The 57,671-nt window shown below is 60.8% G+C and carries 39 protein-coding genes and 1 pseudogene; 19 read left to right on the top strand and 21 right to left on the bottom strand.

Features of this window, described 5'->3' with window-relative positions:
- The first annotated feature begins 100 nt into the window (after window positions 1-100).
- Entirely contained in the window at window positions 101-1,720 is a 1,620-nt protein-coding gene (locus tag ACIP8I_RS09670) for an FMN-binding glutamate synthase family protein (protein ID WP_400760570.1), read from the top strand.
- Between the two features lie 36 nt (window positions 1,721-1,756).
- On the opposite strand, the gene ACIP8I_RS09665 is transcribed toward ACIP8I_RS09670, so the two are convergent.
- The 3 genes from ACIP8I_RS09665 to ACIP8I_RS09655 form a co-directional block, all read right to left on the bottom strand.
- Window positions 1,757-2,119 (bottom strand): GtrA family protein, encoded by a 363-nt coding sequence (locus ACIP8I_RS09665; RefSeq protein WP_400760568.1) that lies wholly within the window; start codon window positions 2,117-2,119, stop codon window positions 1,757-1,759.
- A 114-nt stretch (window positions 2,120-2,233) separates the two neighbouring features.
- On the bottom strand, window positions 2,234-3,721 hold the full coding sequence (locus ACIP8I_RS09660) for a glucosyltransferase domain-containing protein (RefSeq protein WP_400760565.1): 1,488 nt from the start codon (window positions 3,719-3,721) through the stop codon (window positions 2,234-2,236).
- A 203-nt stretch (window positions 3,722-3,924) separates the two neighbouring features.
- A complete protein-coding gene (locus ACIP8I_RS09655) occupies window positions 3,925-5,343 on the bottom strand; it encodes an amino acid permease (protein ID WP_400760563.1) in 1,419 nt (472 codons plus the stop codon).
- Between the two features lie 626 nt (window positions 5,344-5,969).
- Here ACIP8I_RS09655 and ACIP8I_RS09650 point away from each other — a divergent pair.
- The 3 genes from ACIP8I_RS09650 to ACIP8I_RS09640 all read left to right on the top strand — a co-directional run bounded on the left by ACIP8I_RS09650 (window position 5,970) and on the right by ACIP8I_RS09640 (window position 14,656).
- Window positions 5,970-6,428, top strand: a complete 459-nt coding sequence (locus tag ACIP8I_RS09650; protein WP_400760560.1) for an REP-associated tyrosine transposase — start codon at window positions 5,970-5,972, stop codon at window positions 6,426-6,428.
- Between the two features lie 266 nt (window positions 6,429-6,694).
- Window positions 6,695-9,808 (top strand): transglycosylase domain-containing protein, encoded by a 3,114-nt coding sequence (locus ACIP8I_RS09645; protein ID WP_400760557.1) that lies wholly within the window; start codon window positions 6,695-6,697, stop codon window positions 9,806-9,808.
- Between the two features lie 165 nt (window positions 9,809-9,973).
- Window positions 9,974-14,656, top strand: coding sequence for an NEL-type E3 ubiquitin ligase domain-containing protein (locus ACIP8I_RS09640; RefSeq protein WP_400760555.1), 4,683 nt, complete (start codon window positions 9,974-9,976; stop codon window positions 14,654-14,656).
- Between the two features lie 48 nt (window positions 14,657-14,704).
- On the opposite strand, the gene ACIP8I_RS09635 is transcribed toward ACIP8I_RS09640, so the two are convergent.
- The 5 genes from ACIP8I_RS09635 to ACIP8I_RS09615 all read right to left on the bottom strand — a co-directional run bounded on the left by ACIP8I_RS09635 (window position 14,705) and on the right by ACIP8I_RS09615 (window position 20,390).
- On the bottom strand, window positions 14,705-15,199 hold the full coding sequence (locus ACIP8I_RS09635) for a CS1 type fimbrial major subunit (protein ID WP_400760552.1): 495 nt from the start codon (window positions 15,197-15,199) through the stop codon (window positions 14,705-14,707).
- Window positions 15,196-15,960 carry a molecular chaperone gene (locus tag ACIP8I_RS09630; protein ID WP_400760550.1) on the bottom strand — a complete coding sequence of 255 codons (765 nt, stop codon included), beginning with the start codon at window positions 15,958-15,960 and terminating at the stop codon, window positions 15,196-15,198. Before ACIP8I_RS09630 ends, ACIP8I_RS09635 begins: the two co-directional genes overlap by 4 nt.
- Before the next feature lie 59 nt (window positions 15,961-16,019).
- Entirely contained in the window at window positions 16,020-17,285 is a 1,266-nt protein-coding gene (locus ACIP8I_RS09625) for a hypothetical protein (protein WP_400760548.1), read from the bottom strand.
- Window positions 17,286-19,808 carry a CS1-pili formation C-terminal domain-containing protein gene (locus ACIP8I_RS09620; protein WP_400760546.1) on the bottom strand — a complete coding sequence of 841 codons (2,523 nt, stop codon included), beginning with the start codon at window positions 19,806-19,808 and terminating at the stop codon, window positions 17,286-17,288.
- Window positions 19,809-19,913: 105 nt separating this feature from the next.
- Window positions 19,914-20,390, bottom strand: a complete 477-nt coding sequence (locus ACIP8I_RS09615) for a CS1 type fimbrial major subunit (RefSeq protein ID WP_400760543.1) — start codon at window positions 20,388-20,390, stop codon at window positions 19,914-19,916.
- Between the two features lie 516 nt (window positions 20,391-20,906).
- Here ACIP8I_RS09615 and ACIP8I_RS09610 point away from each other — a divergent pair.
- The gene (locus ACIP8I_RS09610) at window positions 20,907-21,488 is read left to right on the top strand and encodes a PadR family transcriptional regulator (RefSeq protein WP_007964478.1); all 582 of its coding nucleotides are present in this window, start codon (window positions 20,907-20,909) and stop codon (window positions 21,486-21,488) included.
- Window positions 21,485-22,273: a siderophore-interacting protein gene (locus ACIP8I_RS09605; RefSeq protein WP_400760541.1), complete on the top strand. Its 789-nt coding sequence runs from the start codon at window positions 21,485-21,487 to the stop codon at window positions 22,271-22,273. Before ACIP8I_RS09610 ends, ACIP8I_RS09605 begins: the two co-directional genes overlap by 4 nt.
- A gap of 173 nt (window positions 22,274-22,446) precedes the next feature.
- Here ACIP8I_RS09605 and ACIP8I_RS09600 read toward each other — a convergent pair whose 3' ends face one another.
- Together ACIP8I_RS09600 and ACIP8I_RS09595 are read right to left on the bottom strand one after the other, a co-directional pair.
- Window positions 22,447-23,085, bottom strand: coding sequence for a Pr6Pr family membrane protein (locus tag ACIP8I_RS09600; RefSeq protein WP_400760539.1), 639 nt, complete (start codon window positions 23,083-23,085; stop codon window positions 22,447-22,449).
- A gap of 1 nt (window position 23,086) precedes the next feature.
- The gene (locus ACIP8I_RS09595) at window positions 23,087-23,317 is read right to left on the bottom strand and encodes a VF530 family DNA-binding protein (RefSeq protein WP_003227831.1); all 231 of its coding nucleotides are present in this window, start codon (window positions 23,315-23,317) and stop codon (window positions 23,087-23,089) included.
- Window positions 23,318-23,617: 300 nt separating this feature from the next.
- Between ACIP8I_RS09595 and ACIP8I_RS09590 the strand changes: the two genes are divergently transcribed.
- The 8 genes from ACIP8I_RS09590 (at window position 23,618) to cmoB (ending at window position 34,867) form a co-directional block, all read left to right on the top strand.
- Window positions 23,618-24,979, top strand: coding sequence for a carbohydrate porin (locus ACIP8I_RS09590; protein WP_400760537.1), 1,362 nt, complete (start codon window positions 23,618-23,620; stop codon window positions 24,977-24,979).
- A 223-nt stretch (window positions 24,980-25,202) separates the two neighbouring features.
- The gene (locus tag ACIP8I_RS09585) at window positions 25,203-27,614 is read left to right on the top strand and encodes a glucose/quinate/shikimate family membrane-bound PQQ-dependent dehydrogenase (RefSeq protein WP_400760535.1); all 2,412 of its coding nucleotides are present in this window, start codon (window positions 25,203-25,205) and stop codon (window positions 27,612-27,614) included.
- Window positions 27,615-28,121: 507 nt separating this feature from the next.
- Window positions 28,122-28,487 carry a DUF6124 family protein gene (locus tag ACIP8I_RS09580; RefSeq protein WP_400760533.1) on the top strand — a complete coding sequence of 122 codons (366 nt, stop codon included), beginning with the start codon at window positions 28,122-28,124 and terminating at the stop codon, window positions 28,485-28,487.
- Window positions 28,488-29,262: 775 nt separating this feature from the next.
- Window positions 29,263-31,680, top strand: coding sequence for an endopeptidase La (lon, locus tag ACIP8I_RS09575; RefSeq protein WP_400760531.1), 2,418 nt, complete (start codon window positions 29,263-29,265; stop codon window positions 31,678-31,680).
- A gap of 215 nt (window positions 31,681-31,895) precedes the next feature.
- On the top strand, window positions 31,896-32,288 hold the full coding sequence (locus ACIP8I_RS09570; protein WP_007964468.1) for a protease inhibitor I42 family protein: 393 nt from the start codon (window positions 31,896-31,898) through the stop codon (window positions 32,286-32,288).
- A gap of 2 nt (window positions 32,289-32,290) precedes the next feature.
- Entirely contained in the window at window positions 32,291-32,926 is a 636-nt protein-coding gene (locus ACIP8I_RS09565) for a lysoplasmalogenase (RefSeq protein ID WP_400760529.1), read from the top strand.
- 208 nt (window positions 32,927-33,134) lie between these two features.
- Window positions 33,135-33,914, top strand: a complete 780-nt coding sequence (cmoA, locus tag ACIP8I_RS09560; RefSeq protein ID WP_400760527.1) for a carboxy-S-adenosyl-L-methionine synthase CmoA — start codon at window positions 33,135-33,137, stop codon at window positions 33,912-33,914.
- A complete protein-coding gene (gene cmoB / locus ACIP8I_RS09555) occupies window positions 33,911-34,867 on the top strand; it encodes a tRNA 5-methoxyuridine(34)/uridine 5-oxyacetic acid(34) synthase CmoB (protein WP_400760525.1) in 957 nt (318 codons plus the stop codon). The genes cmoA and cmoB overlap by 4 nt, the downstream gene beginning before the upstream one ends.
- 126 nt (window positions 34,868-34,993) lie before the next feature.
- Here cmoB and tadA read toward each other — a convergent pair whose 3' ends face one another.
- A complete protein-coding gene (tadA, locus tag ACIP8I_RS09550; protein WP_400760523.1) occupies window positions 34,994-35,491 on the bottom strand; it encodes a tRNA adenosine(34) deaminase TadA in 498 nt (165 codons plus the stop codon).
- Entirely contained in the window at window positions 35,491-36,867 is a 1,377-nt protein-coding gene (locus ACIP8I_RS09545; protein ID WP_400760521.1) for a multicopper oxidase family protein, read from the bottom strand. Before ACIP8I_RS09545 ends, tadA begins: the two co-directional genes overlap by 1 nt.
- A gap of 226 nt (window positions 36,868-37,093) precedes the next feature.
- On the opposite strand from ACIP8I_RS09545, the gene ACIP8I_RS09540 reads away from it, so the two are divergent.
- Window positions 37,094-41,725 (top strand): membrane-targeted effector domain-containing toxin, encoded by a 4,632-nt coding sequence (locus tag ACIP8I_RS09540; protein WP_400760520.1) that lies wholly within the window; start codon window positions 37,094-37,096, stop codon window positions 41,723-41,725.
- Between the two features lie 82 nt (window positions 41,726-41,807).
- On the opposite strand, the gene guaA is transcribed toward ACIP8I_RS09540, so the two are convergent.
- The 4 genes from guaA to ACIP8I_RS09520 form a co-directional block, all read right to left on the bottom strand.
- Window positions 41,808-43,385 (bottom strand): glutamine-hydrolyzing GMP synthase, encoded by a 1,578-nt coding sequence (guaA, locus tag ACIP8I_RS09535; RefSeq protein ID WP_003227864.1) that lies wholly within the window; start codon window positions 43,383-43,385, stop codon window positions 41,808-41,810.
- Between the two features lie 100 nt (window positions 43,386-43,485).
- On the bottom strand, window positions 43,486-44,955 hold the full coding sequence (gene guaB / locus ACIP8I_RS09530; protein ID WP_400760518.1) for an IMP dehydrogenase: 1,470 nt from the start codon (window positions 44,953-44,955) through the stop codon (window positions 43,486-43,488).
- A 116-nt stretch (window positions 44,956-45,071) separates the two neighbouring features.
- Window positions 45,072-45,620, bottom strand: a complete 549-nt coding sequence (locus tag ACIP8I_RS09525) for a sugar ABC transporter ATPase (RefSeq protein ID WP_007964454.1) — start codon at window positions 45,618-45,620, stop codon at window positions 45,072-45,074.
- Window positions 45,621-45,764: 144 nt separating this feature from the next.
- Window positions 45,765-46,538 carry a sulfite exporter TauE/SafE family protein gene (locus ACIP8I_RS09520; RefSeq protein WP_400760516.1) on the bottom strand — a complete coding sequence of 258 codons (774 nt, stop codon included), beginning with the start codon at window positions 46,536-46,538 and terminating at the stop codon, window positions 45,765-45,767.
- A gap of 100 nt (window positions 46,539-46,638) precedes the next feature.
- On the opposite strand from ACIP8I_RS09520, the gene ACIP8I_RS09515 reads away from it, so the two are divergent.
- The 4 genes from ACIP8I_RS09515 (at window position 46,639) to leuA (ending at window position 52,027) form a co-directional block, all read left to right on the top strand.
- Entirely contained in the window at window positions 46,639-47,529 is an 891-nt protein-coding gene (locus ACIP8I_RS09515; protein ID WP_400760514.1) for a LysR family transcriptional regulator, read from the top strand.
- Between the two features lie 132 nt (window positions 47,530-47,661).
- The gene (xseA, locus tag ACIP8I_RS09510; protein ID WP_400760511.1) at window positions 47,662-49,041 is read left to right on the top strand and encodes an exodeoxyribonuclease VII large subunit; all 1,380 of its coding nucleotides are present in this window, start codon (window positions 47,662-47,664) and stop codon (window positions 49,039-49,041) included.
- Window positions 49,042-49,044: 3 nt separating this feature from the next.
- Complete coding sequence (locus ACIP8I_RS09505; RefSeq protein WP_007964447.1) at window positions 49,045-49,869, top strand: peptidoglycan DD-metalloendopeptidase family protein; 825 nt, start codon at window positions 49,045-49,047, stop codon at window positions 49,867-49,869.
- Between the two features lie 478 nt (window positions 49,870-50,347).
- On the top strand, window positions 50,348-52,027 hold the full coding sequence (gene leuA / locus ACIP8I_RS09500; RefSeq protein WP_042608332.1) for a 2-isopropylmalate synthase: 1,680 nt from the start codon (window positions 50,348-50,350) through the stop codon (window positions 52,025-52,027).
- A 144-nt stretch (window positions 52,028-52,171) separates the two neighbouring features.
- Here leuA and ACIP8I_RS09495 read toward each other — a convergent pair whose 3' ends face one another.
- The 5 genes and pseudogenes from ACIP8I_RS09495 to ACIP8I_RS09475 form a co-directional block, all read right to left on the bottom strand.
- On the bottom strand, window positions 52,172-52,963 hold the full coding sequence (locus ACIP8I_RS09495; protein WP_007964443.1) for an amidohydrolase: 792 nt from the start codon (window positions 52,961-52,963) through the stop codon (window positions 52,172-52,174).
- A complete protein-coding gene (locus tag ACIP8I_RS09490) occupies window positions 52,951-54,099 on the bottom strand; it encodes a pyridoxal phosphate-dependent aminotransferase (RefSeq protein ID WP_400760508.1) in 1,149 nt (382 codons plus the stop codon). The genes ACIP8I_RS09495 and ACIP8I_RS09490 overlap by 13 nt, the downstream gene beginning before the upstream one ends.
- Window positions 54,100-54,330: 231 nt before the next feature.
- Window positions 54,331-55,803, bottom strand: a pseudogene (gene der, locus ACIP8I_RS09485) (ribosome biogenesis GTPase Der).
- Between the two features lie 135 nt (window positions 55,804-55,938).
- Window positions 55,939-57,090 (bottom strand): outer membrane protein assembly factor BamB, encoded by a 1,152-nt coding sequence (bamB, locus tag ACIP8I_RS09480; protein WP_027612133.1) that lies wholly within the window; start codon window positions 57,088-57,090, stop codon window positions 55,939-55,941.
- On the bottom strand, window positions 57,083-57,671 hold a 589-nt coding region (locus ACIP8I_RS09475), incomplete at its 5' end, for a tetratricopeptide repeat protein (protein ID WP_400760506.1). The genes ACIP8I_RS09475 and bamB, both read right to left, overlap by 8 nt.

Genomic DNA, 57,671 nt, shown 5'->3' with positions numbered 1-57,671 from the left:
GGGCTGCTGCGCAACCCAGCGGGAGCAAGCTCCCTCGCCACAAGAGCAAGCCAGTCTGCGCGCCATGGGCAACCATTGAGTCCGAACCCAAGGAAACCGTATGAGCCTGTCACTCCTGAGCCGCTACGCCTTCTTTGCCGTCTGCGTGATTTTCACCCTCGCCAGCCTGCCCTTTCTCGAACACGACTGGCTGTGGCCGATCACCGCCGTCACCGGCGTGTTGAGCCTGCTCGGTCTGTTCGACCTGCTGCAAAGCCCGCACGCGGTACGCCGCAACTACCCGATCCTGGGCAACATCCGTTATCTGGTCGAAGGCATCCGCCCGGAGATCCGCCAGTACCTGCTGGAATCCGACAGCGACGCCCTGCCCTTCTCCCGTGCCCAGCGCTCGCTGGTGTATTCACGGGCGAAGAACGAAACCGCCGACAAACCCTTCGGCACGCTGATCGACGTGTATCAGTCCGGCTTCGAATTCATCGGCCACTCGATGCGCCCGGCGCCGTTGAGCGACCCGAACAGTTTTCGCGTCACCGTCGGCGGCCCGCAGTGCACGCAGCCGTATTCGGCCTCGGTGTTCAACATTTCCGCGATGAGTTTCGGCTCGCTCAGCGCCAACGCCATCCGCGCATTGAACCAGGGTGCCAAGCTCGGCAACTTCGCCCACGACACCGGCGAAGGCAGCATCAGCCCGTATCACCGCGAACACGGCGGCGACCTGACCTGGGAACTGGGCAGCGGCTACTTTGGTTGCCGCACCAGCGATGGCCGTTTCGACCCGGAACGCTTCGCCACCCAGGCGCAGAATCCGCAGGTGCGGATGATCGAAATCAAGATGAGCCAGGGCGCCAAACCCGGCCACGGCGGGATCCTGCCCAAGCACAAAGTCACCCAGGAAATCGCCGACACCCGCGGCATCATGATGGGCGAAGACTGCATCTCGCCGTCACGCCACAGCGCGTTTTCCACGCCGATCGAAATGATGCATTTCATCCAGCAACTGCGTGAACTGTCCGGCGGTAAACCGGTGGGTTTCAAGTTCTGCCTCGGGCATCCGTGGGAGTTCATGGGCATCGCCAAGGCCATGCTGGAAACCGGCATCCTGCCGGACTTCATCGTGGTCGATGGCAAGGAAGGCGGCACTGGAGCCGCGCCCGTGGAATTCACCGACCACATCGGCGTGCCGATGCGCGAAGGCCTGCTGTTCGTGCACAACACCCTGGTCGGCCTGAACCTGCGCGACAAGATCAAACTCGGCGCCAGCGGCAAGATCGTCAGCGCCTTCGACATCGCCAGCGTGCTGGCCATCGGCGCCGACTGGGCCAACTCCGCGCGCGGCTTCATGTTCGCCATCGGCTGCATCCAGTCGCAAAGCTGCCACACCAACAAATGCCCGACCGGCGTCGCGACGCAAGACGCCCTGCGCCAACGCGCCCTCGTCGTCCCGGACAAGGCCCAGCGCGTCTACAACTTCCACCGCAACACGCTCAAGGCACTGGCGGAAATGTTGGCGGCGGCCGGTCTTGAGCATCCATCACAACTGTCGGCCAAGCACCTGGTACGCCGCATGTCGGCGACCGAAATCAAACTGTTCTCGCAGCTGCATGTGTTTCTGAAACCGGGGGAATTGCTCACCGGGGAAGTGAATGGCGAGTTCTATTCGCGGATGTGGCAGATGGCGCGGGCGGACAGTTTTGAGCCGCAGGAGATAGCCGCAGCATGATGATCGATGTGCCAGTCTGATCGGCAGACTGGCACCTCAGCTCCGTTGCTGGCGAAACAGCACCAAGCGGAAAAAGCCGTAAGCCAACGTCAGGTTCAGCGCGGTAAACACCGTGACCGTCAGCAGACCACTCCAGTCACGCGCATCGGCAATCGCACCGATGCCGAAACTGGCTCCGCCCATCAGCCCGATAAACAGCAAATAGCCGAATACCGGCGTCTTGCTGTCGAAGGTGTAGAGCATATTCACGTAAAACGAGAACGCCGCCGCCACGCAGAACGCGGCGAAGTTACTGGCTGCCTGGGTCAATCCGATGGCGCTGCACAGGACGAAAAAAATCTGCCAGTGGATCAGGGCATCGGCGATTCCAATCACTGTCAGCGCGGGAGATCCTTTCATTACCGTTCCTTGCCGTGGCTTCGTCCGGCCGAATTTCGAAGCTAGGGCATGGCGCTTGAATGGTCTACTGTCAGAAATTACAGGTACAGAGTGGATTGCGACGGACGGTCGGCCTTACCACTGCAGCTTTCTGCCGTGAGGCGGCTCTTTCATGACGATGAAACCGTAATCGCCAATCAGGTAAATCCGGTAATACAGGCTGTCCACCAGCGCTGGAAAACCCTGATAGCCAACGCGGGTGGCGTTGCGCCGTTCGCGTTCGGCGACCACGTTGGTGATGCCCGCTGACGGCAGGCTTTCCGCGAGGATGAAGTAGTCGACGTTGAGCAAATAGGGCAGCACCGGTAGCCGTTTGAATGAACCGGCCGCACTGGCCAGCCAGCGGTCGGAGTAGCTCACCGACAGATAAATCCGCTTGGCTTCACGCAGCTCGCGATGTTCGGCGATATCGTGGCTCAGGCTGTACAGCGCACTGTTGGAGAAGGTTTTCTGCAGGCTCAGTACCCGGCCATAGGCGAAGGACAGCGAGAGTGTCGCCAGCAGCGGAATGATCAGCAGCAAGGGCAAGCGGCGGTGCCCGGATGCCAACGCAATATGCGCCAGATAGAACAGTCCCAGCAACAACACGCCGAACCCCATCAGGGTCCGCGCGCCTTCATTGAAGTCACGGAATAGCAACGTGATCCCCGGCACCAGCAATGCCAGAACGGGCAGCGTCAGCAAGCACAGCAGCAGGGTTGGCCACCGGTGCTGTCGGTACTGAACCAGTCGCACAATGCCGGCGATCGCACCCAACACCAGTGCCGCGAAAACCCACGAGTAGCCGCCGTGAAACAGCAGTGCGACGTTTTGCAGAACCCGCGTGAAATTGATGCCGATCTGCAACAGCGGGTTGGTGTCCAGATTCAACAGATCCGTTTTTCGCAACGTCTCCATGAACGGGTAAGCCGTGACGCTGTAGATCAGGATCCCAAGGCCTGCCTGTGCGAGCTTCCAGCCCACCATCCGCAGGATCTCCGGCCACGGCGTTTGCCGCTGAACAGCCCTGATCAACTCGACACAACACAGACCGAGAAACACATTGAAGCTGATCTGATACAGCCCGATCGCCAATCCCAGCAACGCCGCCGGCACCAGCCAGCGCTGCACCCGCGATGCACCTTCGAACGTGATGGCGCAGATCACCGCGACCATGCTCAGGGCCATGATCGGGCCGTCGTATTGGTAGGACAGGTTCTGCAACAGGAACGGGTTGTACCAGAGCGGCAACGCAACGAGACAAGAGGCCAGCGTCGGTTCAGTGAAGTAGTGAAACGTCAGGCGGGTCAGCGCCAGGCTCATCGCAACCGAGGCGAGCAACAGCGGCAAGGGGAAGATGGTCGGTGCAGCATCGGTGAAGGTCAGCGCCTGATAAAACCAGTCGGCAAACAACCGCCCCTGCCCGGCCCAGGCATTACCGGCGGCCAGCGTGCGCCAGTTGTCGTCGATGTAAGGGAAGTCGGCGAGGATCAGGGGCAGGACGTACAACAAGGTGGCAAGCAGGTAGAACAGCGCGACCTGACGCTGACTGAGTTCTCGTTCGAGAAAAGCGCTCGTCCTCATGTTCGCGCCTCGGTTCAATGCTGCGCGGAATGTGAATCTGATAGAAATGTGAGCGTTTTCAGGTGAGTTGGATCGTTCTTTCAGACCAGCGGTAAAACGTCAAAAGATCGCAGCCTGCGGCAGCTCCTGCAGGGTGAATAAATATCCCGTGTAGGAGCTGCCGCAGGCTGCGATCTTTTGCTTTTACTATCGAGCGTTACCGCTTACGAAACCGAACGCACCGCGCCCTGCGTTTCACCGGTCGGCTGCAACTTGAACACGTAGAACAACACCGTCAGCAGCACCAGGAACACCGGCCCCACATACAACGCCACGCGAGTGTCCGGGAAGTACGCCATCAGGCCGACCACCAGCACCAGGAACGCCAGCGCGCAGTACGAACTGACCGGGTACAACCACATCTTGTATTTCAGCCCGGCACGTTCGCTGGCGCTCAGGCCTTTGCGGAATTTCAGTTGCGCCAGCAGGATCATCACCCAGGTCCAGATCGCGCCGAAGGTAGCGATCGACGTCACCCAGACGAAGACTTTCTCCGGCACCAGGTAGTTGAGCAGCACGCCGATCAGCAGCGCGAAAATCGACAGCAGCAACGCGCGGCGTGGCACGCCGTTGGAGGTCTTGGCGAAACCGGCCGGAGCCTGGCCGTTCTGCGCCAGGCTGTAGAGCATGCGCCCGGTGCTGAAAATGCCGCCATTGCACGACGACAGCGCCGCAGTGATCACCACGAAGTTGATGATGCCGGCGGCGGTCTTGATGCCCAGACGCTCGAAGGTCATCACGAACGGACTGCCCTGAGTGCCGATTTCGTTCCACGGATAGATCGACAGAATCACGAACAGCGCGCCGACGTAGAACAGCAGAATCCGCCAGAACACCGAGCCGATCGCATTCGGGATGGTTTTCTGCGGGTTGCGCGCTTCACCAGCGGTCAGGCCGATCATCTCGACACCGAGGTAGGCGAACATGACCATTTGCAGGGACATCAGCACACCGGTCACGCCGTTGGGCATGAAGCCGCCGTGGGCCCACAGGTTGGAAATCCCCAGCGCCACGCCGTCGTTGCCGAAACCGAAGGCAATGATGCCGACGCCGCCGATGACCATGGCGATGATGGTGACGATCTTGATCAGGGCAAACCAGAACTCGAATTCACCGAAGGCCTTTACCGCGATCAGGTTGATCGAGCCCATGCTGATCAGCGCCGCGAGGGCCCAGATCCAGCGCGGTACATCGGGGAACCAGATGCCCATGTACACGGCGACGGCGGTGATTTCCGCGACGCAGGTCACCAGCCACAGGAACCAGTAGTTCCAGCCGGTGAGAAAACCCGCCAACGGACCGAGATAATCCTGGGCATAGCGGCTGAACGAGCCGGCCACCGGATTGTGCACGGCCATTTCACCGAGGGCGCGCATGATCACCAGGATCGCCAGGCCACCGAGAATGTACGACAGCATGATCGCCGGACCGGCCATTTCAATGGCCTTGGCCGAACCCAGGAACAGGCCGACACCGATACAGGCGCCGAGCGCCATCAGGCGGATATGCCGTTCACCGAGTTCGCGTTTGAGCGGGCCGCCGTGAGCGGTCTCGCCATGGGGCAGGTGATTGCCGACTGGCATAGGGATACAACCTCGTCTTGTTATTGGATATGACCACCGAGTGGCGAAGCGTCGACCGATAGGCCCTGGCTTGCCGAAACCGCGCCTGCCTCGTGGGCAAACGCGCCTTGCAGGTCCCGACCTGCAAGATCAGCGGGGCGTGCAGTATAAAAAGCTTGTGACAGGGCTTTTCACTCTATAAACCACAACATTCAGCGGGAACTCTCGGCAGAAAGCCGGTTTACGGAGAGGCATTAACTGCTTTACGTAGGAATAGTCGCCACCAAAAAGGCCGCCGAGTATTGCACAGCATGGGTGCACCGTCATGTACCTGCGATGGTGGTATCGCGTGGGTGATGGCTCTAGCACAGCGGTTTCGATCAATTTGACTGTCAAATTCCCTGTGGCGAGGGAGCTTGCTCCCGCTGGGTTGCGCAGCAGCCCTGATCCCTGCAATCGCGATCTGCCTGAAACACCGTGTGCACAGGTTTTACGGCTGCTTCGCAGCCGAGCGGGAGCAAGCTCCCTCGCCACAGAGGAGGCGACACCTGGAAATTTTCGGAAATTTCGTACAGTCATCGCAGACCCAATTCTTGAATGCTGCGACTAGCGTGAATAAGGATTGAACTCGCGAAGGACGCAACGGAATGCGTAAACATCTACATTCACACAGGCTACGCCGAGGGCGCTATTCGGAATCGGGACGTGCCTATCTGATAACTGCAGTGGTGTATCAGCGCCGCAGGATATTCAGCGATTGGCAGGTGGGTCGTTTATTGGTAGCGGAACTCCGGCGAGCTCATGACCAGCGATGGGTCGATTCGATAGCCTGGGTGGTGATGCCTGACCACTTCCATTGGTTGGTCCAGCTGGAAGAAATGCATATTGAACGTCTGATGCAAGCGGTGAAATCCCGCAGCACTTTGTCGATTAATCGCGCCCTGAACCGAAAAGGCGCGTTCTGGCAAACCGGCTATCACGACCGCGCCATCCGTGATGGCGAAGACTTGAAACCCTTCGCCCGTTACATCATCGCCAATCCGCTACGGGCCGGACTGGTGGAGCGGATTGGCGACTACCCACTCTGGGATGCCTGCTGGCTCTAAAGCACCTACTCCCCCTGTGGCGAGGGAGCTTGCTCCCGCTCGGCGGCGAAGCCGTCGTAATACTCGCGCACGCGGTGTTTCAGAAAGATCGCGATCAGAGGGATTGGGGCTGCTACGCAACCCAGCGGGAGCAAGCTCCCTCGCCACAGGTGCAGTTTTCTTCAGAAACCAACCCACTCAAACCCCGCACTTTTTTTTCCCCATCACCAACCACCGTCTAAGCTTCAGTCAAGTCCGATCAATCTGCGTGAATGGATCAATCGACTATGGGCGCTTTGTGGCAAACCGATTCGAGTAAAGCCGTGGTTCCGACTGAACGTGTGGATGAAGCGCCTGTCCCCCCCCAAAAACGCCGCAACCGGCATGGCTGGAAGGCGTTTTGGTTATTGCTGCTGATTATTGCCATCGTGGTGGGTCTGGCCGCGAGCAAGGAGATGCGCACCTCGCGTTTCCAGTCCCGGGAGCTGAGCCAGTACGCCGCCTCGCTCAAATATCAGTTGGAACCCGGCCCCAGCGAAGCGATCCGCTATCCGGGCAACGGGCCGTTCGATTTGCGTCTGGGCTACAGCTCCCTCGATGAATTCCTGCCGCGCCTGCTCAAGCGCGACTACGTGATCACCGAGCAGACGCGTTTTTCCCCGGCGCTGCTCAGCTACACCGACAAAGGCCTGTTCGTGCCTTATTCAGAAAAGATCCAGGCCGGGTTGTCGATCACCGACTGCCGCGCCGCGCCGCTGTATCAGTACAAGTATCCACAACAGCTGTATTCGAGTTTCGCGGCGATTCCGCCGGTAGTGGTCAGCAGTCTGCTGTTCATCGAAAACCGTTTTCTGCTCGACCCCAAACAACCGCTGGCCAACCCGGCCGTGGACTGGCCGCGTTTCGGTATGGCCGCCTGGTCGCAAGTGGCCAAGTTGCTCCATCTGCCGGGGCAATCGGCGGGCGGCAGCACCCTGGCAACGCAACTGGAGAAGTACCGGCATTCGCCTGATGGCCTGACGGTGTCGGGCGCCGAGAAGATCCGCCAGATGTTGTCCGCCAGCGTGCGCGCCTACCAGCCCGGCCCGGAAACCCTCGGCGCGCGCCAGAACATCATCCGCGACTACCTCAACAGCGTGCCGCTTTCCGCTGTGCCGGGGCACGGTGAAGTACACGGCATGGCCGAAGGTTTGCGGGTCTGGTACGGCAGCGATTTCAACCAGGCCAACGAACAGCTCAACAGCCCGGCCACCGATCCGAAAACCATGGCCGACAAAGGCTTGGCCCTGCGCGAAATGCTCTCGCTGATGATCGCCCAGCGCCGCCCTTCGCATTACCTGACCAAAGGCCGCGAAGAACTTGCCGACCTCACCGACAGCCACTTGCGCCTGCTCAAACAGAACGGCGTGATCGACAGCGCCCTGGCCGATGCCGCGCTGGCGAGCAAGGTCACCTACCGCGACTGGCAGACCCAGCCGACCCTTCAGCCGATCGAAACCAACAAAGGCATCAGCGTCGCCCGCAGCCGTCTGGCGAGTATGCTCAACCGTCCGCTGTACGACCTCGATCGCCTCGACCTCTCAGCCACCAGCACCTTGCAGGGCGACTTGCAAACCCAGGCCACCGAGTACCTGAAAAAACTCGCCGATCCCGCGTTTGCCGGGCAGATCGGCCTGATCGGCGAACGCCTGCTCACCCCGACCAGCACCACCCAGGTGCGCTACAGCTTCACCCTGTTCGAACTGACCCCGGACGGCTCGCGGGTGCGCGTGCAGACCGACAGCACCGACCAGCCGTTCGACATCAACGAGGGCAGCAAACTGGAGCTCGGCTCGACGGCGAAGATGCGCGTGCTCACCACTTACCTGCAGATCATCTCCGAACTGCACGACAAGTACGGCGCCATGAGCGTGCCGGAATTGAAGAAAGTCGAAGTGCCGGATCAGGACCGTCTCAGCCAGTGGGTGATCGACTACCTGATCCAGAACAAAGACCACGATCTGTCGAAAATGCTCGGCGCCGCGCTCGACCGTAAATATTCGGCCAGCCCCGGCGAGGCGTTTTTCACCGGTGGCGGCCTGCACGTGTTCCACAACTTTCGCAAGGAAGACAACGGCCGCATGCCGACCCTGCGCGATGCCCTGCGCGAGTCGATCAACCTGCCGTTCATTCGGCTGATGCGCGATGTGGTGCGCTACGTCACCTACTCCGGCCCCAACAGCAGCGCCGAATTGCTCAAGGACGACCGCGACCCTCGGCGTCAGGAATACCTGGCCAGTTTTGCTGACCGCGAAGGCACTTCGTTCCTGCTCAAGTTCTGGAAGAAATACAAGAACAAGGACACCCAGGCGCGCCTCGACACTTTCCTCGACAGCATGCGCCCCACGCCGATCCGCATGGCCGCTGTACACCGCTACCTGCTGCCCAATGCCAGTCAGGAAGACTTCAACAGCTTCGTGCGTGCCCACCTCAAAGGCGCCAAGCTCACCGAGAAACTCACCGACGATCGCTTGATCCGGTTGTATGACGCCTACGGCCCGGGCACCTACGATCTGCCCGACCAGGGCTTCATCGCCAAGGTCCACCCGCTGGACCTGTGGTTGATGGGCTACCTGCTGCACAACCCGGACGCCACTTTCAGCCAGGTGGTCAAGGCCAGCCAGTTCGAGCGTCAGGAGGTCTATAGCTGGCTGTTCAAGAGCAAGCACAAGGGCGCTCGTGACAGCCGCATCCGCACCATGCTCGAGATCGAAGCGTTCCTGGAAATCCACCAGCGCTGGCAGAAAGTCGGCTATCCGTTCGACCATCTGGTGCCGTCGCTGGCCACCGCCATCGGCAGCTCCGGCGATCGCCCTGCCGCGCTGGCGGAGCTGATCGGCACCATCCTCAACGATGGCGTGCGCATGCCCACGCTGCGCATCGACAGCCTGCACTTTGCCGCGGGTACACCCTATGAAACGCGCCTGACCAACGACCCACATGTGGGCAAACGGGTGATGCCATCGGAGGTCGCCACGGCGATGCGCGAGGCCCTTTCGCAAGTGGTGGACTCGGGTACGGCGAAACGGGTTTCCGGCAGTTTCAAAACCGCCGACGGTACCCCGCTGGTGATGGGCGGCAAGACCGGCACCGGCGACAACCGCATCGAAGCCATCGGCTCTGGCGGGCGGATCCTCAGTTCGAAGTCGATCAACCGTACCGCGACCTTCGTGTTCTACATCGGCAACAACCACTTCGGCACGCTCACCGCGTTCGTCCCCGGGCGCTCGGCGGAGAACTTCAAGTTCACCTCGGCGCTGCCGGTGCAGGTGCTCAAGGGCATGGCGCCGATCCTCTCGCCGTACCTGCAACCGGGCACGCATACAATGTGCCAGGCACCGGAGGTCACCGCCGCCCGCTAAGCCACGAAAGCCCGGTGACGGGGTGGTAACTGTGTATTTTTCACTCCGTGTTTTTCGAAGGTTCCGCGCGCAACCCCGGCGTTTTCCACCGGGTAATTGCGCTTTTTTCACCCGTTGTCCTTGCCTAGGCTGATCGCTCCATTTTTGATCAAGGACGATCCAGCAATGCCCACCCTTTCCCCGCAGGGGCAACCGCCGCGCACGGCGAACCTCGTCTCACCGGATGTCAGTATTCATTATCAGACGATCGAAAAAGCCATCCCGGCCTGGCTGCGCGCAAGCTCAGCGACGCGGGTCAATGAATTGCAGCTGCACCGACTGAAGCTGCCGGCCTGGTATCAACAGGTATCAGACGCCGAACACCTGCGTCTGCAACAGCAGATGCAAAACGCCTGGAAGGCGCAAAACCAAGTGGACAGGGCCTTGAGCAGCCTGCAAGACGTCTACGCCTTCGCCAAACCGTTATTACAGCAGGCGCTGCAACAGCGCTTCGGTGTCGAAGACGATGTCGAGAACACCTGGCTGCGCCTGTACGCACCCGTCAACGGCGCGTGGTGGGCCCATGACTTTGCCGGTGCAACCACCAGCCGAACCGTCTCGCTGCTCGACGCTGCATTGCATAACTTTGCTCGGGACGAGGCCTTCAGCCCGGACTCCGAATTCATCACCCGCCCCGATGCCAACGGCCACTTCACGGTCAGACCGCTCAAGCACCAACTGAGTATCGAGCAGTTCAAGTCACTGTGCCGCGAGCTGAATATCGGCGCCCGCTACGAGCAGCATCTGAATGAGTTTCTGCGCTCGGACAACCGTGTCGCCCGCCAGGTTTTGCAGTACAGGGTCATCTTCAGTCAGAAAAGTACCTTGAGCGTCTGTGCCCAACTGGCCCTGGCGAAAAAGGACATCGACCGCGACGCCTACGAGGTCATCCAGGGCATGCTCGATGATCGGCGCGACCTGCGCTGGCGCGGGCGTGCCATCAACTATTACAACCTCGCCATGATGGATACGGCGCTGACCGGTATCACCCTCATCGCCCCTGATGTGGACTCCGCCAATGCCCCGGTTCCGGTGATTGCCTATGTGCCCCATGACCCGGAGCACCCGCTCAGACAATACCCCTCGGCGCTGGAGTTCATGGCGGAACTGACGCGGCAACTGCGCGACCGCGACGCTGCCGGCAGCTATCAGCGGTTTTTCAGCCAGTTCGTCAACCATCAGCAGCGCGGGCATTTTTTTGCAGGCTTGAACGCCCGCCTGAGCAGCGTGAAATGGCATGCCGTGCCGCCGGGAACCGACCTGCCCGGTTGGCGTGAAACGCCTGTGGATCACCCCGACCTGCGCTTTCGCCTGACAAAAATCCAGGACGACCGCGATACCCGCTACACCGGCAGTCTCTGGGCTTACTTCTATCAGCAGAAGCTCAACAAGATCTTCAATGACGCCCGGGAAATCGCCATTTCCACCGAATATGCCGACCGCATGGCCCGCTGGGCCTGGTGGGATAACCTGGGAAAAATTCTCTCGGACATCTTCAACGTGGCGCTGCTGGTGGTGACCCCGCTGGTGCCGGGGCTCGGCGAATTGATGCTGGCCTACACCACGTATCAACTGCTGGACGGTGTCTTTGAAGGCATCGTCGACATGGCCGAAGGGCACTTGGCCGAAGCGGGTGAGCAAGCCCTCGGCGTGCTGCAAAGCATCGTCCAGCTCGGCGCCTTCGCCGCCGGCGCCAGCCTGGGACGTGTCGCACGGGTCAAGCTGTCGTCGTTTGTCGAAGGCCTGAAGCCGGTGCAGTTGGCCGATGGCCAGACCCGTCTGTGGCACCCCGATCTTGCGCCCTATCGCCTGCCGGAACAGACGTTGCCAAGCCCGGCCCGGCCCGATGCGCACGGCGTTCATACGCTGGGGGACAAACAACTGCTGCGCCTGGATCAACACCTGTTCGAGGTGACCAAAGACCCGGTTTCCGGGGAGCACCGTCTGCGCCATCCGCGACGTCCCCGGGCCTACGCGCCGACGCTTGCGCACAACGCCGACGGGGCCTGGGTCTGTGAAACGGAAAACCCGCGTCTGTGGGACGGGCCAACACTGATGCGACGCATCGGTCACCGCACCGATGGCTTCAGCGACGCGCAACTGGAACACATGCGCCTGCTGACCGGTACCGACGAGGACGTGCTGCGCCGCATGCATGTGGATAACACTCCGCCACCGCCGTTGCTCAGCGACACGCTGGAGCGTCTCGGTCCGACGCGCCCGGCGCAGCTCGCCGCGCCTCTCTCGCCGGCGGTCAGCCAGGTGTTGGTGGATTGTCCACAGTTGACACCGGTCCTTGCCGAACGGGTGATCTCCCAGGCCAGACCGATGGAACAGCAGCAAGCCATGACGCAACGCCGTCTGCCTTTGCGTTTGCGCACGACCGCCCGCGAGGTGCAGTTTGAATTGCAGTCCGTGCGCGCTGCCCAGAGTTTGTTGCAGCCAGCTCTGATCAACATCGACAGCGAACGGCTGATCCTCGGGGCGCTGCGGCACTACAGCAATACCTTCGGGGCGCTGCGGATTGAAATCCGAGAAGGCACGTTCGACGGCGAGTTGCGTTGCGAGGCCGGTGCAGCGGTCGCCGAACGGGTCCGGGTGCTGGTGCGGGTCGCCGCCGATCGCTATCAGGTGCGCGATGGCGCGGATCTGCCGCTCCACCCTGCCACTGGCCTGTACGAGGCAATCCTGCAGGCGATCAATCACGATGGCCACAGCGTCCTGGGCTACCGAACCGACGAAGTCGAACCGTTCAGGCAGTGGCTCATCGCCAAAACCCAGCCCCCCAGCGAGCGGCGCACAATACTCGCCAGTTCGCCGATCCGCCGGGTCGCTGAATTCACTACTATGCTTCTGCTGCGCGGCCCGGCGCTGAGCCGCAACGCCGTCACTCTGGAACAACGCATCCAGGACCTGCATCCGCATTTCAGCCCGGGCGAGGTCGATGCCTTTGCCAGTGCCCTGACCGAACGCGGCGAGCCGCTCAAGGCCATCGAGGCACATGAAAACGACCTCGATGAGCTGCGGGTCATTGTCAATCGCTGGCGCTATCAGCAGCCGGATACCTGGGGGCCGGGCAGCTATTCGTTCCGCGACGGTGGCGGGCTGCATATTTTCGAAAGGCTGCTGGACTGTTTCGAACGCAAGGACGAGCACCTGGGTAACCGCGCCGATCCGACCGCCTATGCGCTGGACCTGTCGCGGGAACTGCTCTCCACGGATCTGGAGATCTGGTGGGCGAAACGTCCGCCGCTGAAGAAGTTTCTCGACAGGGTCACGGTGCTCAAACTCGACAACACGCGATTCTCCCCCGACACCAATGGCTTGCTCAAAGACTTCCCGAACGTGGTCGAGCTGAGTGCCAAATATTGCGAACTGACGCGCTTGCCGGACCGCATCGGGACCACGATGCGCCGCCTCGAACGCCTGCGTCTGAACAACAACCATATTGAGCTGGATCGCGCCGCCGTCGAACGGCTGAGCAACCTGACCTACCTCGAAGTGCTGAGAATGGATGACAACCCGCTGGGGCTGTCGCCTGATCTGTCGCGCATGCCGCGCCTGAAGGTGGTGGCGCTGAAGAACACCGCGCTGACCACCTGGCCGGACGGCATTCTGGCCAAGCCACGGCCACGCGGTTTGCTGCTCGATCTGCGCGGCAACCCGCTGACCGTGATCCCCGACGTACCCGCCGGTTCAGAAGCGCAATGGCTGGTGGCGCGCACACGTCTGGACGTCGCCGCGCTGTCGGACCTCAACCAGTTGCGCTACCAGGACAGTCGCCGTTCGATGGCACTGCCACCGGAACCGATCATGCCGGCCACCAACCCGGCCACCTCGATCATCTCCAATTTTGGCGCCGACTATTGGGCCGATGTGCCGGGTTGGGGTGTCGACCGCGAAACGCCGTGGACGGAGCTGGTGGAAGATCCCTTGGCCCAACCGTTCATGGCGACGTTACTCAATGTGCGTGAGTTTGCCGATTTCCGTGCTGGCGGAACGGCGCGCGAGCAGTTGATGCAACGCGTCTGGCGCATGCTCGACGCCGTACACGTCGACAGCCGCTTGCGTGAAAAACTGTTCACCATGGTGGTGGCACCGGTGGATTGCGCGGATGCCGGTGCGCAATTGTTCAATCACATGGGCGTGAATGTGCTCGCCTATGAGGCCCATGCCTATTCGGTCGAACCGAAGGAGCTGGAACGCAAACTGGTGACGCTGGGCAAAGGCGCAGCGCGGCTGGAACAGGTCAACGAAATCGCCCGGGCCGATGTCGCCAGCCGTGGCGGCAACCCCGACGAGGTGGAAGTCTATCTGGCCTACCAGACCGGTCTGGCCAAGCGTCTCGGCTTGCCCTGGCAGTCCGAAGACATGCTCTACCGTCCGGTATCCGGTGTCACCGACGCGATGATCGATCAGGCGTACGACACGGTACTGGCGCTGGGCGAAGGCGATGGTCTGGTCAACCAGATGCTCGAACTCGACTTCTGGAAAGAGTACCTGAGCGAGCGCTATCCCGTGCGCCTGGAAAGCAACAAGCGCCTGTTCCAGCGCCGCTACGAAGCCCTGGAGTCGCTGCGCGAGGTCCAGCGCCAGTGGACGCAATCGGCGGTGGCCGAGGAACGCGCGGCCCTGCGCGAACAGCTCAAGACGTTGATGAACGAGCTGCCGGTGCCGGCCACCGTGGTATTCAATGACCAGCCGATCAGCGACACGCTGTTCGACCGGTTGCTGATCGACCTTGCGGATGACGAAAAGGAACTGGCGCGGCGCCTGACCCGTGAAGCACTGGCTCGCGCCGGGCTTTGACAACGGCGTGACGGCCTGCCCGTTGCACATCGGGCAGGCCGGGCAACTTCAGGGCGCCGCCGCGTTAAAGATCAGGTGCACGTTGCCGTAGTAACTCCCCGGCTTGTAGCCGCCGGCGGGCGTGATCGGCTGGATCTCCAGCACGTAACGCCCACCGGCCCTGGCCTGCTCCGCCGAGACCACCTGACGCGGCGGCGTCTCGTGAGTCAGCACGGTATCGGCGAAGCTGACGCGCAGATAAATGTTCTGCTCGTCGCGGCCATTGGACAGATACGCTTCGCTCTCCAGCCGGGCCTCGATGGCACTGGTGTCGTGCCTGACGTCGAAGTGTTTGCGCAATCCGCCGAGGCGTTTGGTGCTGACATTCCAAGGCAGAATCTGCGCACGATGAATCCAGTCCGTCTCGGCCGGTATTACATAAAAACCCAGCGCCGGAATATCCACCGACACCTCGAACCGGTACTCCTCGCGTGCCGCGAACGACGCCGTGCCGAGCAGCGTCAGAATGCCCGCGCACAGGGTCATCAACGATTGCCTGATCATCTCGGTTGATCCCCTGAAGAGAGGCCGACCACGCGCTGGGACTTCTTGCTGTTGCCTTCCACCAGATTGAAGCGGTATTCGCGTCCCGGTTTCTTGTCGAACTCGAAGCTTTTGCCCGCGCGGATGTGGTGTTTGGTGGTCGGCTCGCAGGCGGTTTCGTCCTTCAGCGCGCAATTGCGAAACTCGTCGATCATGACCACGGTGTTGCCGTTATTGCGCACCCGATAAATCGTCGCGGTGTCTTCGATCACGCTGTCGAAACGGCTGTCTTTCGGGCGCACAAAGAACACCGTACCGAAACCGGTCATGACGTTGACCCCGGCCGACAAGGTGTTCTGGTATTGCTCACGCTCCTCGGCGGACACGGCGAATTCGTCCTCCTTTTCCGGAACCACCGGGATGAACCGCACGCGGAAGTAACGCTCCCGGTCGCGCTCGCCCATCATCAACAGACGCGTGCCCTGCATGCCTTTGGCCGGCACGATCAGCCGTGCGGGACTGGCCATCAGGCCCTCACGACTGCTCATGTCGGCCTGGCTTTTGACTTCGATTTCCCGCGAGGTACCGTCAGCGTCGTAGAGGATTTCGAGGATATTGACCTTGACGAATGCGGTGCTGTCGCCGCTGTTGAACACTCGTTTCAGGTAGGTGCTCTTGTCACCGTCGAGGTAGTCATAGACCGTGCCGACATTGATCTGCGGGCCGGCCTGCAGGGCTAAAGGCAGCCCGCTCAAAAGCATTAATAACAACAGACGTTTCATCACCTTGATTCCTTGGTCTTTGAACACGATGCCGACTCGAGTCGTCGCTATAAGGTCCATCAGATATCCGAATCCCAGACCACCACGACAGCGCCGGAATAGCTGTCGCTCACGCCGGGCTGCAGCATGTTTGCCATCGAATGTGGCGGCACCTCGAAATGCAGGGTTCCCGGAGCTCGATCTACATAGAAGCCCGGCTTGAAATACAGGGCATTTGCATTGCCCGATTTCAATCGCGCGCGTTTCACGGGCTGACCGGCAAGATCGGTTATGCCGTTGGGCATGCTGACGCTGATGTGCAGCTCGACGCGACGGTTATCTTTACTGTCCCGCAACCCACACTCGCCATTGATTCCGGGGCCGCAGGCGATTATCTGCATCTTGAAACGTGACGATGCCGAGATGTTGAAGGTCTGATCGCGGAACAGATTCACCGGCCGCCGTCCGGCCTGCAGCCAGCTCTGCCAGCCTCCGGCGGGCACCAGACGGATTTTCTCGCCGCCGGGCGGGATGTCGACTTTCAGGGTGTGCTGTACTTCCAGATTGAAATTCAAGGTCAGCTCAGGATCGTCTGGAATCATGACATCACCAAAGTCAAAGTCCCCCCCAGGGCCAAGTCGATAACTCAAGCTCCCGATGTAATTACCCGAAGACATTTCCAGCGGATTGGGCGTGCGCAGTTCGTAGGCAAAATCAAGGTAGCCATACGTCATGGCGGGAATTGGAAATTTGGCGACTTTTACGCAGGACTGTTGGTTTGGAGTCTTCCAGAAAAAAGCGTAAGTTTTGGACCCATAAAATCCCACCCCGGTGGTGGTACAGGGAGGAGCCGCATAGACCCAGCCAAAACTATTCCATAACTTATCGTGTCCCTCAACATTGCTGGCCGCGCCGGTCAGATTGGTCACGGTATCGCTCAATACATAGTTGGAACCGACACCGGCAATGCGCACTTCCACGGTTTTGTACTCCCCGGTATCGGCGTTGGTGACGGTAAAAGGTCGCCACTCCCCCGGTACCTTGAACATTGCACTGTCGCGTGCGTCAGCATTGGCTTGAATAGGCTTGTTCGACTCAACTCGAGTCAACAGACGTATGCTGAAAGTGTCACTGTTACGGCAGATAGCGGGGTAGTGCTCGCAGTACCCAGTGGATGGTGTTTGATTGATAAATTCGTTGCGTAGTGGATTGGCCGAATCAGGCACGAACAACGCCCGGATTTCCTGGGTTGCGCCTTCGGCGTTGGATGTTGCCAATAGCGCCAGCAGACATAGACTCGGCCCGAAGGCTAACCGATGCAGCACGGTATTTTTGATACTGACCATTCAACCGGCCTCCTGTCGGGTCAATGAAACATTGGCCAACGTGTCCGGCGAGCAGCGCAAATCACCGATCATCAACACGTTGTTTTCACTGCGATGCTTGTCGGTGTCGAGCCGGAACTGGCACAGCAGTTGATCGGCGTAGCGCACTTCGAGGGTCGGTGAACCGGCGTGCATTTCCATCGAGAAAAACCCGTCGACTTCGCTGACCCCGCGGCTGGCGTGATTGATCACGTGATGGCCCTTGAGCGGCCGACCTTGCGGGTCGAGCAAGCGTCCCAGCACGGTCAGGGTTTTCATCACCCGCACCTTGCGGTACTCCACACCGCCCTTGTTCAGGTGATAGCGGGCGCGGGACGGTTCGATGCTGGCAGCCGGAACGTGGTTGCCTTGGAAATCGAAGCCCACCGAACTGTTGCGGTACGCCGTGAGCGGGATGAAATTGCGCCCCGGCCGCAGCGCTGAGCTGCCGCCGCTGAGGTCGTCGGCGCGCAGGGCAATGTCGGCGATATCCGATTCGACATCGACGATCATCCCGGCACCGCGGCCCTGATGCTGACTGGTCATGAGCAATTGCTGACCGCCGATGATCACGCTGCTGTCGAGGTTCACGCCACCGGTGAAATTGCCGTTATAGGACGAGCGCTGCACGAAGCCGTCGCCATTGACCCAGTCGGTACGGAAGTTGGCCAGGCTCGAAAGACCGACGCCGTAGGTGTCGGTCAGCGCCGTGACCGAAACGCTTTGCAGAATGTGCTCCTGCAGATCCTTGCGATAGCCGATCGAGCCATTGTTGTCGCGCCCGCCATCGCGGGCGGTGCGGCTGCCGATGCTCCCGGAAATCTGCTGGCCCGGCCCGCCCAGCGCCATGTTGATGCTCAGGTCGATCCCGCGATTACGCGCCTCGCCACTGCTGTAGCTGCCCGGCCGGTCGAACAGCGACAAGCGCCAGTTGGCATCGCTGCCAAACAGCTCGGTGCGCTGCGTCCAGCCCAGGTCCATGCCAACGCCGTCGACATTGCCTTCGCTGTGCGAGACCCGTGCGCTCAACGAATTCTTGCGGCTGAGGCGATGGTTGAGCGCCAGCGACGAGTTGCTGGTTTCGCCGGTGAACACATTACGCTGGCGTACGCGAGTCCCGTCGGGCAGCGTGTCGTAACTGTTGCGGGTGTCGAGCCAACTGCGGTTGTGGCTGACCACCAGGCTGCCGGCGCCGTAGTTGTACAGGCCCTGCACGTCGACGCCGGTGCCGTGGTCTTCGGTCTGATAGAGGTTGGCGAAGAGGCTGATGCTGTCGGCCAGGCTCCAGTCGATCGAGGTGCCGTACTGCAAGGTGTCACGTACCTGACGCGCCGACAGGCCGAGGATCACCCGTGGATGCAGCAAGTAATTGAGCGCGGCGCCGGCGGTGAGATCACCGCTTTGCTGTTCCTCCCAATTGCTCAGCAGTTTGCTTTCCTGCCCGGCGAACACGTTGTAGCGCCAGCGCTCATCGAGGTTTTGCCAGTTCACCGGTTTGTAGACCAGCTCCTGGGTGGTCGAGGTGGTCTGACCATCCTCGATCAGACGGACTTCGACTTCGTAGATGCCACCGGGCAAGGGCCGGGTGTCCAGCGTCTGTAAACCGGCCGGCACCGCTTGCGTGTTGATCAGCAGGCCATCGCGATAGATCTCCACCGACGCCTGGCGATTGGCCGTGACGAAAATCGGGTAGACGCTGGGCCGCGGGCTGTCGACCGCCAGGCTGTCGGAGCTGCCATACATCACGCCGACCGCCGTGTCGGGGCTGGTGCCGAACGAACGGGGCTGGCGGGTCAGGCCTTCGGAATTGGGGGTGAAATAGCCCAGGCGGAAGAAACTGCCCTGCAGTTCGCGCTGGGTGAAAAGCTCGTGTACCGCGTGATAGGTCTTGGTGTCCGGCCCGCCGAGGCGCGCCAGTTGCATGTTGAAGGACTGGCTCCAGTTGCCGAGACTGGCACTGGCTTCCAGACCAAAACGTCCGCCCAGATCCTGGTTCTGGCCGCCATTGAGGTTCAGCTGATTACGCAGCATCAGACCGCTGCTGCCTCCCTCGGGCTGCTCATGGAAGCGTTGCGTCTGCAGATCGCGCTCGGCGTTTTCGGTGGCGATCGAAAGCAGTGAGTTTTCCAGGTTGTAGTGCACCGCCAGCAGTTGCTCGGGGCATTGCCCGCTGCAGTTGCCAAGCGCTACACCGGATTTGAGGAGGCTGGCCCAGGTTTCACGCTCGGCGGCACTGATGCGGCTGTCGCTGGTGTCGGTGAAGTCGAGCAAGGTAATGCGATCATCGCGCGACAATACAATCATTGCCTCGCCCAGCGGTTGTTGATCAAGATCGACACGAACCGCCAGAGGCACATCAAAGAAATGCTCTTCAAAGTCTGCCGGAAGACCTTTCGCCTGAGCCAGCAAACTTCGCGGGGTATTATCGACTGGCGGCGGCGCCGCCAATACGCTGCTGCTTAACAGCAACGCAAGCGCAGCCGCGATGGGCGTCATCGGATACATGAATTAATACTCTGATTACCGGAAGTAAAATCCCGGCCGGGCAACTTAAAAGTTGCCGACCGGTTACGTTACTGGACAAGTAACGTCAGGTATTGCCGTTATGACTCAGACCGAAGGTTCGACGACCAGCATGACCACACCGGTGTAGTCGCCAGCGGCCGGTTTGGCACCGGTGGCGCTGATCTTGAAGGGTGCGCGATAACGCGTATTGGACTCGGTATCGCCGACCACTTCCTGCGAGGTGGTGGTCAGCGTCCTGCCGTTGAGTTCGACTTTCAGGTCGATGGTGTTGCTGCCGCCAATCAGCTTCGGCACGCCTTCCAGACGTGCATGAACCTTGCCGGCGGTGTGCAGCACATCGAAGTGCCCGTTGACTTCGCGCATCGAATTGGTGCCCGGGTTAAAGCTCATGTCCTGATCCTTGTTGACCAGATCGGCATCCACCGGCACCGCATAGAAGTCGTCAGCCGGTACGTGCGCCACGATACTGATGGAGTGCTTGGCTTCAGTGGCGGCAAACGCCATCGAGGCGCTCATGGCCAGAACAGTCAGAGGGGCGGCAAGGGCGAGTTTCTTGAGCATCATTGAATACCTGTCTTATATAAATTAGTTGAGTCGTCGAGCAGTCAAGGCGAGCTGAACAGTCACGAGCAGTCAGTGCTCACCGTTAACTTTCAACGCCGGGGAATGTTCAACCAATTTATCTTCAAAGTAAGCAGGCAACGTCCTGCGAGCTTGTAGCCTGGACGCCATTAGATGAGAAAGAAAAAACCGTTAAATTCAGGAAAGTTCCTGTGCAACTGTCAGATACAGGCTACAGGGCGCCAGCCGAGTGACTGTACGCGCCACAACTTCGCCGCAACTTCCGTAAGACATGTACCACACTTTCCCGGAAATAAAGGGCGAAACGGAATATTAGAGAACAAGCACTAATCTGCGCCTTTGCCGGGAGATTTAATACTGCGATTTCTTGATCGTTTTCCGGTTTTTTGCGAGCGCCGATTCGATCGGTCAGGTGTGCACCGTTGGTCAGGACACCTTGCCAGCACGTAAAGATATATCTTAAGTTGTATCTAAACACGACGAGAGAGCAGGCCAATGAGAGACCATCATTCCCCCCATCATCACCGCGAACACGGCGACGGCCGTGACGGTTTCGAAAAACGCCCCGGCCGTGAACGCGGCGGACGCGGCCCACGAGTCTTCGCCCCCGGTGATCTGAAATTGTTGCTGCTGGCGCTGATCGCCGAGCAGCCGTGCCACGGCTATGACCTGATCCGCCAGATCGAAGGCATGTTCGACGGCGCCTACAGCCCAAGCCCCGGCGTGATCTACCCGACCCTGACCTTCCTTGAAGAAAGCGACCTGATCAGCGGCGACGCCGAGGCCGGCAAAAAACGCTACAGCGTGACGGATGCCGGTCGTTTGTCTTTGAGTGAGCAAGCGGTCGCACTGGACGGCGTGCGCATGCGCATTGACGTCAGCAAACGTTCGTTGCGCGGCCATGACCGGCCGCCGGAAATCCACGAGGCGGTGCACAACCTGCGCCACGCTTTGCAAATGCACCACGGGCGCTGGAGCCCGGAAGAAATCCTGCGTGTGCGTGACCTGCTCAACGACACCGCCAAAGCCATCGTCGACGGCCCTGCCGTTCAAACCGCCCAGGAGAAAGCCGAATGACTGCAGTCGATACCCAAACCATTCACCGCGTGATGCACGAAATCAAACGCCGCAAGCTCGAAGTGCTGCGCGTGGTCGACCTGACCCCGCGCATGCGCCGCATCACCCTCGGCGGGCCGCAGCTGGCCGGGTTCATCAGCCAGGGCACCGACGATCACGTGAAACTGCTGTTCCCGCAGAACGCCGAACAGGCTGCAGCGCTGGAAACTCTGGTGCTCGGCGCCGGCAAGGACAACGGCCCGCTGCCCGAGATGCGCGACTACACCCCGCGCCGTTATGACCTGGACACACTCGAGTTGGACATCGACTTCGTCCTGCACGGCGACGGCCCTGCCTCGACCTGGGCCGAACAGGCAAAGCCCGGGCAATTTCTGCACATCGGTGGGCCACGCGGTTCGATGATCGTGCCGGATATCTTCGACAGCTACCTGCTGATCGGCGACGAAACCGCCCTGCCCGCCATCGCCCGCCGCCTCGAAGGTCTGGCGAGCAATCGCAAGGCACTGGTGGTGATCGAAGTGGAAAACGGTGCCGAACAGCAAGTGCTGGACAGCGCGGCGCAGGTCAACGTGATCTGGGTACTGCGCGAGGGCGGCAAGGACAACCTGCTGACCACCGTCAAACAGTTGCAGGTGCCCAAGGGCAATCTGTATGCATGGGTGGCGACCGAGACCAAAGTCTCGCGGCAGATCCGCCGGGTGCTGATTGATGAGCATGGGCTGGATGAACAGCTCATCAAGGCCGTCGGTTACTGGCGGGCTGAGGGCACACCCGAAGAAGAGTGACGTTCACTTCACTGTGAAGATGAACACCTTCGTGGCGAGGGAGCTTGCTCCCGCTCGGCTACGAAGCAGTCGCAAAACCTGTGAACGCGATTTGCCTGACGCAACTTGTAGTCCGGGTTCAGGGTTGCTTCGCACCCCAGCGGGAGCAAGCTCCCTCGCCACAGGGTTACGCCCTATTTTTCCGCCCCACGCCAGCGGTCGATCCCGATCACCAGCAACCCAATCACCACAAACCCCACCAATATCCCCCCGGCATTGATGAACACCTGTGCATAACCGAGCAGCGCCACATCAATGAACGGATACGCATACGCCCCCAGCAGGTGCCCGCGCAGCAACGCGTAAATGAAATACACCAACGGGTAAATCAGCCACAGCGGCAAATGCCACAGGCGTAACGTACCTTTAGGCACGCAGCACCACCAATAGCCGAGAAACAGCAGCGGCATCACATCGTGCAGTAACTCATCGGCAATAAACTGCCAGCCTTCGGGGTGCCACAAATGCCGCAGCAGAATGCTGTAAGCCAACCCCACCAAGGCAATACTCACCGCCACCCCGCTGCTGACCCACGGCTGCACAAACCAGCGCTGCGCAGCGGATTCACGCCGGGTGACCGCGCAGGTCAGCACCGTCGCCACCAGCGTGTTGGTCAACACCGTGAAGTAACTGAAGAAGCTCACCAGCCCGCCCAGCAGGCTGGCGTCGACACTCAGCCGCGCAAGGAAAATCAGGTACAGCTGAATGCTCAGCCCGGCCCAGCCGAGGGTGGCGATGAGTGTGAGCAGGCGTCGCCGGGCAAAGGCGTTCATCTCAGAGCGGACGCTTGGTGCGCATCAGTTTCACGTACAAGCGCTCGACCTTCTCCCGCGCCCACGGGGTTTTGCGCAGGAAGGTCAGGCTCGACTTGATGCTCGGGTCGCTCTTGAAGCAGCGGATATCGATGCGCTCGGCCAACCCCGACCACTCGTAATGCGCCACCAGCGCATTGAGGATCTGTTCGAGGGTTACGCCATGCAGCGGATCGGGAGTGTGGTCGTTCATGCCAGGCCTTTGGACGGAGGGAAAATGCACAAGCCGCGCACCTTAGCCGAGGGGCCGGTCAGGTGGAAGGCCTTGCATCAAATGTAGGCCAACCGCAGAAGATCGCAGCCTGCGGCCATCGCCACAATGCGCCCGTTTGCCGCACTGTTACCGAATCAGAAATGCTGCATGTCCACAAAACCCCTTTGTCTTTTTGTTACAGATCATTATCCTGCCGCCCTTCAGCTGAATCGCTTCACTGCCTGCGTCAAATTGAAGCGCTCGGTTTACCCCCGTAAAACACCAAAAAAAGACTGACCCATGCCCGATTTTTCCTTCTCCCGAGACAGCGCTATCTCAGCCCTGCGCCTGATCGGCGGCTGCACCGCGCTCGGCTTCGCCACCTACGCCCAGGCGGCTCCCGCCTTCGACAGCGACTCACCGTGGATGCTCGGTGACTGGAACGGCACGCGTACCGAGCTGGCGGAAAAAGGCTACGACTTCAAACTCGATTACACCGGCGAAATGGGCAGCAACCTGCACGGCGGCTATGACCACGATCGCACCGCGCGCTACAGCGACCAGTTCGGCCTGGGCACGCACCTGGACCTGCAAAAAATCCTTGGCTGGGACGATGCCGAATTTCAGCTGACCATCACCAAGCGCAGCGGCAACAACATCAGCAACGACCGGATCAACGATCCCCGCGTCGGCGGCTTCACCTCGGCCCAGGAAGTCTGGGGCCGTGGCCAGACCACACGCCTGACGCAGATGTGGTACCAGCAGAAATTCTTCGACCAGAAGCTCGACATCAAGGTCGGCCGCTTCGGTGAAGGCGAAGACTTCAACAGCTTCCCCTGCGACTTCCAGAACCTGGCGTTCTGCGGCTCGCAAGTCGGCAACTGGGTCGGCGGCATCTGGTACAACTGGCCGGTCAGCCAGTGGGCGCTGCGGGTCAAATATCACCTGACCCCAGAGCTGTACGCGCAGGTCGGCGCCTACGAGCAGAACCCGTCGAACCTCGATCGCGGCAACGGCTTCAAACTCAGCGGCAGCGGCACCCAGGGCGCGGTGCTGCCGGTGGAGCTGGTGTGGACGCCGAAGCTCAACGGTCTGCCGGGCGAATACCGTGCCGGTTACTACTACAGCAGCGCCAAGGCCTCCGACGTTTATAAAGACCAGAACGGCCAGCCTGCCGCACTGAGCGGCGAAGCCTACCGCAGCGCGTCGAGCAAACACGGCGTGTGGTTCGGTGCCCAGCAGCAAATCACCAGCATCGCCAGCGATCATTCGCGCGGCTTGAGCGTGTTCGCCAACGCGACGATGCACGACAAGAAAACCAACGCGATCGACAACTACGTGCAGGCCGGCGTCGTCTACAAAGGCCCGTTCGATGCCCGCGCCAAGGACGACATCGGTTTCGCCCTGGCCCGCGTGCACGTCAACCCGGCCTTCCGCAAGAACGCCGAAGCGAGCAATCAGGCGCACGCCGTCTACGACTATGACGACCCGTCCTTCCTGCCGCCGCAGGACACCGAATACAGCGCCGAACTGTATTACGGCGTGCACCTCGCCAACTGGCTGACCGTGCGCCCGAACCTGCAATACATCCGCCATCCGGGCGGTGTGGACCAGGTCGATGACGCATTGATCGCGGGGATCAAAATCCAGTCGTCGTTCTAAAAAGCACTGAAGAAACCTGTGGGAGCTGGCTTGCCAGCGATGCGATTTCACATTCGACATTATCGTCGGCTGACACTCCGCCATCGCTGGCAAGCCAGCTCCCACAGGGGATCTCATGAAATTCGTTAGCTAGACAAGTTTTTATCTGAACCATACCCGCGCCCAATCGTCATCTAGAGTGACTAAAGCGCGGGACTAAATAAACGTCACGGAGAATCACACTATGAGCACCGAAAGTGCTTCGAGTCGGGGCCGTCTGCTACCGAGCCTGCTCGGCATTCTGCTTCTACTGATGGGCCTGGCCATGCTGGCCGGGGGAGTCAAGCTGAGCATGCTCGGCGGCTCGCTGTACTACCTGCTGGCCGGTATCGGCATTGCGCTGAGCGGCATTCTGTTGCTGCTGCGTCGTCGTGCGGCGCTGGGCCTGTACGCCATCGTGCTGTTCGCCAGCACGGTCTGGGCCCTGTGGGAAGTCGGTCTGGACTGGTGGCAACTGGTGCCGCGACTGGCGCTGTGGTTCGTTCTCGGCATCGTGATGTTGCTGCCGTGGTTCCGTCGTCCGCTGCTGCTCAATGGCCCGGCGCCGATGGGCACTGGCGGTCTGAGTGTGGCCGTGGTCCTGGCCGGCGTCACTGCCCTGGCCAGCCTGTTCACCCACCCGGGCGAAACCTTTGGCGAACTGGGCCGCGACACCGCGGACATGACCAGCACCGCGCCAGCCATGCCTGACGGCGACTGGCAGGCCTATGGCCGCACCGAATTCGGTGACCGCTACTCGCCGCTGAAGCAGATCACCCCGGCCAACGTCGGCAAGCTGCAAGAAGCCTGGCGCATCCAGACCGGCGACCTGCCGACCGCCGATGACCCGGTAGAGCTGACCAACGAAAACACCCCGCTCAAAGCCAACGGCATGCTCTATGCCTGCACCGCGCACAGCAAAGTGCTGGCGCTTGACCCGGACACCGGCAAGGAACTGTGGCGCTTCGACCCGCAGATCAAGAGCCCGGTGGGCTTCAAGGGCTTCGCCCACATGACCTGCCGTGGCGTGTCGTACTACGACGAAGCCGCTTACGCCAAGTCTGAGAACGCTGCCTCGGCCGTTATCTCCGAAGCTGGCAAAGCCGTTGCTCAGGCTTGCCCGCGTCGACTGTACCTGCCAACCGCTGATGCCCGTCTGATCGCCCTGAACGCCGACACCGGCAAGATCTGCGAAGGCTTCGGCAAAAACGGCGTGGTCGACCTGACCCAGGGCATCGGCCCGTTCACCGCCGGTGGCTACTACTCCACCTCGCCAGCGGCGATTACCCGTGATCTGGTGATCATGGGCGGTCACGTCACCGACAACGAGTCGACCAACGAGCCATCGGGCGTGATCCGCGCGTTTGACGTGCGCGACGGCCACCTCGTATGGAACTGGGACAGCGACAAGCCGGACGCCACCAAGCCATTGGCCCCGGGCGAAATCTACAGCCGCAACTCGGCCAACATGTGGTCGCTGGCCAGCGTCGACGAAAAACTCGGCATGGTTTACCTGCCACTGGGCAACCAGACTCCAGACCAGTGGGGCGCAGACCGCACCCCAGGCGCCGAGAAATTCAGCGCCGGCATCGTTGCCCTCGACCTGGCCACCGGTAAAGTGCGCTGGAACTACCAGTTCACCCACCACGACCTGTGGGACATGGACGTTGGCAGCCAGCCAACCCTGCTCGACATGAAAACCGCCGACGGCGTGAAACCGGCGCTGATCGCCCCGACCAAACAGGGCAGCCTGTACGTCCTCGACCGTCGTGACGGCACGCCGATCATCCCGATCAAGGAAATCCCGGTTCCGCAAGGCGCCGTGAAAGGCGACCACACCGCACCGACCCAGGCCCGTTCGGACCTCAACCTGCTGGCTCCGGAACTGACCGAAAAAGCCATGTGGGGCGCCAGCCCGTTCGACCAGATGCTGTGCCGCATCCAGTTCAAGGAACTGCGCTACGAAGGCCAATACACGCCTCCGTCGGAACAGGGCAGCCTGATCTACCCCGGTAACGTCGGCGTGTTCAACTGGGGCGGCGTCTCGGTCGACCCCGTTCGCCAGATGCTGTTCACCAGCCCGAACTACATGGCCTTCGTCTCGAAAATGGTGCCACGCGAGAAAGTCGCCGCCGGCAGCAAACGCGAGAGCGAAACCGCTGGCGTGCAACCGAACACCGGCGCGCCCTACGCGGTGATCATGCACCCGTTCATGTCGCCACTCGGCGTACCGTGCCAGGCCCCGGCCTGGGGCTACGTCGCCGGTATCGACCTGACCACCGGCAAAGTCGTGTGGAAACGCAAAAACGGCACCAGCCGCGACAGCTCGCCAATCCCGATCGGCTTCACCCTGGGCGTGCCAAGCATGGGCGGCTCGATGGTCACTGCGGGCGGCGTCGGCTTCCTCAGCGGCACCCTCGACCAGTACCTGCGCGCCTACGACGTGAACACCGGTAAAGAACTGTGGAAATCGCGTCTGCCGGCCGGCGGCCAAGCGACCCCGATGACCTACACCGGCAAGGACGGCAAGCAATATGTGCTGCTGGTTGTTGGCGGTCACGGCTCGCTGGGCACCAAGATGGGTGACTACGTGATTGCGTACAAACTGCCGGAATAAGCTTTAGCGGCGGTAAAGGAAAGGCGATGCTCCGCGAGGGGCATCGCCTTTTTTGTTGCACATCGATGTTGAATTCACCCCAAACACTGTAGGAGTGAGCCTGCTCGCGATAGCGGTATTTCAGTCAATGTTTTTGGTGACTGATTTACCGCTATCGCGAGCAGGCTCACTCCTACAAAGGAAGGTGTTCCTCCTACAGAAGCGCGTTGTGAGCGGGAGATTTCCGACAGGATGCGTCGGTTGTGCCTCGGAAGTCGGGTGGATAGGCTCTGGTGGTCGCTGCAAATTCAGCGGCCGGGCGTCGCGGCCTGATAACTGATGCATAATCGCCAACCTGACAGCACCTCGGATGCCTGTTGGTTGTGTCATGGCGGCTGTGCGCGGGATACCTTCTTTGGGGGTATGCCGATTCCTCAGTTATCGGTCCGCGAACCCGCGTACAGCTGCCACCTCAAATTGCGTCGCGGCAATTGAAGACAGCTCCACTTCACCAACTGAGCATTCACCATGATCAAACCCACACCGAATCCCCCCGAAACCTCCCCCTACGAATCCCTCGACTCCAGAAAACTCCACGACGCCGCCGAGCGTGCGCTGGATCACTACCTGAAACCCTCCGCCGCCACCGTGAGATTCCACAAACCCAGCAGCATGTTCCAGGTCGCCCCCGACATGGACAACGAAAGCCTGCTGGCTCACGCCTGCGAATCACTGGCCTCGGCGAGCATCATGACCAGCGATATCGCTGCGTATGTGGACAGCCCGCAGCGGCAGACGATACTGGCGATCCAGCAGATCATCATGCTGGCTGAGCTGGCGGTGAATCGGGTGCTCGATAATGTGGAAATCACCCAATCTGCAGCGCACAGCTGACCCTTGCTGGACCGGGTTTGCTCGCGAAGCCAAGCCATTACACGATGTAACTGTGTAGGAGCTGCCGAAGGCTGCGATCTTTTGATCTTCAACGTCAAAAGATCGCAGCCTTCGGCAGTTCCTACAGTGGGAATGGGTGCAGGCAGTTGGAGATCGGTCGGCTGTCAGGCCGCCATCGCTGGCAAGCCAGCTCCCGCAAAAAAGCAAAAGCAAGATCAAAAGATCGCAGCCTGCGGCAGCTCCTACAGGGAAGATAAGTACAACCCGCACGCGGCGCATGCCGCCCCACTCCAGGATGAGCGTTAGCTCGGCTGCAGCTCTTGATCTTGCTCTTGATCCACGGGCGACGTCGGAAGGCTGAGTGGAGGGATTGATCCGGGGGTGGGAGCGCAGCGACCGTTTGGCGCAGCCAAACACGGCGAGAGGAGGTGCAGCGAAGCAAACCGGAGGCGCTGCCCCACGGATCAGTCCCGGAGCGAAGGAACCCCGAGCCCCAGCGAGCGGGCCGAACGCAGGAGCAAGCCTTTTTTTGCTTACTTTTTTGAGGCGTTTGTCAAAAAAGTGAGTCGCCGTCAGGGCGAAACCCTAAGCAGCCATTACCAAAATACGGATATGTACACAAAAAACCAAGAACCTGGTCGGCCCAAAGGCCGCCAAGCCCCAAAGCGTGACGCCTGTCAAAACCCTGAACACCCAAGCAGAAACACCGCCCCCCATTGAAACCACCCAAAGCCTGCCCCATCTAAGACCCATACCCCATTGCGCAGGTGCCCCAATGAGCGACCAGCAAGAATTCCCAGACAACCCCGACGACTACACCGAAGCTGACCACATCGAACACCATTCCACCGGCAAAGGCCTCGCCCTGCCCGGCCAGAACCTGCCGGACAAGGTCTACGTCATCCCGATCCACAACCGCCCGTTCTTCCCGGCCCAAGTGCTGCCGGTCATCGTCAACGAAGAACCCTGGGCCGAAACCCTCGATCTGGTCAGCAAATCCGAACACCACTCCCTGGCCCTGTTCTTCATGGACACGCCCCAGGAAGACCCGCGCCACTTCAACACCAAAGCCCTGCCGGAATACGGCACTCTGGTGAAGGTACACCACGCCAGCCGCGAAAACGGCAAACTGCAATTTGTCGCCCAAGGCCTGAGCCGCGTGCGCATCAAGACCTGGCTAAAACACCACCGTCCACCGTACCTGGTGGAAGTCGAATACCCGCACCAGCCGACCGAGCCGACCGACGAGGTCAAGGCCTACGGCATGGCGCTGATCAACGCGATCAAGGAACTGCTGCCGCTCAACCCGCTGTACAGCGAAGAGCTGAAGAACTACCTCAACCGCTTCAGCCCCAACGATCCGTCGCCGCTGACCGACTTCGCCGCCGCCCTCACTTCGGCGACAGGTAATGAGCTGCAGGAAGTGCTCGACTGCGTGCCGATGCTCAAACGCATGGAAAAAGTCCTGCCGATGCTGCGCAAGGAAGTCGAAGTCGCGCGCCTGCAGAAAGAGATCTCCGCCGAGGTCAACCGCAAGATCGGCGAGCATCAGCGCGAGTTCTTCCTCAAGGAACAACTCAAGGTGATCCAGCAGGAACTCGGCCTGACCAAGGACGACCGTAGCGCCGACCTCGAACAGTTCGAACAGCGCCTGGAAGGCAAAGTCCTGCCGGCGCAGGTGCAAAAGCGCCTTGAAGAAGAAATGAACAAGCTGTCGATCCTCGAAACCGGCTCGCCAGAATACGCGGTCACCCGCAACTACCTCGACTGGGCGACCTCGGTGCCGTGGGGCGTGTACGGCGAGGACAAACTCGACCTCAAGCACGCGCGCAAAGTGCTCGACAAACATCACGCCGGCCTCGACGACATCAAGGATCGCATCCTCGAATTCCTCGCGGTCGGTGCCTACAAAGGCGAAATCAGCGGTTCGATCGTGCTGCTGGTCGGCCCGCCGGGCGTGGGTAAAACCAGCGTCGGCAAATCCATCGCCGAATCCCTCGGCCGCCCGTTCTACCGCTTCAGCCTCGGTGGCATGCGCGACGAAGCCGAGATCAAGGGCCACCGCCGCACCTACATCGGCGCGCAGCCGGGCAAACTGGTGCAGGCGTTGAAAGACGTCGAAGTGATGAACCCGGTGATCATGCTCGACGAGATCGACAAGATGGGCCAGAGCTACCAGGGCGACCCGGCCTCGGCGCTGCTGGAAACCCTCGACCCGGAACAGAACGTCGAATTCCTCGACCACTACCTCGACCTGCGCATGGACCTGTCGAAAGTCCTGTTCGTGTGCACCGCCAACACCCTGGATTCGATTCCCGGGCCGTTGCTGGACCGGATGGAAGTGATTCGCCTGTCGGGCTACATCACCGAAGAAAAGGTAGCCATCGCCAAGCGTCACCTGTGGCCGAAACTGCTGGAAAAGGCCGGCGTGTCCAAAGGCAGCCTGAGCATCAGCGACAGCGCACTCAAGGCGTTGATCGACGGTTACGCCCGTGAAGCCGGGGTGCGCCAGCTGGAAAAACAGATGGGCAAACTGGTGCGCAAAGCGGTGATGAAACTCATCGAAGACCCGAAAGCGGTGATCAAGCTTGGCCCGAAAGACCTCGAAGCCTCGCTGGGTCATCCGGTGTTCCGCAACGAACAAGTGCTGTCCGGCACCGGCGTGATCACCGGTCTGGCCTGGACCAGCATGGGCGGTGCGACCCTGCCAATCGAAGCGACGCGGATTCACACGCTCAACCGCGGTTTCAAACTCACCGGGCAACTGGGCGATGTAATGAAAGAATCGGCGGAGATCGCCTACAGCTACGTCAGCTCGCACCTCAAACAGTTCGGTGGCGATGCGAAATTCTTCGACGAAGCCTTCGTCCACCTGCACGTGCCGGAAGGCGCGACACCGAAAGACGGCCCGAGCGCCGGCGTGACCATGGCCAGCGCCCTGCTCTCGCTCGCCCGCAACCAGCCGCCGAAAAAAGGCGTGGCAATGACCGGCGAACTGACGCTGACCGGGCATGTACTGCCGATTGGCGGGGTGCGCGAGAAGGTAATCGCGGCGCGGCGGCAGAAGATCTTTGAGTTGATTCTGCCGGAACCGAACCGGGGTAACTTCGAGGAACTGCCGGATTACTTGAAGGAAGGGATTACCGTGCACTTTGCCAAGCGCTTTGCGGATGTGGCTAAGGTGCTGTTCTGACAGAGCTTTAGCGCCAGATCTACCGCTATCGCTGGCAAGCCAGCTCCCACAGTGTTCGATGTGTTCACAAATCCTGTGTTCACCACAATCCCTGTGGGAGCTGGCTTGCCAGCGATGGCGTCAGTGCTGACAACACTGGACTGCCCGACTGTCACACTTTGTCTCATCTTCAGTTATGCTCGCCGTTCGTCGTCAACGCCGGAGCCACTGAGCCTATGTCCGCCACTCGCCTGTTTGTCCCCCTCGCCCTCTCTTTGCTGGCCGCCTGCGCCACGCAGCCAAAACAGAACGTGACCGTGGAAAACCAGAGCGAATGCCCCGTGCAGTTGACCAACGGACAAAACCTGATCGTGATGCTGCCGAGCAACCCCACCACCGGCTACCGCTGGGCCATTCAGGATTCGGCCGGCGGCGTGCTGCACGCCCTCAGCCCCGAGGTCTACAGCAGCCCGAAAGATTCCGGCATGGTCGGCGCAGGCGGTTTCTCCACCTGGCGCTTTCAGGCTTTCGCCACCGGCACCGGGCGCCTGCGCCTGACCTCGCAGCAGCCGTGGGAACCGGAAGTTGAACCGGCAGAAACCTTCGACTGCGCCATTTCGGTGAACTGATCGTGGGCTGGCTGATTCTGGCGCTGATGGGCGCGGTGACCTTTGTCTATGGCGTGAGCACCCATGCGGCGCTGCTGTGCCTGTTGGTCAAACCGTTGCCGGTGCTGGCGCTGCTCGGCTGGCTGCACGACGCGCCACCCAGCGACTATCGACGCTGGATCAGCCTGGGACTGATTTTCTCTGTGCTCGGTGATGTGTTGCTGGCGTGGCCGGGTGATTTGTTTGTGTTTGGCCTCGGTGCGTTTCTGGTCGCGCATCTGGCGTACCTCAAGGCTTATCTCAGCGATTGCAAACGGCTGGCGCTTTTGCCGCTGGTGCTTGCGCTTGGCGTTGGCGCGGTGCTGCTGGGGTTGCTGATTTCCAGCGGTCTGGGGCCGTTGCTGGTGCCGGTGGTGGTCTATGGCACGGCGATCAGCGCGATGCTCTGGCGCGCCCTCGCTCGCCTCGGCACTGACGTGCCAAAGCGCTCGGCGTTGCTGGCGGCGGCGGGTGCACTGACCTTCGTGTTTTCAGATAGTGTGATCGGCATTGATCGTTTTGTATCGCCATTCCACGCGGCGCCGTACGTGATCATCATCAGTTACTGGCTCGGACAGTGGGGGATCACGGCCTCCGCGTTCTCCAAAAACCCCCACTAACCCCTGTGGCGAGGGAGCTTGCTCCCGCTGGGTTGCGAAGCGACCCCAAAATCGCCACACGAGATACTGCAGGTATATCCGGTAATCAGGTTTTGCGACTGCTGCGCAGCCGAGCGGGAGCAAGCTCCCTCGCCACAGGTGTGTGCTTAAGGCTTGCTTGCGGCGCTTTATCAGACAACCCAAGCATCCCAGCTCCAGTTTGGCTAAAATGCCGGCCTTTTCCACCGACACCGCCGGAACCGCCGTGAGCAAAGAACCCGATCGCATTTTCGCCCAGCCGATGGCCCAGGTGCCTGACTTCGCCTTCAACGAGGACGTGGTGCGGGTGTTCCCGGACATGATCAAGCGCTCGGTGCCGGGTTATCCGACCATCGTCGAAAACCTCGGCGTGCTGGCGGCGCAGTTCGCACAACCGAACAGCGTGCTGTACGACCTCGGTGCTTCGCTCGGCGCCGTGACTCAGGCCCTGCGCCGTCATGTGCGCACCGACGGTTGCCGGGTGATCGCGGTGGATAACTCGGCGGCGATGGTCGAACGCTGCCGTGAATACCTCAATGGTCAGGATTCGATGTTCCAGGAGTTACTGCCGGTCGAAGTGATCGAAGGCGACATTCTCGCGCTCGAGTTCAAACCGGCCTCGGTGGTGGCGCTGAACTTCACCCTGCAATTCATCGCCCCCGAGCAGCGCACTGCGTTGCTCTCGCGTATCCGCCAGTCGCTGCTGCCCGGCGGCGCGCTGATTCTGTCGGAGAAGCTGCGCTTCAACGATGCCGTAGAACACGCGCTGCTCACTGATCTACACGTCGCGTTCAAACGCGCCAACGGCTACAGCGAACTGGAAATCGCCCAGAAGCGCAGCGCCATCGAAAACGTCATGAAGCCCGACAGCCTCGAAGAACACCGCGAACGCCTGCTGGCCGCCGGGTTCTCGAAAGTCGTGCCGTGGTTCCAGTGTCTTAACTTTGCCTCGTTGATTGCCTTGCCATGATTGATCTGTCCCCCCTCGCCCGCCGTCTGGCCGGTAGCCCGCTGGCCGACTGGGCCAACACCCTGCAAGGGCAACTCGACAAGAAAATGGAGAAAGGTCACGGCGATCTGGAGCGCTGGCAGAGCGCGCTGGACGCGTTGCCGAAACTCCAGCCGACTGAAGTCGATCTGCTCAACGGCCTGAAACTCGACACCGACTGCGACGACGAAACCCGCGCGCAGATGCGCACCGCGCTGATGGGCCTGTCGCCGTGGCGCAAGGGGCCGTTCGACCTGTTCGGCGTACACGTCGACACCGAATGGCGCTCGGACTGGAAGTGGTCGCGGGTCGCCCCGCATCTGGATCTGAAGGGCAAACGCATCCTCGATGTCGGTTGCGGCAACGGCTACTACATGTGGCGCATGCTCGGCGCCGGTGCCGACAGCGTGATCGGCGTCGATCCGAACTGGCTGTTCTTCTGCCAGTTCCAGGCCGTGCAGCGTTATCTGTCCGAGCCGAATGCCTGGCACCTGCCATTCCCGTTCGAAGACCTGCCGCCGAACCTCGAAGGCTTCGACACAGTGTTTTCGATGGGTGTGTTCTACCACCGGCGTTCGCCGATCGAGCATTTGCTGGCGCTGAAGGATTGCCTGGTCAAGGGCGGCGAACTGGTGCTGGAAACGCTGGTGGTTGAAGGCGACAAGCATCAAGTGCTGGTACCGGAAGATCGCTACGCGCAGATGCGCAACGTGTGGTTCCTGCCATCGGTGCCGGCGCTGGAATTATGGCTGCGCCGCGCCGGGTTCACCGATGTGAAGTGTGTGGACGTCAGCACCACCACCGTTGAAGAACAGCGTGGTACCGAGTGGATGAAGTATCAATCGTTGAGCGACTTCCTTGATCCCGAGGATCACAGCAAGACTATCGAAGGGCTGCCGGCGCCTATGCGGGCGGTGATTGTGGCCCGTAAGTAAGCCTCTCAAACACCGCATAACCTTGTAGGAGTGAGCCTGCTCGCGATAGCGGTCTGACAGTCAAAGCAATGTTGAATGTCAGACCGCTATCGCGAGCAGGCTCACTCCTACAGTTGGGGGTGGTGTTTATTCAGTGGTTTTTGCTCGGCGAGCACGGAAGAACTCGGTCAGCACCGCGCCACACTCTTCGGCCAGCACCCCGCCCTCATACAACACCCGGTGATTCAAAAAGCCCTGGGTAAAGAACTGTCCCTGACTCTGCACGATCCCGGCCTTCGGCTCCAGCGCGCCATACACCACACGGGCAATCCGCGAATGCACGATCAGCCCGGCGCACATGCTGCACGGCTCCAGCGTCACGTACAGCGTGCTGCCCGGCAGGCGATAGTTATTGATGGCCTGAGCGGCGGCGCGGATCGCGACCATTTCCGCGTGGGCACTCGGGTCGCTGGTGGTGATCGGGCAGTTGAAGCCGCGACCAACAATCGCGCCGTCCTGCACCAGCACCGCGCCGACGGGCACTTCGCCCAGCGCCGCGCCCTGCTCGGCAAGGGCCAGGGCTTCGCGCATGAAATCGCGGTCACGACTACGGTCGATGATCGCGGCGGGGCGAATCTGGCGCATCACTTCACCTCGATGGCGGCCATCAGGCCGGTTTCCATGTGATCGATCACGTGGCAGTGGAACATCCACACCCCCGGGTTATCCGCCACCAGCGCCACTTGTGCACGCTCGTTCTTGCCCAGCAGATACGTGTCGGTGAAGTACGGCGTGATCTTGTGCCGGTTCGACGCAATCACCTTGAAACTCATACCGTGCAAGTGGATCGGGTGCTGGTACTGGGTCATGTTCTTCAGTTCGAAGATGTAGCTCTGGCCCAGCTTCAGACTGGCAATCGGCCGATCGGCGCAGGTCTTGTCATTGATGTCCCAGGCCTTGCCGTTGATCTGCCACAGGCTCGGCGGCTTGCCGTTGTCGACGTTGACCGACACCGAACCGACCCATTCGAAATTGAAGTTGAGTTTCTCGGCATTCGCCAGATCCGGCTCGGCCACCGGGTTGGCGGGCAAGGCTTTCGGCCACTCGGTCGGTGCATCGTTATTGGCCACCGAGCGCAGAGTCCCCAGGCGTACCGGGCCGTTGCGCAGCGACAATTCTTCACCGGCCGGTGGCGCCTTGATCGCCAGGCAGATACGCATGCCCGGCCCCAGCCAGTATTCCTTGCCCAAGGGGCGCGGCTCGACCGGGTTGCCGTCCAGCGCATAGATCTGCGCTTCGACGCCGGGGATGTTGATGCGATACGTCAGGGTGTTGTCGAGGTTGAGCAAACGCACCCGGGTGATCTGCCCCGCCGGCAACTCGATCACCGGCGATGGCACGCCGTTGATGGTCGACAGCCGCCCCGCCGTGCCGCCACGTGCCGCTTCGCGAGGAATGCTGAACTCGACGAAATTGCCTTGCTCGTCGATGTGCCAGTTCTTCAGGCTCAGGGTCTTTTCGTACTTGAAACCGGTCGGTTCGCGCTCTTCGACGATCAGCGGCCCGACCAGTCCGCGTCCCAGCTCTTCGCTGCTGCTGACATGCGGGTGATACCAGTAGCTGCCGGCGTCCGGCACGCGGAATTTGTAATCGAAGTATTCACCGGGCAGCACCGGCAATTGCGAGACGTACGGCACGCCGTCCATCTCCAGCGGCAGACGGATGCCATGCCAGTGAATGGTGGTCGCCACCGGCAGATGGTTGATGAAGCGCACCCGCAGCCATTCGCCCTGACGCACCCGCAACTCCGTGCCCGGCGCCGACGGGCCGAACGCCCAGGCTTCGGTCTTGTGTCCCGGCACCAGCTCGACGTCCAGTGGCGCCGCGATCAGCTCGTAGTCGTGGCCCGCGTCAGCATCGGCCATCTTGCCCAGCCAGTAGCGCGACGCGCCTCCCGCTCCGACTCCAACGACAACAAGACCGGCCAGGCCACCGAGGATTTGGCGACGGGTAAAGGACATGAACTCAACTACCTCACGTATCTGCTTCGGGCACCGGGCCCGCAAAAGGCAAATACGATACACCTGCAATTGCGAAACAGTAAGGGCAGCGCGGCGGATGGACGCAGTTGCGCCTCGCGCGTACACGATTTCGACTGCTCAGGTGACATAACTATGTAGTGCACATGCATTGAACAGCCGGGCCATCCTGTGCCACCCGTTTCTCAAGGACAGAGAGCCCAAACACATGCCCAACCCGATGCCCAACGCCGCCGACAAGGCCGCGCTCAAGGCGATTGCCGCCACCGTCATCCAGACCTGCCCGAGCCTGCAGGACGCCGCTCGACAGGTCGCCAGCGACTTGCTGATCAAATACCAGGTCCACGGCCTCGACCCGGATCACGTGTATTTCCACCGCTTCGACGCCTCGCAAAGCAGTTCGAAAGCCTTCACCGGCTGGGAGCATGTGCACGCCACGCCCACTTCAAGCATGACCCTGACCCAGTTGGTGATTCACCGCTTCCGCGTCGCCGATCAGGACAACGCCGACCTGCTCGACGTCTATGGCGGTTTCTACACTGCCGGTCCCGATGCCCGCACCTTCGATGAACGCAATGAAGTGCGCCTGCACGGCAACGACGTGCTCAAGGACTTCTGGAGCATCGATTTCAGCGCCCTGTACGACGCTCAACTGAACGCATTCTGGAACACCAGCGGCAGCGACTTTCGTACCCTGGCCAAGTGCAACTTTCTGATCAAAGCACTGCAGGCGCGGGACAAACGCCAATTGAGTGACGAGGACTTCCTGTTCGTCACGCAAGCGGTGATCGGCCCGCTGACCTGGCCAGTCAGCCTGTCAACGCTGCAGGCTCGACATGCTTGCACGAGCAGCGTACGCACGCTGGACCTTGCCGGTTACGCCGCGATCAACGTCCTGCGTTTCGTCGCGCCCAAGGGTCGGCAGATTCTTTACCTGCCCGGTGAAACCGATGCCTTTCAAGTAGTGGAAACCGTCACCGACCTGCACTTCTGGATCCTGCAGCGGATGAACACACCTGCGGCGCGCGAGACATTCCTTGCGCATTTCTCGCTGGCCGACCGGCAGCAGATCAACGCCAGCCTTGGTGACCTGATGAATCGCCTGGTGGCGACATGGGGCCGCTACGATCACTCGCTGATCAATCAGGACAACCGCGCGGTCAGCGGTGACGCCTTCATCTGGCTGAGTGATTCGACCCGCACGGCGATGTTTGCCGAGGCCAGCCTGTCCCTGACCTCCAACGGTGACCTGCGCAAGCAGCTGTGGATCGGCTATCTCAGCGCCGGGGTCAAGGTGTTCGGGCCAATGGCCGTGATCGGCTGGCCAATTGCATTGCCGGTGATCGGCGCCAGCATTGCCAACATGGGGCTGAACATCGATCAGGCGGTCAATGGCAAAACCGCCGCCGAGCGCAAGGCCGGGATTCTCGGCGCAGTCCTCAGCGGCATCGACATGCTGTTCAACCTGTTGGTGCTCAAAGGCCCCGGATCGCTGAAGGAAGTTGGCCCGCAGATTGATGCTGCCGAAGCGACAGAGATGGCTGACCTGATTGAAAGTCAGCCGAAAAATCCGCAGCCGGTGACGCCGCAATCAGTACCCCTGCCCGATTCGCCCGCGACTCCCCACCCGGGCATACCGGAGTCGTTCAGGATCAACCGGGTCTTGGGTGAGGACACGCTGATCAACGATCCCGGAAAATTCCGTGGTATCCACAGACTGGCGTCCAATCCGTCGTCCGCGATCGTGCTCGACGACAATGCCTACTACGTACGCTTCGAGCAAAACATCAACGGTCGTGGCACGTGGGCAATCATCGATCCGACCCGGCCCGAGGCATTTTCAGGTTCGATTCCCGTCCGGATGAACGCCGAAGGAAACTGGGAAGTTGCGCCCAGACCGGGGCTTCGCGGCGGTAGTGATGCGCCCATGATCGCGGGTGCAGGCGCAGCCAGTGAACCCGCAGTCGAACAGTGGGCGCAGACACCCGGCATCCATGTGCCTGGACTCGATGATCCGGCGATGCGCGCCTGGGCGCTCGGCGGCCCGGATCTGCAAGGCCAGTTCCGTCGGGCCTGGACGCTGGGAGGCATCGACATGCACAGTGTGATCCGACCCGAAACCGAAGCAGGCAATGCACTCATTCCGACTGCACATGAGGTCATCTCGTTAAGCGAGTTTGATCTGGCGCAGGAGCAACCGCGTGCGACGCTGATCAGCGATGCCACTGCCTGGTACGAACTGCATCCGCCTGTTCCACGCCCGCCGCTCACGACGCCGGCTCCCGTCGCCAGCCCGAGCGAGCTGCTCGAGTCCGCACTGTCGGAAAAACCCGGGCTGGTCATCGGCGAAAGCCGGGGCAGTATCGGCAGCAAGAAACTGCTCATCGAAGACATGCCCAATCTTGCCCGCAACGGTGTGAAGACCCTGTATCTGCAAGAACTGCTGGCCAACGTCAATCAACTGGATCTGGATGCTTTCGCCCGCACCGGGGAAATGTCCGAGGAACTGCAAAACTATCTGAGCCGAATCGACTTCAGGGCCGGCAATGACCCGGATGGCAAATTCAATCTCATGGCCTTGATCAAAGCCGCCAACGCCCAACGTATTCGGATTCAGGCGATCGACCTGTCGAGCACATACAACATCAACAAAGACTCAATGCAGCCCGTGCCCAACAGTCAGATGGCGCGCAGCTTTTTCGCCAGCGAGGTCATCCGCTTTCATCAGGAACTCAATGGTCCGGGCAAATGGGTGGCGCTGGTCAATCAGGAAAACATGAGCGCCTTCCGCGGCTATCAAGGCATCAGCGAGCAGACCGACGCCTTGAGCGTGCGTATCGATGATGTGGCGCCCGGGCAGGCCCGGAGTATCGGTTCCGACCCTGGCCTGGCGGTGGAGTACGCCGATTACCCCGACTCTCCGGTCGAAGAACTGGCTGGCGGCCTAAGTGACCCCGACAGCATTCAGAACCTGATCAAAGGCGATTGGCGGGTGCAAGTGGAAACGCCTTGGGCGTACCGCCCCCCACAGGACCTGCGAGCACTGCTGCCGGAACCGGGGATGTTCACGTTTCAGCGCTACCGCAGCAGCCTGCTGGTGGTCTACCGAAATGCCGAGCGCCACATGGCCGACAGCGTGATCAGAATGACCCCTGCTGGCCGATTCAATCTTGACACCCCGCTTGCCCCGGCCCCGGACTCGCTGACTGTGGACTCCCTGGATGAATTGAAACAGGCGCTGATCGAAAGAGGCCTGAAGCCGATGGGCTGGCCGCAAGTCAGCGTTGCCACGCTGCTGGAAGACGCTCCGCGTCCGGTCATTCCGCCAAGCTGGCAGGCCAATGAATTGCTGGACGGGATGACTCCGGTCAGCGAGCCAGGAAAATTCCAGGGTATTTATCTGCTCGATTCGAACCCCTCGACCGCCATCTTGATGGATGACACCGCCTATTACGTACGCTATGAAACCGACATCAATGGCAGCGGACACTGGGCGGTCATCGATCCCGAGCATCCCCACGGTTTTACTCGCTCGATCCCGGTACGCCTGAATCCTCAGGGTGAATGGGAAACCATGCCTCGCGCAGGGCTCAGCGGCGGTGGCAAGCCGTCGGCACTGGCCGGATCGAGCAGCCGCAGCCCGGTGGCCGCACTGCCCGCTTCGCAATACGACGTACCTGCACCACTCAAGACGCACCTGGAAGAAGGCGCAGCGGGACTGAATGACGAAGCCCTGCGTGACGTCTATGACAGCCTGAACGAGTTCGATGCCTATCGCGACTTCAAGGCCATTCGCAAGCGCCTGTATCGCGACGCGCTGGATTTTTACAGCACCTTGCGCCTGCCCGAACGTCCTCCCGTGCCAACCCTGGCGGCAGACGCGACAGCCGAAGAGATCATCGGGAAAATCCTTGAACATGCCCGAGGCCTGGTGCTCGGCGAGAGCCACACTGCCATCGGCAGCAAACAATGGCTGATCGAGAACATGCAATTGCTCGCCAGCAAACAGGTGAAGAGCCTGTACATGGAGCACCTGCTGACCGACTTCCACCAAGCCGCGCTGGACGAGTTCTTCCAAACCGGCAGCATGCCGACAAAACTCGAGGCCTATCTCAAGGCGCTCGACGTCGGCAACATGACCGATCCGCTGGAACGCTATACGTTTCTGGAGTTGGTCAAGGAAGCCGGAAAACAGGGGATTCATGTGCAAGCCATCGATTGCATGGCGAGTTACCGGCTCAACGGCATGTACCTGCCTTTGGGCAACGAAACCGCGCGGCAAAAGATGATGAATTATTTCGCCCGCCTGATGATCCGCGCTGACCAGTCCGCACGCGGCGCGCACAAATGGGTGGCGCTGATGGGCAACTCTCACTCCAACACTTTTGAAGGGGTTGCCGGCGTCAGCGAGCTGGAGGAGGCAATCGGCATTCGCGTCGAGGACGTCCCCGAAGGGGCTTCGCGGGGCATCGAAGTCGATCCGGGGAAAATCCTGCCACTGGGCGGTACGGCGCATGATCGTTCGGCGCTGGTCAGAGGCGACCTGCGCCTGCAAATCGAAACCCCCTGGACCGCACACACCATGACGGAATTCGAGACCCTGCTGCCTCGTTACGGCATGTACTCCCTCAAGCAGCAACCCAACATGACATTCATTGTGCATCGCAGCCGCACGGGAGAGCTGGTGCGAACCGTCATCGGCATCGAAGGCAAACGTTTCTACATCGAACGTCCCGGCTGGCCTTCGGTGAGCGGTAAACGCTACCCGAGCATGAAAGCGCTGCTGCAGGCACTGGATGATTTGGGTATGCAACTGGGCGGCTGGTCACAACCGCTGTAACGCAAAAACAGAAAAGCCGTGTGAAACGGATTTCACACGGCTATTCGGTTGCAGCGATCAAGCCTTTACGGCTTGCGTGGGATCACTCCCACTCGATCGTCGCCGGCGGCTTGCTCGACACGTCATAGGTGACGCGGGAGATGCCTTCGATTTCATTGATGATGCGACCGGAAACGGTTTCCAGCAGTTCGTAAGGCAGGTGTGCCCAACGTGCGGTCATGAAGTCGATGGTTTCCACGGCACGCAGGGCCACGACCCAGGCGTAACGACGGCCATCGCCGACCACGCCAACCGATTTCACTGGCTGGAACACCACGAAGGCCTGGCTGACTTTGTGGTACCAGTCGGCCTTGCGCAATTCTTCGATGAAGATGTGGTCGGCACGACGCAGCAGGTCGGCGTATTCCTTCTTCACTTCACCAAGGATGCGTACGCCCAGACCCGGGCCCGGGAACGGGTGACGGTAGACCATGTCGTACGGCAGGCCCAGCTCCAGACCCAGACGACGGACTTCGTCCTTGAACAGTTCGCGCAGTGGCTCGACCAGTTTCAGGTTCATCTCTTCCGGCAGGCCGCCCACGTTGTGGTGCGACTTGATCACATGGGCTTTGCCGCTTTTCGCGCCAGCCGACTCGATCACGTCCGGGTAGATGGTGCCCTGAGCCAGGTACTTGATGTTGTCCAGCTTGCAGGATTCGGCATCGAACACATCGATGAAGGTACGGCCGATGATCTTGCGCTTCTTCTCTGGATCGGCTTCGCCGGCCAGGTTGTTGAGGAACTGCTCTTCGGCGTTGGCGCGGATCACCTTGACGCCCATGTTCTCGGCGAACATGGCCATCACTTGCTCGCCTTCGTGCAGACGCAGCAGGCCGTTGTCGACGAAGACGCAGGTCAGCTGATCGCCGATGGCCTTGTGCAGCAGCGCCGCAACCACCGAGGAGTCAACGCCGCCGGACAGACCCAGCAGCACGTTGTCAGTGCCGACTTGTGCGCGGATGTTGGCGATGGCGTCTTCCGCGATCTTCGACGGAGTCCACAGCGCTTCACAGCCGCAGATGTCGAGCACGAAGCGCGAGAGGATGCGGCCGCCCTGCTTGGTGTGGGTCACTTCCGGGTGGAACTGCACGCCGTAGTAAGCGCGTTCGTCGTTGAACATGCCGGCGATCGGGCAGCTCGGGGTGCTGGCCAGGATGTGGAAGTCTTCCGGCATTTTGGTGACCTTGTCACCGTGGCTCATCCATACGTCGAGACCGAACAGGCCATCGGCGTCGATGTGGTCTTCGATGCCGTCGAGCAGGCGGCTCTTGCCGACCACGTCAACGCGGGCATAACCGAACTCACGCAGCTCGGAACCTTCAACCTTGCCGCCCAGTTGCTCGGCCATGGTCTGCATGCCGTAGCAGATACCGAAGACCGGCACGCCGAGATCGAAGACTGCCTGTGGGCAGCGCGGGCTGTTGGCTTCGTGCACGGACTCGGGGCCGCCGGCGAGGATGACGCCTTTAGGGGCGAATTCGCGGATCGCCTCTTCGTCCATGTCGAACGGGTGCAGTTCGCAGTACACGCCGATCTCGCGCACGCGGCGGGCAATCAGTTGGGTGTATTGCGAGCCGAAGTCGAGGATCAGGATGCGGTGAGCGTGAATGTCGAGGGCCATGATTCAGTCTCGTCTTAAGTAATTCAGAAACAGTCGTGATTCAGAAACAACTCGGGGCTGAATAAAACAGCCCCGGTTGCTTGATGTTTTGCTGGAAGCCTCAACCTACACGGTAGTTTGGCGCTTCCTTGGTGATCTGCACGTCGTGAACGTGGGATTCGGCCATACCGGCACCGGTGATCCGCACGAACTCAGGCTTGGTACGCATTTCTTCGATGTCGGCGCTGCCGGTGTAACCCATCGAGGAACGCAGACCGCCCATCAACTGGTGGATGATCGCGGTCAGGGTGCCTTTGTACGGCACACGGCCTTCGATACCTTCCGGAACCAGTTTCTCGGCGCCTGCCGAGGAGTCCTGGAAGTAACGGTCGGACGAGCCTTGCGCCTGGGACATGGCGCCCAGCGAACCCATGCCGCGATACGCCTTGTACGAACGGCCCTGGAACAGTTCGATCTCGCCCGGCGCTTCTTCAGTACCGGCGAACATCGAACCCATCATCACGCAGGACGCACCAGCGACGATGGCCTTGGACAGGTCACCGGAGAAACGGATGCCGCCGTCGGCGATCAACGGCACGCCAGTGCCTTCAAGGGCAGCGGCGACGTTGGCGATGGCACTGATTTGCGGCACGCCGACACCGGCAACGATACGGGTGGTGCAGATCGAGCCAGGGCCGATACCGACCTTGACCGCATCGGCACCCGCTTCGGCCAGGGCCTTGGCAGCTGCGCCGGTGGCGATGTTGCCGCCGATCACCTGCACTTCAGGAAAATTCTCTTTGACCCAGCGAACGCGGTCGATCACGCCTTTGGAGTGACCGTGTGCGGTGTCGACCACCACCACGTCCACACCGGCGTTGACCAGCGCGGCAACGCGGTCACCGGTGTCTTTACCGGTACCGACGGCAGCGCCAACGCGCAGACGACCTTGATCGTCCTTGCTGGCCAGCGGGTAAGCCTTGGCTTTTTCGATGTCTTTGACGGTCATCATGCCTTTGAGGGCAAACTTGTCGTCGACGATCAGGACTTTTTCCAGGCGGTGCTTGTGCAGCAGCTCGCGGACTTCGTTCTTGTCGGCGCCTTCACGCACGGTGACCAGACGCCCTTTAGGCGTCATCACTTCACGTACGGTGGCTTCCAGACGGGTTTCGAAGCGTACGTCACGGGAGGTAACGATGCCGACCAGGTCGCCATCGTGCAGCACCGGAACGCCGGAAATGTTGTGCATGCGGGTCAGTTCGAACAGATCACGAACCGTGGCGTCAGCCTCGATGGTGATCGGATCCTTGACGACGCCGGCTTCGAACTTCTTGACCTTGCGCACTTCGGCAGCTTGCTGCTCGATGGTCATGTTCTTGTGGATAATGCCGATGCCACCTTCCTGAGCCATGGCGATTGCCAGACGGGCTTCAGTGACGGTGTCCATGGCGGCAGAAACCAGAGGAATGTTCAGCTCGATGCCACGGGTAAGGCGGGTCTTGAGACTGACTTCGTTAGGAAGCACCTCGGAATAACCGGGCACTAGGAGAATGTCGTCGAATGTCAGAGCTTCTTGGCTGATACGCAGCATCGCGGGGGCTCCCGAGCGGGAAAATGGAAGCGCGCCATTATAGTCAGACACCCCCTGCTGTTCAATGTAAAACTCAGCTTAATATCAATGTTGCTGATATACGGAGACCCCCGCCGCTACAGCTCCACCTTGACCCAAGAGACAGGTTGGTCGAGCCAATCGGCGAACTCATCGATAAAACTCTGCTTGAAGCCTGCTTCCAGCCAGTTGTTGAAGATGAAACCCAGGTTGGAAAACGCACATTCCTGCAAAAACAGAAAACCGTTGATGTCATCTTCGTGCCCGCATTCCGGACAGGTGAAGTTGTCGGTGCGGCCTGGAAACCAGTCTTCCAGGCTCTCGAACAACGCTTCGCCGACTTCGCGGCGGCACTCGGCGCAACCGGCCTCTTCGAGAAAGCCCTTGGCCGGGGTGTAGATGCAGCGCTTGGTGACGATTTCCAGGCCGTTGATGGGTTCACCGAAGGGCAAAGCCTGCGGGTGCAGCACCACGGCGCGCGCGCCATCGGCGATCGCGTACGCCATGCGATTGCCGGTGCGGCCGCAGGTGCTCAGTTCTTCCTTGACGATATTCTTGCGCACCAGCCAGCGCAGGATCGCCCGCGCCCTAGGCTCGTGGACCGGCAGGGTGGAGATTTTCGGGACGATGATGCTTTGCGAATTCATGGAAAGTCCTGCGGTATGGCTTCTGACGCCTTCGCGGGCAAGCCCGCTCCCACAGGGATATGCGTTCCAATGTGGGAGCGGGCTTGCCCGCGAAGGGGCCCTAAAGGCCGGCAGCTTAATCCCTGACAGAATCCGGTCAAGTGCTCAGGCCATACTGATAATGTAGCGCCCGATCAACGCAATCCCGCTCGCCAGCACCAGCCACGTCACCAGCCGCACAAACGCCTCGCGCGACAATCTCATGGTCACCCGCCGCCCGATCCACAGCCCCAGCGCCATGGCCGGCAACAGACAGACCGCCAGCATCAACAAGGGTAGCTCGGCATACACCCCGGCGATGGCGAACAGGCTCAAACGCACCACCGTGCTGCAACTGATCAGCGCACTTTGCGTGGCCCGCGCCGCGTCCTTGGGCAGGCGGCTGTTGAGATAGATCGCATATAGAAAGCCGCCACTGCCAAACAGCGCGCCGAACAGTCCGCCCACCGTACCCATTGGCAGTGCCCACGCGGCGGACAGCTGGGTCGGCCGGGTTTTCACCCACAAGCTATAAACCGCGTAGGCGCTGATGAACAGCCCCATCAACAGCAACAACAGATCGGATTTGAGGTTAAGCAGGAAAATCACCCCCAACGTGCATCCCACCGCCATGCATGGCAGCAGCCGCAACAACTCGGGCTTGGCCACATCCCGGCGCGAGGGCAGCAGGTTACCGAACGCCGCGACGAAATCCAGCAGCACCAGCAGCGGCACGATCTTCGACAGCGGCATGAACAGAATCAGAATCGGCCCCGCGACCAGTGCGGTACCGAACCCGGCAATCCCGAACACGATATAGGCCAGCGCGATTCCTAAGCCGATCACCACCCAGCCACCCGCGCCCCACGTCCATTCGTTCAACAACCCCGCCACGCTCATCAGTCCGCTTCCTTTATAAGCCTGAGATGACTTTAGCCAGTGCCAAGGCTTGCGACTAATATGTTCAAAGCCACCCACTCATCTCGAAAAGGCATACCTGGTGCTTTCAACCCGTCAATTGCGCTACTTCGTGGAAATCGCCGACAGCGGCAGTTTCAGCGCCGCCGCCGAACGCCTGTTCATCGCGCAATCGGCCCTGAGCCGGCAGATCAAGGACATGGAAACCCGCCTGCAGACCCCGCTGTTCGAACGCACCGCACGCCAGCCCCGGCTTACCGCCGCTGGCGAGGCTTTTTTGCCCCGGGCCAGAAACCTGCTCAATGAACTGAACAAAGCCAGCGCGATGGCGACCGAAGTCGGCAACGGTCAACTGGGCACCTTGCGCCTGAGTCATTCCAGCACCGTATCGATCAGCGGGCATTTATTGGGTCGGATCAGCACCTATCTCGATCAGCAGCAAGGCGTATCGCTGGACATTGGCAAGCTGTCCTCCGAAGCGCAGCTTGAGGAACTCGCTGAAGGACGTCTGGACATCGGCCTGTTGCGTCTGCCCGTTTTGCGCCAGCGTGAGGGCATTCGGATCGTGCCGCTGTTCACCGAGCGCTTGCTGCTGGCGGTGCCGAACGATCATCGACTGGCCGATTCAGCCGCTGTCGAACTGGCGCAACTGCAGGACGAAGCCTTTATATCGATCCCTCATCCACAGCGCGGCGGCCTCAGCTATCTGTGTGCCGACCTGTGCATGCGCCAGGGCTTCTTCCCCAAAGCAGCGCGGGTGATGTCGCGCAAGACCACGCAGTTGCAGCTGATCCAGGCTGGATTCGGCATCGCCCTGTTGCCCGAATCGATGCAGGACATTGCCCCACCCGGCGTACGATTTCTGCCGCTGAACGATCCCGATTGCCAAAGCACCGTCGCCCTCGCCTATCGCCAGCCCCCCACCCCACTGACTCAACACTTCATCAACACCTTCACAAATCCCCTCCTGTAGGAGCTGACGAGTGAAACGAGGCTGCGATCTTTTGATCTTTTTCATACAGATCAAGATCAAAAGATCGCAGCCTTCGGCAGCTCCTACAGGGATTCGTGTATTGCGTCGGAAATTAGCTTTAAACTGCGCCCCATGATTAAAGATCCCTTTGCAAGACTTGGCCTGGACCGTGAAGTCCTGACCGTCAGCCAGCTCAACGGCCGCGCGCGGGTGTTGCTCGAAGACGTGTTCAGCAATATCTGGGTCGAAGGCGAAATCTCCAACCTCGCCCGCCCGGCGTCCGGCCACGTGTATTTCACCCTCAAGGACAGCGGTGCGCAGGTGCGTTGCGCACTGTTTCGCAATAATGCGGCGCGGGTGCGTCAGGCGTTGAAGGACGGCCTGGCCGTGAAGGTGCGCGGCAAGGTCTCGCTGTTCGAAGGGCGCGGCGACTATCAGCTGATTCTCGATACCGTGGAGCCAGCCGGTGACGGCGCGCTGCGCCTGGCCTTCGATGCACTGAAGGAAAAGCTCAGCGCCGAAGGTCTGTTCAGTGCCGAACGCAAAGTGCCGCTGCCGGCACATCCGCAGCGCATCGGCATCATCAGTTCGCCGACCGGCGCGGTGATTCGCGACATCATCAGCGTGTTCCGCCGCCGGGCGCCGCAGGTGCAACTGACGCTGATCCCGACCGCCGTGCAGGGCCGTGAAGCCACTGCACAAATCGTCCGCGCGCTGAAACTGGCCGATGCCCGGGGTTTCGACGCGCTGATCCTCGCCCGTGGCGGCGGTTCGCTGGAAGACCTCTGGTGCTTCAACGAAGAAGCCGTGGCCCGGGCGATCGATGCCTGCGTGACGCCGATTGTCAGCGCCGTCGGGCATGAAACCGACGTGTCGATCAGTGACTTCGTGGCTGACGTGCGCGCCCCAACGCCCTCCGCCGCCGCCGAACTGCTGGCCCCGGATTCGAGCCACCTGATCCGTCAAGTCGACAGCCTGCACCGGCGTCTGGTGATGCGCATGCGCGACCGGCTGATGCGCGATCGTCTGCGCCTGGAAGGCATGGCCCGCCGTCTGCGCCACCCCGGCGAACGCCTGCGCCAGCAAGCGCAACGCCTGGATGACCTGGACATGCGCATGCGCCGCGCCTTCGAGCGCCAGCTCAATACCCGCCGCGAACGGCTGATCCGTCTGGAAACCCGCCTCGCCGGGCAGCATCCGGGTCGGCAACTGGCGATGCTGCGCCAACGCCTCGACAGCCTCGCCGAACGCCTGCCGCGCGCCATGCGCGAAGGCCTGAAAAACCGTCGCCTGCAACTGCACAGCCAGATGCAGACGCTGCATGTGGTCAGCCCGCTGGCGACCCTCGGCCGTGGCTACAGCATTCTGCTCGATGAGCGCGGTCACGCGATCCGCAGTGCAGCGCAAACCCACACCGGCCAGCGCCTGAAGGCCAGACTGGGCGAAGGCGAACTGCAAGTGCGCGTCGAGGACAACCACCTGACGCCCGTCACCCTTTCTTTACTGGACTGATCCATGCCGCGTTTTTTCGCTCCGTTATTGTTGCTGTGCCTGACCACTTTCAATGCCCACGCCGACAGTTACATCACCCGTCTGTTGAACAAACCGGTGCCGGGCGGTGTGGCGGTGGTCGATCTGGGCAGCGCCGCGCAGGCACCAAAAGCCACCTATCAGGGCAAACCGGTGCTGGTGGTGAAAGAACAGAACAACTGGCTGGCGATTGTCGGCGTACCGCTGACGGTCAAACCCGGCAGCCAGCAGATCAGCAGCGGTGGGCGCAATCTGCCGTTCACCGTCGGCAACAAGAAATACCCGGAACAGCACATCACCCTGAAGAACACTCAGCAGGTCAATCCGAACCCGGCGAACCTCAAGCGCATCGAAGGTGAGCTGGCCGAGCAGATCAAGGCCTACCGCAGCTTCAGCCCGAACACCCCGAGCAACCTGCTGCTGGACAAACCGGTCAACGGGCCGCTGTCGAGCAAGTTCGGCGTACGCCGTTTCTTCAACGGCGAAGAACGCAATCCGCACGCCGGCCTCGACTTTGCAGTGCCGGCGGGCACGCCGATCAAGACCCCGGCGGCGGGCAAGGTGATTCTCACCGGCAACTACTTCTTCAACGGCAACACGGTGTTTGTCGATCACGGCCAGGGCTTTATCAGCATGTTCTGCCACATGTCGAAAATCGACGTGAAGGTCGGCGATCAACTGGCCCGTGGCGCGGTTGTGGGCAAGGTCGGCTCGACCGGCCGAGCGACCGGGCCGCACATGCACTGGAACATCAGCTTGAACGATGCGCGGGTGGATCCGGCGATTTTCATTGGGGCATTCCAGCCCTGAATTTGGTGTTGAGGCCACGGGCCTCTTCGCGGGCAAGCCCGCTCCCACAGGTTTTTCGGGTGTACATAATATTCGTGTACGACACGGACACTGTGGGAGCGGGCTTGCCCGCGAATGCGGTCTACCCAATCCGAAAATATTGCTGACACCCGACCAACATCAATTGCGCCCCAATCTAACCTCACGCAAACATCAATAAGAACCACCGACTTAAACGCAATAAAATTCTGCAAAATCCGGTATTTCGAGTATTCCTCTCAATTTTTTTCGACTGCTTGCCATCCTCTCCCCTCGCGGTTAGGGTTGAAGGCATGAAAACCTCTCACACCCTTATTCAGCTTCGCCAGCACCGCAGCCTGTGCCTCGTCAGCGCACGACTGCCGGGCTGAATCGCTGCGCCTCGTCCCAAGCTGTTCCCCGAACATTCGTTCCACCGGCAGGCCGCCTCTTTTCGGCCCAGACAATAAGGAATTTCCCGATGAGCATGCTCAAAGACCCGTCTTCGAAATACCGCGCGTTCCCCGTCATCAACTTGCCGGATCGCACCTGGCCGTCGAAAACCATCGACGCCGCGCCGATCTGGTGCAGCTCCGACCTGCGTGACGGCAACCAGTCGCTGATCGAGCCAATGGACGCGGCGAAGAAGCTGCGCTTCTGGAAAACCCTCGTGCAGGTTGGCGTGAAGGAAATCGAAGCCTCGTTCCCGGCCGCTTCGCAAACCGACTTCGACTTCGTGCGTACCCTGATCGAAGAAGGCCACATCCCGGACGACACCACCATTCAGGTGCTGACCCAGGGCCGTGAAGACCTGATCGAGCGGACTTTCGAATCCCTGCGCGGGGCGAAGAAAGCCATCGTTCACCTGTACAACGCCACCTCGCCTTCCTTCCGTCGTATCGTCTTCAATCAGGACAAGGACGGCATCAAGGCCATCGCAGTCAACGCCGCCAAGCTGTTCGTCAAATACGCGGCGATGCAGCCGGACACCGAGTGGACGTTCGAATACTCGCCGGAAACCTTCAGCGCCACCGAATTGGAATTTGCCAAGGAAGTCTGTGACGCAGTGATCGAGGTCTGGAACCCGACGCCTGAGCACAAGATGATCCTCAACCTGCCGGCCACCGTTGAATGCGCAACGCCGAACGTCTACGCCGACCAGATCGAATGGTTCGGCCGCAACATCAACCGTCGTGACAGCGTGATCATCAGCCTGCACACCCACAACGACCGTGGCACCGGCGTCGCCGCTACCGAGCTGGGCCTGATGGCCGGCGCGGATCGCGTCGAAGGCTGCCTGTTCGGCAACGGCGAGCGCACCGGTAACGTCGACCTCGTTACTGTGGCACTGAACATGTACACCCAGGGCGTTGACCCTGAGCTGGACTTCTCCGACATCGACGGCGTGCGCAAAGTCGTCGAAGAGTGCAACCAGATCCAGGTGCACCCGCGTCACCCGTACGTCGGCGACCTGGTCCACACCGCATTCTCCGGCTCGCACCAGGATGCGATCCGCAAGGGCTTCGCCCAGCAGAAACCGGATACCCTGTGGGAAGTGCCGTACCTGCCGATCGACCCGGCCGACATCGGTCGCAGCTACGAAGCGGTGATTCGTGTCAACAGCCAGTCCGGCAAGGGCGGTATCGCCTACCTGCTGGAGCAGGAATACGGCATCAGCCTGCCGCGTCGCATGCAGATCGAGTTCAGCCAGGTGGTGCAGCGGGAAACCGATCGCCTCGGCCTGGAGATGACCGCCAAGCAGATCCACTCGCTGTTGATCAGCGAATACCTGCAAGCCAACACCCCGTACGCGCTGGTCAGCCATCGCCTGCAGGAAGAAAACGGCAACAGCGCCGTCGAAGTGGAAGTGGCGAGCAAGGGTCAGGGCGAAACCAACCTGCACTGGCGCGGCAAGGGCAACGGTGCGCTGGAAGCACTGGTGGCCGGTCTGCCAATTCCAGTGGAAATCATGGACTACAACGAACACGCGATCGGCGCGGGCACCAACGCCAAGGCAGCGGCTTACATCGAGCTGCGCGTGAATGGCGAGCGTGCGGTGCACGGCGTGGGTATCGATGAAAACATCACCACCGCCAGCTTCAAGGCGCTGTTCAGTGCGCTGAACCGTTCGTTGAGCCAGCCTGAGGCGAAAGCGGCTTAAGTCCTTCGCTGAAATGCAAAAGGCCCCGGAGTGTGAACTCTGGGGCCTTTTTATTGAGGATCAAAAGATCGCAGCCTTCGGCAGCTCCTACATCGGGACAGCGTACCTCCTGTAGGAACTGCCGAAGGCTGCGATCTTTGTTTTTCAGGTGAACTCGAAGGTATCCGCATCCAGATTCGCCGGAAAGCGCTCGCGATACGCCGCCAATGGCGCGGCTTCCAGCACGACCTTGAACACCCCGTCCGCCTCCCCCGCCGCCAGCAACGTCTCGCCCTGAAAATCCAGCACCTGACTGTCGCCGGTATAGGCGAAGCCCTTGCCGTCGGTGCCGATCCGGTTCACCGCGGCCACGTAGCACAGGTTTTCAATCGCCCGCGCCGGCAACAAGCGGTTCCAGTGCAGACGCCGTGCACCCGGCCAGTTGGCGGTGTACAGCAGCAGATCGGTGTCCTGCGCGTCGCGACTCCACACCGGGAAACGCAGGTCGTAGCAAATCAGCGGCCGAATCCGCCAGCCCTTGAGTTCGAACTGCACCTGACGCTCGCCGGGGGTGTAGTGGTTGTGCTCGCCGGCCATGCGGAACAAGTGACGCTTGTCGTAATGCCAGACTTCGCCGTCCGGCCGCGCCCACAGCAGGCGATTGCGATGGCTGCCGTCCGCTGCCTGAATGATCACGCTGCCGGTTATCACCGCGTTGAGCTTTGCAGCCTGGGCCTTCATCCATTTGCTGGTCGGGCCATGCTCGGCTTCGGCGAGGGTTTCCGATTCCATGGAGAAGCCAGTGGTGAACATCTCCGGCAGGATGATCAGATCCGCGCCTCGGGCCTGCTCCAGCAACACCTCGAAGTGCTCGAGGTTGGCCTGACGGTCATGCCAGGCCAGGCTGGTCTGGATCAGCGCCAGATTGAGATCGGGCAATGCACTCAGATCACGCATAGTTTTGCCGCTGCTTCACGCAGCGTCTCCTCGCGTTTGGCGAAGCACAGGCGCACCAGGCGCTGGCCTTCGGGCGGATTCTGATAGAACACCGACACCGGAATGCTCGCCACGCCGTGTTCGCGAGTCATCCAGATCGCCATGTCGACGTCGTTCAAGTCAGGACGGATCTGCGAGTAGTCGACCAACTGGAAATACGTGCCGGTGACGCGGGTGAAGGTGAAGCGCGACGGCGCTAGCAGATCGCAGAACAGGTCGCGCTTGGCCTGATAGAAACCCGGAAGCTCTTCGACGTGTTCCGGGTGCTCGGCCATGTAATCGGCCAAGGCGTATTGCAGCGGCGTGACGCCACAGAAACTGACGTACTGGTGCACCTTGCGCAGCTCGGCGGTCAGCGCCGGTGGCGCCACCACGTAGCCGGTTTTCCAGCCGGTAACGTGGTAAGTCTTGCCGAACGAGCTGACCACGAACGCGCGCTGATACAGTTCTTCGTGGGCCAGCACGCTGACATGCGGCACGCCGTCGAACACCAGGTGCTCGTACACCTCGTCGCTGATCAGATAGATGTCGCGACCACGGATCAACTCCGCCAGTTGATCCAGTTCGGCACGGCTGATCAGCGCACCGCTCGGGTTGTGCGGGGTGTTGATGACGATCATTTTCGTGCGCGGGCTGAGGGCCGCGGCGAGCTTGTCGAAATCGATGGAGAAATCATCCGGGTTCAACTGCACATGCACGCAGCGACCGCCCGCCAACTGCGTCGCCGGGTCATAGCTGTCGTAGCACGGGTCGAACACGATGACTTCATCGCCGCTGTGGATAACCGCCTGAATCGCACAGAAGATCGCCTGGGTCGCGCCCGGCGTCACGGTAACTTCGCTGTCGGCATCGACTTTCACGCCATAGCTGCGGGCGATCTTCGCCGCAATCTGCTCGCGTAGCGCCGGCAGGCCGGTCATCGGTGAATACTGGTTATGACCGCTGGCGATATGCCGACCGACCGCGTCACGCAGGGACTGCGGGCCGTCGAAATCAGGAAAACCCTGGGACAGATTGATGGCTCCGGTCTGCGCCGCGAGCTGAGACATCTGCGTGAAAATAGTGATGCCGACATTCGGCAGCTTACTGGTGATCATCGAGGGGTTCCCTGCTCTACACCCGGCTCTGACGGCGGCGCGGGAGAGCCCGAGAATAGCCCATCCGGCGCCCATAAAAAAAGGGCGCCCAACCGGGCACCCTTCTTTATCGCCGAACCCTGTAGGAGCTGCCGCAGGCTGCGATCTTTTGATCTTGCCTTCAAAGCAAAGTCAAAAGATCGCAGGCTTCGCCAGCTCCTACAGAAGCGGTTGAGCATTCCTACAACCTGATCACTTCTTGTCGCGGCGCTTCTTGCTGGCTTTCTTGTTGTGCGACATCAAGCGACGCTTCTTGTTGACCTGGCGGTCGGTCAGCGTGTTCTTGTTGCCTTCGTACGGGTTCTCGCCACCTTTGAACTCGATGCGGATCGGCGTACCGACCAGCTTCAGCACACGGCGGTAAGTGTTCTCCAGATAGCGCACATACGACTTCGGCACTTTCTCGATCTGGTTACCGTGGATCACGATGATCGGCGGGTTCGCGCCACCCAAGTGAGCGTAACGCAGCTTGATCCGGCGGCTGTTGACCATCGGCGGCTGGTGCTCGCTGACCGCGTCTTCGAGAATCTGCGTCAGGCGGCTGGTCGGCCAGCGGGTAACCGCAGACTTGAACGAGTTCTGCACCGAGGCGTAGAGGTTGCCCACGCCAGTACCGTGCAGCGCCGAGATGAAGTGAATGTCGGCGAAGTCGACGAAGAACAGCCGACGTTGCAACTCGACCTTCACAAAGTCGCGCTCGCTCGGGGTCATGCCGTCCCATTTGTTGATTGCGATCACCAGCGCACGGCCGGCTTCGAGGGCAAAGCCCAGCAGGTTGAGGTCGTGATCGACCACGCCTTCGCGGGCGTCCATCACTTATTTCTGCTAGTTGGGTTATTTTATCTAGTGCTGTGTTTTGTCCACGGAGATTTTTTCTTCTTCTTGGTGGTTGTTGCCGCGCTTGCGCACACCGGCGGTGTCGATCAGCGTGTACTTCTCGTCGTTACGCTCGAACGGGATGTAGATACTGTCGCGGGTGGTGCCGGGCTGGTCGTAGACGATGACGCGGTCTTCACCGAGCATGCGGTTGACCAGGGTCGACTTGCCGACGTTCGGACGGCCGATGATGGCGATCTTGATCCCGTCTTTTTCGCTCGGGCCAGGAATGCGCTTGGCTTCCTCGCCTTCGGCGACGATCTCTTCCTCTTCGCCTTCCTGCGGCTCGTCTTCGTCACGCGGGAAATCGCTCAGTGCCGCTTCCAGCAGTTGAGTGATACCACGGCCGTGGGCACCGGCGATCGGGATCGCGTGGCCCATGCCCAGCGGGGCAAATTCGGCGCGCGCCATCTCCGGGTCGATGTTGTCGACCTTGTTGGCAACCACGTGGGAACGCTTGTTACGCTTGCGCAAGTGTTCGGCGATCATCTGGTCGGCGGCGGTGAAACCGGCCTTGGCATCTACCAGGAACAGCACAACATCCGCTTCTTCAATGGCCAGCAGCGACTGCTCGGCCATTTTTTCGTCCATACCGTGTTCGTCACCGGAGATACCACCGGTGTCGATCAGAATGTAGGAACGCCCTTGCCACTTGGCCTCACCGTACTGGCGATCACGGGTCAGACCGGACAAGTCGCCAACGATGGCGTCACGCGTCCTGGTCAGGCGGTTGAACAAGGTGGATTTGCCGACGTTCGGTCGGCCCACCAGGGCGATTACGGGAACCATGCGGCTCTCCACTTCGTTATTTCAGAAAATACAAAAGCCGCTGCGAGGCAGCGGCTGGTGCTCGGGGCAACGCCGGTTAGCGCTGCAAGCCCCGGAAATCCGGGGCCGCTTGGGGGTTAACCCCAAGCATAGTTGTTACTTGATGGTCAGGGCTTCCAGTTTGCCGCTGTTGCCATACACATAGATCGTGTTGCCCACCACCAGCGGACGGGCACGCAGGCCGTCACTGTCGATACGCTCACGACCCACAAAACGACCGTCCACCTGGCTCAACAGGTGCAGGTAACCTTCCAGGTCACCGACGGCTACGTAGCTGGAGAACACTTCCGGCGCCGACAGTTGGCGGCGAGCCAGCGAGTCGTTGCTCCACAGTGCAGTGGTCGAACGCTCGTCCACGCCTTCAACGGTGCCCGAAGACAGGCTCACGTAGACGTTGCCGAAACCTTGCGCAACACCGGCATAGCTCGACGCATCGCGTTGCCACAGTTGGCGACCGCTCTGCAGATCAAGTGCCGCAACGCGACCCTGATAGCTGGCAACGTACAGGGTTTCACCGGACAGCAGCAGACCGCCGTCGATGTCGACCACGCGCTCCAGTTCCGAACGACCGGTTGGAATCGCGACCCGTTGTTCCCACACCGGCACGCCGTTGGAAATGTCCAGGGCAACCACTTTACCGGTCGACAGGCCAGCCACCGCGAGGCGGTTGGTCACGACAGGTGCGCTGGTGCCGCGCAGGGTCAGGACCGCAGGGGTGCTGTCGTAGGTCCAGCGACGGTCGCCGGTGGCAGCGTCCAGACCGATCAGACGATCGTCCTGAGTCTGTACCACGACAACGTCACCGTTGTTGGCCGGCGGCGCGAGCACTTCGCTGGAAACCCGGGCGCGCCACTTCTCTTCGCCGTTGATGGCGTCGAGGGCAACGATTTCACCCTTCAGGGTACCGATGGTGACCAGACCGTAACCCACGCCAACGGCGCCGGAGACAGGCAGTTCAAGATCTTTTTTCCACTTCACGTCGCCATTGCTGCGATCCATGGCCATCAGCACGCCGGTCACGTCGGCGGCGTAGATGGTGTCACCATCGATCGCCGGCACCAGCATGTTGTAGGTTTCGCCCTGACCGTCACCGATCGAACGGCTCCACTGCTTTTGCAGAACCACTTCTTCTTTGAAGTCGGTCAGCTCGGCCGGTGGCAGTTCTTTTTTGCTGTTGCTGCTGCAACCCGCGGCCAGAATGGCCAGAGCCAGCAATGCTGCATGCTTCCAACGGATCACGTCACGCATCCCCTTTGGCCAGGTCGTCGAGCTTGATTTGAAGGCCACCGACTGCCGCTTCATCCGACAGTGCCGCCTTGGCTTTTTGATACGCGGTGTTCGCCTCGTCGGTACGACCCAGCTGAACCAGCAGATCACCCTTGAGTTCTTCGCGAGTGGCCAGGAACGCCTTGTCGGCATCACCGTCGAGCAGTTTCAGGGCTTCGTCGGCCTTGTTCTGCGCACCCAGCACCTGGGCCAGACGCTGACGGGCGATTTCGCCCAGCGCCGGGTTGGCCGGTTTGGCGACAATGGCTTTGAGTTCGGTCGCGGCGTCGTCCAGCTTGCCGCTGTCGACCGCTACTTTGGCCACGAACAGGCTGCCGTACTGCGCGTACGCGGTGCCGCCGAATTCGCTGTTGAGCTTGCCGGCCAGATCCGCAACGCGGGCAGCGTCAGGCTTGCCGTCCGGGGTCAGCGTGGTTTCCAGCAGTTGCTGATAGAGCACCGAAGCGCCTTGCGACTGGTTGCTCTGATACTTGTGAAAAGCCTGCCAGCCGAACACGATGACCAGCGCCAACAGGCCGCCAGTGACCAGAGGTTTGCCGTTG

The sequence above is a fragment of the Pseudomonas sp. NPDC088414 genome, from assembly GCF_044753325.1.
Taxonomy (GTDB): Bacteria; Pseudomonadota; Gammaproteobacteria; order Pseudomonadales; family Pseudomonadaceae; genus Aquipseudomonas.
Note: the sequence above shows the minus strand (reverse complement) of the source record. Positions and strands in the feature narration are given on the sequence as shown.

Bases quoted from the DNA above. Each gene is read 5' to 3' on its own strand.
- ACIP8I_RS09635 (WP_400760552.1), bottom strand. From the start codon at position 15,199: ATGATCAGGCAATCGTTGATGACCCTGTGCGCGGGCATTCTGACGCTG.
- ACIP8I_RS09490 (WP_400760508.1), bottom strand. From the start codon at position 54,099: ATGATCACCAGTAAGCTGCCGAATGTCGGCATCACTATTTTCACGCAG.
- bamB (WP_027612133.1), bottom strand. From the start codon at position 57,090: ATGCGTGACGTGATCCGTTGGAAGCATGCAGCATTGCTGGCTCTGGCC.
- leuA (WP_042608332.1), top strand. From the start codon at position 50,348: ATGAGCATGCTCAAAGACCCGTCTTCGAAATACCGCGCGTTCCCCGTC.
- ACIP8I_RS09650 (WP_400760560.1), top strand. From the start codon at position 5,970: ATGCGTAAACATCTACATTCACACAGGCTACGCCGAGGGCGCTATTCG.
- guaA (WP_003227864.1), bottom strand. From the start codon at position 43,385: ATGGCCCTCGACATTCACGCTCACCGCATCCTGATCCTCGACTTCGGC.
- ACIP8I_RS09580 (WP_400760533.1), top strand. From the start codon at position 28,122: ATGATCAAACCCACACCGAATCCCCCCGAAACCTCCCCCTACGAATCC.
- ACIP8I_RS09595 (WP_003227831.1), bottom strand. From the start codon at position 23,317: ATGAACGACCACACTCCCGATCCGCTGCATGGCGTAACCCTCGAACAG.
- ACIP8I_RS09625 (WP_400760548.1), bottom strand. From the start codon at position 17,285: ATGGTCAGTATCAAAAATACCGTGCTGCATCGGTTAGCCTTCGGGCCG.
- ACIP8I_RS09545 (WP_400760521.1), bottom strand. From the start codon at position 36,867: ATGTCCTTTACCCGTCGCCAAATCCTCGGTGGCCTGGCCGGTCTTGTT.
- ACIP8I_RS09630 (WP_400760550.1), bottom strand. From the start codon at position 15,960: ATGAAACGTCTGTTGTTATTAATGCTTTTGAGCGGGCTGCCTTTAGCC.
- ACIP8I_RS09645 (WP_400760557.1), top strand. From the start codon at position 6,695: ATGGGCGCTTTGTGGCAAACCGATTCGAGTAAAGCCGTGGTTCCGACT.
- ACIP8I_RS09640 (WP_400760555.1), top strand. From the start codon at position 9,974: ATGCCCACCCTTTCCCCGCAGGGGCAACCGCCGCGCACGGCGAACCTC.
- ACIP8I_RS09620 (WP_400760546.1), bottom strand. From the start codon at position 19,808: ATGTATCCGATGACGCCCATCGCGGCTGCGCTTGCGTTGCTGTTAAGC.
- cmoB (WP_400760525.1), top strand. From the start codon at position 33,911: ATGATTGATCTGTCCCCCCTCGCCCGCCGTCTGGCCGGTAGCCCGCTG.
- cmoA (WP_400760527.1), top strand. From the start codon at position 33,135: ATGCCGGCCTTTTCCACCGACACCGCCGGAACCGCCGTGAGCAAAGAA.
- ACIP8I_RS09495 (WP_007964443.1), bottom strand. From the start codon at position 52,963: ATGCGTGATCTGAGTGCATTGCCCGATCTCAATCTGGCGCTGATCCAG.
- ACIP8I_RS09665 (WP_400760568.1), bottom strand. From the start codon at position 2,119: ATGAAAGGATCTCCCGCGCTGACAGTGATTGGAATCGCCGATGCCCTG.
- ACIP8I_RS09525 (WP_007964454.1), bottom strand. From the start codon at position 45,620: ATGAATTCGCAAAGCATCATCGTCCCGAAAATCTCCACCCTGCCGGTC.
- ACIP8I_RS09600 (WP_400760539.1), bottom strand. From the start codon at position 23,085: ATGAACGCCTTTGCCCGGCGACGCCTGCTCACACTCATCGCCACCCTC.
- ACIP8I_RS09660 (WP_400760565.1), bottom strand. From the start codon at position 3,721: ATGAGGACGAGCGCTTTTCTCGAACGAGAACTCAGTCAGCGTCAGGTC.
- ACIP8I_RS09505 (WP_007964447.1), top strand. From the start codon at position 49,045: ATGCCGCGTTTTTTCGCTCCGTTATTGTTGCTGTGCCTGACCACTTTC.
- lon (WP_400760531.1), top strand. From the start codon at position 29,263: ATGAGCGACCAGCAAGAATTCCCAGACAACCCCGACGACTACACCGAA.
- ACIP8I_RS09610 (WP_007964478.1), top strand. From the start codon at position 20,907: ATGAGAGACCATCATTCCCCCCATCATCACCGCGAACACGGCGACGGC.
- ACIP8I_RS09670 (WP_400760570.1), top strand. From the start codon at position 101: ATGAGCCTGTCACTCCTGAGCCGCTACGCCTTCTTTGCCGTCTGCGTG.
- ACIP8I_RS09605 (WP_400760541.1), top strand. From the start codon at position 21,485: ATGACTGCAGTCGATACCCAAACCATTCACCGCGTGATGCACGAAATC.
- ACIP8I_RS09585 (WP_400760535.1), top strand. From the start codon at position 25,203: ATGAGCACCGAAAGTGCTTCGAGTCGGGGCCGTCTGCTACCGAGCCTG.
- xseA (WP_400760511.1), top strand. From the start codon at position 47,662: ATGATTAAAGATCCCTTTGCAAGACTTGGCCTGGACCGTGAAGTCCTG.
- ACIP8I_RS09540 (WP_400760520.1), top strand. From the start codon at position 37,094: ATGCCCAACCCGATGCCCAACGCCGCCGACAAGGCCGCGCTCAAGGCG.
- tadA (WP_400760523.1), bottom strand. From the start codon at position 35,491: ATGCGCCAGATTCGCCCCGCCGCGATCATCGACCGTAGTCGTGACCGC.
- ACIP8I_RS09655 (WP_400760563.1), bottom strand. From the start codon at position 5,343: ATGCCAGTCGGCAATCACCTGCCCCATGGCGAGACCGCTCACGGCGGC.
- ACIP8I_RS09520 (WP_400760516.1), bottom strand. From the start codon at position 46,538: ATGAGCGTGGCGGGGTTGTTGAACGAATGGACGTGGGGCGCGGGTGGC.
- ACIP8I_RS09590 (WP_400760537.1), top strand. From the start codon at position 23,618: ATGCCCGATTTTTCCTTCTCCCGAGACAGCGCTATCTCAGCCCTGCGC.
- guaB (WP_400760518.1), bottom strand. From the start codon at position 44,955: ATGCTGCGTATCAGCCAAGAAGCTCTGACATTCGACGACATTCTCCTA.
- ACIP8I_RS09570 (WP_007964468.1), top strand. From the start codon at position 31,896: ATGTCCGCCACTCGCCTGTTTGTCCCCCTCGCCCTCTCTTTGCTGGCC.
- ACIP8I_RS09615 (WP_400760543.1), bottom strand. From the start codon at position 20,390: ATGCTCAAGAAACTCGCCCTTGCCGCCCCTCTGACTGTTCTGGCCATG.